Origin of the sequence: Cupriavidus sp. 2TAF22 (genome assembly GCF_052115045.1) — a bacterium.
Classification (GTDB): Bacteria; Pseudomonadota; Gammaproteobacteria; order Burkholderiales; family Burkholderiaceae; genus Cupriavidus.
Genome location: NZ_JBFRFX010000048.1, coordinates 1 through 48,025, shown reverse-complemented (window position 1 = coordinate 48,025; position 48,025 = coordinate 1). Strand labels below are relative to the sequence as shown.

The window sequence follows — 48,025 nt, the reverse complement described above, 5'->3', positions numbered from 1 at the left end:
GTACTACGCCTTCGGCTTCAATGGCGAGGGCTTTGCGATCAGCCCCGGCGTGGGCGAAACCATGGCGGAGCTGATCGCCACGGGCCGTACCTCGATTCCGCTGGAGCCTTATGCCATCGGGCGCTTTGCGCGTGCGCAGGTGCTGCTGGAAACGCATTGATGCTCCTCTCTCCTGCTTGCGGGAGAAAGGCCGGGGGTGAGGGCAGGCGCATGGCAAGCATCTCGGCGTACCACTTCGAGGATACGCCCGCCCTCACCCCTGCCCCTCTCCCATTGGGACCCATTGGGAGAGGGGTGCAAACACTCGCAGTTGCAGCTTTGTCAGCCGTCTCTACTCCGCCTCTTTGCTATCAGGCCTTGGCTACCGCCCGAGGCGCCACCATGTTCTCCGGGCGGAGGATCTCGGCCAGAAGCTCATTGCTAATGAGCTTCTCTGATTGCACGAGCTCCACGACGGTGCGACCTGTTTCCTGAGCTAGCCTTGCGATCCGCGTGGCATTCTCATATCCAATGTATGGATTGAGTGCTGTCACAATGCCAATTGACCGCTGGACCAGCGCGGAACACTGATCCGGATTCGCGGTAATGCCCTCGATGCATTCGCGGTCCAGCATACGCACCGCCCGATCGAGTAGCCGGATGGAGTCAAAGAGCTTATATGCAATGAGGGGCTCCATGGCATTGAGCTGCAACTGACCAGCCTCGGCCGCCAGGGTAAGCGCGGCATCATTGCCTGCAATTTCATACGCCACCTGGTTCATCGCCTCCGGAATGACCGGATTGACTTTGCCGGGCATGATCGAGCTGCCAGGCTGGCGCGGCGGAAGGTTGATTTCCGCAAGGCCAGCCCGGGGACCGCTCGACAGCAAACGCAAGTCATTGCTGATTTTCGAGAGCCGCAGGGCGGTCCTCTTGATCAGACCTGAAAGCAATACGAAATCGCCCATATCCGATGTCGCCGCAATGAGGTTGGATGCGGAACAAATCTGGAACCCGGAGAGCTCCGACAATTCCTCGATGGCGATCGCCTGGTAGCTCGGGTCGGCGTTGATGCCAGTGCCGATCGCCGTACCACCTAGATTAACGGCGCATAGCGCTGCCGGGATGAGCGCGCGAAGCTGCTCGAGGTCCGCGGATACGGTGTCAGCCATGGCACGGAACTCCTGTCCAAGCGTCATCGGAACCGCATCCTGGAGTTGGGTGCGGCCCATCTTCAGGATGGCGTCGAACTGCTCCGCCTTGCTCGCCAGGGTCGCAGCGAGGTGGCTGAGGCTCTCCAATAGCGGGAGATGGGCAAGCAGCAGGCCCACACGGATGGCGCTTGGATACGCATCATTAGTCGATTGCGACATATTGATGTCGTTATTGGGATGGAGGTGCCTGTAATCGCCCTTTTCTTGTCCCAGGTGTTCCAGTGCACGGTTGGCAAGCACTTCATTGACATTCATGTTAGACGAGGTTCCCGCGCCGCCCTGGATCATGTCAACAACAAACTCGTCATGTAACGCACCGTCAATGACTTCCGCGCATGCCTTTGCAATGGCGGCATGCTTGGCCGCATCCAGCAGGCCGATCCGGTAATTGGCATTGGCGGCCGCATGTTTGACAAGGGCCAGCGCTTTGACCAATTCCGCGTACTCGCCAATGCGGCGGCCGGAGAGATGAAAATTCTCCTTTGCTCGCAGCGTTTGCACGCCGTAGTACAAGGTGTTATCGAGGCTTCGGACGCCCAGGAAGTCTTTCTCCTGGCGAGTGGATTGAAGTGTGGTCATGGTGTGGCTGAAGTGCTGAGCGGTTGAAATTACGGCGCGGTCGCCAGCGCACGCAGGGCGACTTCGCAGAACCAGCGCATGCCCAACGGCAGCGCATCGTCGTTGAAGTCGTAGCAAGGGTGGTGCAGCGGACGCTCGCCGTCTGGCCCCGGTTCGGCACGGCCCTGGCCGAGCCAGAGATAGGCGCCGGGCTTTTGCTGCAGCATGAAGGCAAAGTCTTCCGAGGTGAAGGCGGCACGCGGAGCGATCTGTGCCTGCAAGCCGATGGCTCGTGCCGCGTCCAGGGCCAGCGCGGCCTCGGCCGGCGTATTCACGGTGGCCGGGTAGTAACGCACGTAGTTGACCTCAACCTGCGTGCCGCTCGCCCGCGCCACGCCATCGGCCATGGCACGCAGCGCGGTCTCGATGCGGTCCTGCGACGCGGCATCGAAGCTGCGCACCGTGCCGGTGATCTGCACTTCGGCCGGCAGCACGTTGTGGCTGTGCCCGCCCTCGATGCGCGTGACCGACAGCACGGCCGATTCGCCGGGGTCGATGCGGCGCGCCACGATGGTGTGCAATTGCGACACGAGCTGGCTGGCGGCAAGGATGGCGTCGGGGGTGTGGTGCGGTTGCGCGGCATGACCGCCGCGCCCGCGCAGCACGATGTCGAACCGGTCGGCGGCCGCCATGATGGCGCCGGGGCGCGTCTGGGCGTGACCCAGCGGCAGGTCGGGCCAGTTGTGCAGCGCATAGACGCTGTCGCAGGGAAAGCGCTCGAACAGGCCGTCTTCGATCATCCGGCGCGCGCCGCCCTGGCCTTCTTCGGCCGGCTGGAAGATGAAGTGCACCGTACCGTCGACGCCGGTGCGCGCAAGCTGCCGAGCGGCGCCGACGAGCATGCTGGTATGGCCATCGTGTCCGCAGCCGTGGTGCTTGCCAGGCGTGCGGCTGGCATGAGGCGCGCGGCCAAGCTCCACCATGGGCAGCGCGTCCATATCTGCGCGCAGGCCCACGGTCCGCTCGCCCTGGCCGCCGCGCAGCGTGCCCACCACGCCGGTGCCGCCAATGCCCTCGTGCACCGTAAGGCCCAGCAAACGCAACGACTGCGCCACGATACCTGCCGTGCGATGCTCCTCGTAGGCCAGCTCAGGATTGGCATGCAGGTCGCGGCGCAGCGCGACCAGGTCCGGCAGCAGGTCGGCCACCGGTTCGGCGATCATGCCCCAGGTCACAGGCCTACCTCCGAAGCGTCAACGAGCTGCGCCACCGTGTGAAAGTGGTAGTCCAGAGTAGGGACCTTGAAATCCCGAAGGGCCATGAGAACGCTCCTGAAAGGTTGGATGCCAAGAAGACACAGCACAGCCGGGCAGTCATGCTGCGTGGCACAAGCTTAAGAGCAGTCGCACCGACGATGGTGCCGATCGCAGCGCGCCGCACCGCAGTGAATTGCGTTTTGCCGCAGCGTACGAGCAGATTGTTGGGCCGCCTCAAATGGATCCAGCGGTCGAGTCAGTGCGCGTGCTCACCTCGGAACTGATTGACGATCTGGGCGCGACGGCTTGCCGACACCGTCGACTATGTGAGCGGCATTGCCCGCCTCAATGACTTTGGCGGAACCTGGGACACCTACGCCATCCGCGGCTTCAGCAGCACGGATATGGGATACCTGATGAACGGTTTTCCCGGATCACGCGGATACAATCCGATGCGCGACGCCTCAACGGTTGAGCGCTTCGAATTCCTGAAGGGTCCCGCTGCGGCGCTGTACGGCAGCAGCGAACCTGGCGGCACCATCAATATCGTCACGAAGAAACCGAGGTTCACCCGCGCCACGACGGCGGAACTCAGTGCCGGGACGCTTGGCTTCGCACGCGCCACGGTCGACACCACCGGCCCGATCAACGACAAGGTGGCATATCGCCTGAACGACGCATGAAAACCAGCGTAATGTTGGCGCCCATCTTCAGGATGAGGTTTCGCTTGGAGAGCGATGGAAGCTGCTGGCGGGCGTCCGGTTCGACAACTACCGAGCCGGTGCATGGCTCTGCGCCCGACATCGATGGGAAGAATCTGGCGAACCCCATCGGGATAATCTGGTCAGGCACCATGATGCTCGATTTCCTCGACACGGATGGCGATGCAGGGCGGAAGGCGCACGATGCCATACTCGTAGAGCCGGCCATGCCGCAACAACCGCTATCGAGCAGCGTCCAGTTGGCGCCCATGCGCTTGAGCAATGTCTGCTCGCCCTGCGTGCCGAACAGCGATTTCTGGTGGCAGTGCGCGTGGATCAGGACGTCGATCTCGTAGCGCGGCGGCTGGTAACCCTGGTCGGCCAGGAAGTCCGCCAGCATCCAGGTCCGCGACGCCAGCCGCCTAGCGCGGGGATCGTCCGGGAAGTGCCGCAGGAGTTCGTCCTTGAATACTGACATGCAGCCGGGTTCAAGCCCCACGATGGCGGCCTCGCTTTCGTCTGAATCGAAGTAGGGCGCGAGGGAATCCAGGATATCGGCAAGCTTGGCTTTGGCCATATCCAGCAGGCCAAAGTCATAAAGCGGACGGCCGCAGCACAGCTTGCGTTCCGGCAACACGGCGTGGAAGCCCGCGTGCTGCAAGACCTTGGTCGCGGCCATGGCGATTTCCGGATGGAAGTTCTCGCAGAATGTGTCGACCCACAGGATCACGGGCTTCTGCGCGGGGGCATCGGCCACCGCGACGTGAGCCGCAGTCCTGCCCCGGTACGCTGCAAGTTGCGCCCGGAAGGGCGTGGTGGCGAACTGGGGCAGTTCACGGCTATCGGCCACGCCTGCAATGCGCTTGGCGATGGCGCGCAGCACCGGTGTCTGGGTAAGAAAGTTGGCCAGGCGTGGCACGCGCGCGGCAAAGGGCGCCCACTCCCCGATACGGCCCATAAACCAGGCCTGGCGCGGGCGGCGCTTGTCTTCGTAGTAGTGCGAAAGTAACTCAGCCTTGTAGGCGGCCATGTCCACATGGGTGGGGCAATCGCTGCGGCAGCCCTTGCATGAGAGGCAGGTATCGAGCGCCTCCTTGACCGGCTCGCTGCGCCTGAGAACCGGCCGGTCGACATGACCGCAAAAATGTCCGTTTCAACTTGGAAGCTGCCGTTGGGGCTGCGCGGGGCCGAACGGCAGAAGAGGGTTGCGGATTCAACCGGTCAACGCAACAGAGATCCCAGCCCAGGCTTTCCAGTCGGCGCAATGCCGGATGCGGGCAGCCGTGCCACAGGTGCCACTTGGCGCCATGCAGCGCCTTGATCAAGGCTGCGTTGCTAGGACCGTCGTCGCAGCGTGCCGGCCTGCCCTTGATCATCTGTTCGAGGTTCTGTACCCGCATGGCGATGTGGAACCAATCGAGAGCGTACTCACCGCGATCACCAGGCTGAGCCTGTTATTTCAGCTGCTAATACACATGGGATAGGTGCATCCTGCCATCGCGTCCGCCACACGACCGGAGCGAAATTGATGCGAGTGACGAAGAACCCGAAGCTTGTTCAGCTTCCGCTTGGACATACGAGTCTCAATACGACGATGAAGTATGTCCACCCCGATATCGACGAGATGCGGGATTTGGTTTCGTATCTTTAGCGGATGGAATGTTGGCAGCTACGGGAGGTTCGGGCACCCTCTCGATTGGGAGGCGACCTGATGCGGGCGCTCTCACGATACCCTGGCGGGTAAATCTTGCCATTTTGGAGCGGGAAACGAGGCTCGGACTCGCGACCTCGATCTTGGCAAGGTTGCGCTCTACCAACTGAGCGACTCCCGCTTGTTTGGCTCCCCGACCTGGGCTCGAACCAGGGACCTACGGATTAACAGTCCGGCGCTCTACCAACTGAGCTATCGGGGAACAAACACCGCAATTGTGAATCGTGCGGAGGCCGGATTGTACACCAGTATTGGAAAATGTTGGCCAACAAATCTTTGCCCCCGACGTCGTCCCTTCCGGGGCACCGCGGGACGAACGCGTAGCGCATGCCGTTCTCAGGCGGACAACGCAGGCTCGCCCAGTAGCGCCCGCACCTCGTCCTGCGTGGGCGCGTAGGCCCCGGCCCGGGTCGCCGCGATGGCCGCGGTGGCCGCCGCCCAGCAAGCCTGGCGCTGTGGCGTGGCCTCGGGATCGAGCAGCAGCCCCGCCATCCATCCGCCCATGGCTGCGTCGCCACAGCCCACGGTATCCACCACCGCTACCGCGAAGGCCGGCTGCTCGCAGGCACCGTCGGCGTGCAGCAGCGTCATGCCCTGGGCGCCGCGGGTCAGCAGCACGCTGGCTTGCGGCGCCAGCGCGCGCAGCGCGGCCAGCGCGGCGGCTTCGTCCAGCGCGGGATAGAGTCCGCGCAGATCCTCGTCCGACACCTTGATGTGGTCGGCCAGACCCGCCAGGTGGGCGAACACGGCCTGATAGCCGGGCTCGCGCATCGGCGCGCGGAAATTGGGATCGAAGGCGATGCGCTTGCCCGCCGCCGCGGCCAGCGTCGCCTCTTCGCACAGGCGGGCGGCCAGCGGCTGGCGCGCCAGGCTCAGCGAGCCGAAGTGCACGGTGCGCGCGGCCTGTCGCCAGCCCGGCGGCAACCTGGCGGGATCGAAGTAAAGGTCGGCGCTGTCGTCGCCGACGAAGAAATACTGGGGCGGATGCTGGGCGCCCACAAAGGCCAGCAGCGGCGAGCGCGCCACGCGCTGCAGATAGCGCGCATCGAGCCCGGCTTCGGCGCTGGCCCGGGCCAGCTGGTCGCCCAGCGTATCGACGCTGACCGCGCCCGCGAAGGCGGTCGGCACACCCAGCCGCGCGCCCACGCGCGCCACGTTCCAGCACGAGCCGCCCGGCAGGCCGAGCCAGTCCTGGCCACCCTGGTGGACCATGTCGGTGAGGGCTTCGCCGAACACCACATAGGTGGGCGATGGAGTTGTCGTCATATTGCTCTCGCTGTGTCGTGTGAGGCGGTGCCTCAGCCCTGCCAGTCGGACGAAGCGGCCAGCGCGCGGCGGATCAGGCCGGCGGTGGAGGCGTCGTGCGCCCGGGCCGGGCCGCCTTCGAGTTCGCTGGCGATGGGCGCGGCCAGTTGCTTGCCCAGCTCCACGCCCCATTGGTCGAAGGAGTTGATGTTCCACAGCACGCCCTGGACGAAGGTGCGATGCTCCGACAACGCGATCAGCGCGCCGAGATGCCAGGGGTCCAGCCGTTGCAGCAGCAGCGTGTTGCTGGGACGGTTGCCCTCGAACACCAGGTGCGGCACCAGCGCCTCGTCCTGCACGCCCAGCGCCCGCACCTCGTCGGCGGTGCGCCCGCGCAGCAGCGCCTCGCCCTGGGCGAAGCAGTTGGCCAGCAGCTTGCTGTGATGGCCGGGAACGGGAAACACCGGCTCCAGCGTGGCGATGAAGTCCACCGGCATCCAGTGCGAGCCCTGGTGCACCATCTGGAAATAGGCGTGCTGGCCGTTGGTGCCGGTGGTGCCCCACACCACGGGCGCGGTGCCGCGCTCTGCCACGCTGCCGTCCAGCTGCACCGACTTGCCGTTACTCTCCATTTCCAGCTGCTGCAGGAAGGCCGGCAGCAGCTCCAGCGGCTCGCAATACGGCGCCACGCAGCGGCTGGCGGTGCCGAGGAAGCTGCGGTACCAGACGTCGAGCAGGCCCAGGATCAGCGGCATATTGGCGCGCGGCTCGGTATCGGCGAAGTGCCGGTCCATGGCGCGCGCACCGTCCAGCAACTGGCGAAAGCGCGCAAAGCCCACCGCCAGCGCGATCGACAGGCCCACCGCCGACCACAGCGAGAAGCGCCCGCCCACCCAGTCCCAGAACGGGAACATATTGACGGGGTCGATGCCGAACGCCGCCACCGCATCGCGATTGGTGGAAACGGCCACGAAATGCCGCGCCAGCTTGTCCCGCGGCACGCCCTGGCGCAGGAACCAGTCGCGCGCGGTGTTGGCGTTGACCATGGTTTCCAGCGTGGTGAAGGTCTTCGAGCAGACCACCACCAGCGTGCCGGCCACGTCCAGCCGCGCCAGCACGCGCGCCAGGTCGCTGCCGTCCACGTTGGCGACGAAGTGCATGCGCGGGCCGGCGTCATCGAGATGGGCCAGCGCGCGGCACACCATGCGCGGGCCCAGGTCCGAGCCGCCGATGCCGATATTGACCACGTCGGTGATCACGCGGCCATCCCAGCCGCGCCACTCGCCACCGCGCACGGCCTCGGTGAAGCGTTCCATCTGCGCGAGTACCGCCGCCACCTCGCCGGCCACCGGCACACCCTGGGCCTGGAAGTCGTCTTCGGGTCGCGCGCGCAGCGCCACGTGCAGCGCGGCGCGACGTTCGGTGACGTTGACCGGCTCACCGCGGAACATGGCGTCGCGCCGCTCTGCCACCCCGGCCTCGCTGGCCAGCGCGAACAGCAGGTTCAGGGTGGTGTCGTCGACGCGGTTCTTGGCGTAGTCCAGCGTCAGGCCGGCAGCTTCCACCACGAAGCTGGCGCCGCGCGCCTCGCCCGCGCGGCCTTCGAACCAGTCGCGCAGGCGCGCCTGGCGGATGGTCTGCGCGTGGATCTGCAGGCGGTGCCAGCTGGGCAGGGATTGGGACATCTTCAATGCTCCTCGATGCTTGGGGAAAAACCGCGGCGGGCCATGCAAGGCACGCCGCGCACGACTCACAGTTCCTCGTGCCACACTGCGCCATCGCGCGACAGCAGCGCGCTGGACGAGGCCGGGCCCCAGGTGCCGGCGGTGTACAGCTTGGGCGACGTATTGTTCAGGTGCCAGGCCTGCTGGATGGGCGCGACCCAGCGCCAGGCCTGGGCCTGCTCGTCGCGCCGCACGAACAGCCCCAGGCGACCGCGGATCACGTCGAGCAGCAGGCGCTCGTAGGCGCCCATCTTGCGATCGTTGCGGTTGCCCTGCCAGCGCGGCAGCATGCGCTGCAGGTCCAGCGTGGCGGGTTGCAGCGCCTGCGTGTCGCCCGGCGCCTTGACCATGAAGTCCAGGCGGATGCTCTCCTCGGGCTGCAGGGTGATGACCAGGCGGTTGCCTGGCTCATGGTCGAGCGAACGCGGGAACAGCGAATAGGGCACGTCGCGGAACTGCACGACGATCTCCGCCAGGCGCTCCTGCATGCGCTTGCCCGTGCGCAGGTAGAACGGCACGCCGGCCCAGCGCCAGTTGGCGATCTCGGCCTTGATGGCGACGAAGGTCTCGGTCTGGCTGTCGGACGGGATGGCGGACTCGTTGACGTAGCCGGTCACCGCGTCGCCGCTGGCGGCGCCGCGGCAATACTGGCCGCGCACCACTTTCTCTGCCACCTCGTCGAGCGCGATGGGCTTGAGCGCCTTGAGGATCTTCAGCTTCTCGTCGCGGATGGCATCTTCCGACAGGCTCGAAGGCGGCTCCATGGCCACCATGCACAGCAGTTGCAGCAGGTGGTTCTGCACCATGTCGCGCAGCGCACCGATGCCGTCATAGAAGGCACCGCGCTTGTCCACGCCGATCTCCTCGGCAATGGTGATCTGCACGTCGCGCACCCATTCGCGCCGCCACAGCGGCTCGAACAGCGCATTGGCAAAGCGCATCGCCATCAGGTTCTGCACCGACTCCTTGCCCAGGTAATGGTCGATGCGATAGATCTGGTCCTCGGCGAAATGCCGCGACACCGCGGTATTGATGGCGTCGGACGAGGCCAGGTCGTGGCCCAGCGGCTTCTCCAGCACGATGCGCACGCCAGCGTGGTTCAACCCGGTGCGCGCCAGCTGGTCGCAGATCGGCACGAACAGGTGCGGCCCGGTCGCCAGGTAGAACACCACCACCGGCGCGGCCCGGCTGCGCACCACCTCGGCCAGCGCATCGAAGCCCTCCGGGGCATTGGCGTCCACCTGCAGATAGACGATGCGCTCCACGAAAGGCTGCCACGCTTCAGCCGCCGCGGCGGCGGGCAAGCCGGGACGCACCTTGGCTTCCAGCATCGCCAGGTAGGCATCCAGGCCGAGCGGCTGGCTGCCCAGCGCAAGGATGCGCCCGCGCGGGTGCAGCGATCCCACGCGGTGGGCATCGAACAGCGCCGGCAGCAGCTTGCGCGTGGCGAGATCGCCGGTGCCGCCGAAGAGGACAAAATCAAACTCGGGCACCGGGGCTACGGCTTTGCTTGGCATCATGTCACCAGTTGGTTGATATGGGTTGATATGGGTTGATATGGGTTGATATGCGTCGATGTCGGTTCGGTCGGATATGGCGCCGGCGCCGTTCAGCGCGGGGCCGCCCATCCTTTATAGTCGTTGACGTTGGCCCGCGTGACCAGCGCGGGCGCCAGCAGCACGGTGGCGCTGGCGGGCGCATGGCCATTCATCAGCCCCACGCCGATCTCCACCGCGGTCCGCGCGATGGCCCACGGGTCCTGGCTGGCCGAGGCCTGCACCAAGGTGTCGGCCTTCAGCGCGGCCTCGATGTCCGGCGCGCCGTCCACCGAGGCGATCGCGATGCCGCGCCGGTTCAGCTGGCGCGCGGCCAGGTCGGCGCCCACGGCCTGCGGGTCGTTGATGGTGAACACCGCGTCCACCTTGGGAAAGCGCGTCAGGTATAGCTGCATCACGTTGAGGCCGCCCTCGCGCGAGCCCTTGGCATCCTGGTCATCGGACAGGATGTGGATGCCGGGATGCTTGCCAAGCACCGTCTTGCAGCCCTTGACGCGGTCCAGCACCGCCGACACCGCCGGACCGTTCTGGATGATCAGGTTGCCTTGCCCGTTGAGCCTGTCGGCCAGGAAGCCGCAGGCCAGCGCGCCGGCCTGGATGTTGTCGGTCTGCACGGTGGCGTCGGCGCCGGCGGCAGCCACGTCCACCGCCACCACCACGATCCCGGCACGGCGCGCCTTCTTCACCGCTGGCTCGATGGCGCGGGCGTCGGCCGCGTTGATCAGGATCAGGTCCACCTTGGAGACGATGAAGCTGTCGATATGCGAGAACTGCTTGTTGAGGTCGTAGTCGGCCGACAGCACGGTGACCTTGGCGGCGGGGTTCACCTGCCTGGCGGCGGCCTCGGCGCCGCGCCCGAGCGCGACGAAGTACGGGTTGCCGAGCGAGCCTAGCGTGACGCCCACTTTCTTCAGTTGTCGTGCGGGCCCGGGTGCGACGACGGTGGCGGTAGCCGCCGATGCGTCCTGCGCGCCGGCGTCGCCGGGCTGGCACAGTGCCGCCAGGGACGCCAGGGCGGTCAGCGCCAGCGCCGTGAAAGATGATCTGGACATGTCGAGTCTCCTGTCGCCGTGGTTGCGCATGCCGCTCACGTGCGCGCCGAATCCTTGCGGCGGTAGCGGTCCAGCGCCACCGCGCCGATGATCACCAGGCCCTTGATGATGTATTGCCAGATGTCAGACACGCCCAGCAGCACCAGCCCGTTGGACAGCACCGCGATGATCAGCGCGCCAATCAGCGTGCCGGCGATGGAGCCCGTGCCGCCGACGAAGCTGGTGCCGCCCAGGATCACCGCGGCAATCGCATCCAGCTCGTAGGACTGGCCCAGCTGCAGCCCGTTGGCCGCGTACAGCCGCGAGGCCGACATCACGCCGCCCAGGCCGGACAGCAGACCCGATACGGCATACACGAACAGCAGCACCACCCACACCTTGATGCCCGACAGCCGCGCCGCCTCGGCATTGCCGCCCACCGCGTAGATCTGCAGGCCGAGCACGGTCCGGCGCAGCACGAACCACGACACCGCCACCACGGCGGCTGCGATCACCACCAGCCAGGGCACGCCCAGCACCTCGCCGTTGCCGATAAAGGCAAAGCCGATGTCAGGGTTGTAGATCGTGCCGTCCTGGCCCACCAGCCGGGCCAGGCCGCGCACCGCCGTCAGCGTGCCCAGCGTGACGATGAACGGCGGCAGCTTCATGAAGGCCACCAGCACGCCGTTGACGAGACCGAACAGCAACCCGCAGGCCAGCGCCGCCGGCACGCCCAGCGCGCCGAGCTGCGGCACCAGCGATACCAGCATGGCCACCACCGCCGAGATGGAAAGGATGGAGCCCACCGACAGGTCGATGCCGCCGGTCAGGATCACGAAGGTCATGCCCGCGGCCAGCACCATGTTGATGGACGCCTGCTGGGCCACGATGGACAGGTTCTGCAGGCTGGCGAAGTTGTCCGCCAGCAGCGAGAAGCCCAGGCACAGCAGCACCAGCACGGGCAGCATGCCGAGCGCGCGCAGGCGCTCCTGCGTGGTGGCGCGACCGTGCGCGGCGCGCTGGCCGGCTTGCGTGGTGGCCAGGACCGGCGCGGCGTTGGCCGAGCGGGCGGGATGGCGGATCGATTCATGCATGGCTGTCTCCTGCGCCGGCCGCCGCGTAAGCGCGGGCCGGCGTCGTTGTCACTGTGTGTCGCTGCGTATCTCTGTGCCGAACCGTGCCGGACTGTGCCGGACCATGCGGATCGGGGGCGGCTGGCGTGCCGCGCTCAATGCAATGGATGGCCGCCGGCCTGGGCGAACGTGCCGCCCGTGCCGCCCGGGCCGCCGTCGCGCGGGAACATCGCTTGTTCCGCCTCCTGCGCGGCCCCGGTGGCCAGGCTGATGATGCGTTCCTGCGTCTCGGCCGCGCTGGCACCGGGCAGCACTTCGCCGGCCAGCGCGCCCTCGCGCATCACCAGCACCCGGTCGCACAGGCCGACCACTTCGGGCAGCTCGCTGGAGATCAGCAGGATGGCCACGCCGCTCTCGGCCAGCGCGTTGATCAGGCGGTAGATCTCCGACTTGGCCCCGATGTCCACGCCGCGCGTGGGCTCGTCGAGGATCAGCACGCGCGGCATCATCTCCAGCAGCCGCGACAGCATCACCTTCTGCTGGTTGCCGCCCGACAGCGCGCCCACGTTGACCTGCGCGTGCGCCACGCGGATGCCCAGCATGTCGATGGCGGCGCTGGTGCGGCGGCGCGCGGCAGGCCGGTTCAGCCGGCCCAGGCCGAGCGCGTCGCGCGTGGCCACCATCAGGTTGATGTTCTCGTGCACGCTCTGGTCCAGGAACAGGCCCTGCAGCTTGCGGTCTTCGGTCAGGTAGGCGATGCCGGCGTCGATGGCGGCGCGCGGGCCGCCCGTCGGCAGCGGCACCAGCCCGGCCGGTCCGGCCACGCGCACCTCGCCGCGCACGCGCGCATCGGCGCCGAACACCAGCCGCGCCAGCTCGGTGCGCCCGGCACCGACCAGCCCGGCCAGCCCCAGTACTTCGCCGGCATGCACCTCGAAGCTGCAGCCCTTGACGCGCCGGCCGTCGGCCATGTCGCGCACCGACAGCATCACCTCGCCATGCTGGCCCGGCTTGGCATGGGTCTTGGTGTAGAAGCCCGACAGATCGCGGCCCACCATCATCTTGACCAGCGCCGCCCGGGTCAGCGCGGCGCGCTCCAGCGTGCCGACGAAACCGCCGTCGCGCAGCACCGTGACGCGGTCGGCCAGCTCGTCGATCTCAGCCATGCGGTGGCTGATGTAGAGGATGGCCATGCCCTCGCCGCGCAGCTGCCGGATCAGCGCGAACAGCCGGTCGGTCTCGTGGGTGGACAGCGGCGTGGTGGGCTCGTCCATCACCAGGATGCGCGCATCGAAATGCACCGCGCGGGCGATCTCCACCAGCTGCCGCTGCGCGATCGACAGGCCCGCCACGCAGGCGGTGGCCGGGAAGTCCGCGCCGAGGCGCACCAGCGTGGGTTCGCACGCGCGCGCCATGTCGCCGCGCGCCACCAGTCCGTGCTTCTGCAGTGCGCGGCCCAGGTAGATGTTCTCCGCCACGCTCAGGTTGGGCGCCAGGCTCAGCTCCTGGTAGATCACCGCCACGCCCAGCGCGCGCGCCGCCTGCGGGCCGTCGATCTGCACCGGCTGGCCGTCGATGCGGCATTCGCCGCCGGGGTCGGCGATATAGGCGCCCGAGAGGATCTTCATCAGCGTGGACTTGCCGGCGCCGTTCTCGCCCATCAGCGCATGCACCTCGCCGGCGTAGGCGGTCAGCTCCACGTTGCGCAGCGCGCGCACGCCGGGGAAGGTCTTGGAGATATTGCGCAGCGCCAGCAGCGGCGCCGGGTTGTCGGTGGCGATAGTGGCGATAGTGGCGAAAGTGGCGTTGGTGGCGGCTTGGTCAGACGATGGCATGGTTGGCCTCCGGAATGATGGCGGACGCGCCCTTGAGCAGCTCCGCGCGCGGCGAGAATTTCATGAACATCGGCAGCGAGGCCGCACCCACCGCGCCGGCGTTGGCGCCGAAGCAGCCGCGCATCACGCGGGCCGGACGGCGGGCCTCGGGGGCGTTGTCGTCGAGCGCGCGCTGCAGCCGCGCGATCACCGCGTCGAGCAGGCCGGCGTCGATATCGGCGTCGAGGATCACCAGCGGCACGTCCAGCACCGCCAGCGCGGATTGCATGGCCGGCGCCAGTGCGTCGATGCAGTCGTCCAGCCATTCGGCCACGGCAGGATGGCCGGCGCGCACCTGCGTTTCGAGGTCGGCATGGCTGTCCACCGTCACGCCATGGTGCCGCAGGTGGCGCGTCAGCGCGTTGAGCGAGGCACGCGCCAGCAGGATGTCGCGGCTGCGCCCGCCGGGCGGCGCCGAGGCCAGCTTGCTGGGCGGCACCGGCATCATGCCGATGTCGCCGGCATTGCCCGACACACCGCGCACGCAATCGCCGTTGAGCACCACGCCGCCGCCGATGGCGGGGCCGAGGAAGGCATAGAGGAAGTGCTGGGCATGGTGGCCGCCGTAGAACAGCTCGGCCACCGCGGCGGCGGTGCCGTCGTTTTCGCCGAACACCGGCAGCTGCGTGGCATCGGCCAGCTCGGCGGCGAAGTCCACCGCGTCCCAGGCGCGAAAGGTAGCCTGGGACGCCGCGTCCTGCAGGTCCAGCTCGCGCAGCCAGGCGCCGAGGTTGTAGGGCTGGGCCACGCCCACGCCGAGCAGCCGCTTGCGCTCGGCCGGCGCCAGCTGCGCGCGCAGCGCGGCCACGTCGTCGCGCACCAGCGCCAGCGCCTGCTCGGGATGCGGCAGGATCATCTGGTGCGCGCGGCTGGCCAGGATCTCGCCGCCGAAGTCCACCATCACGCATTCGATGCTGGCGCGGTCCAGCCGCACGCCGATGCCGAACGCGCCCTTGGGCTCCAACCGGATCAGGCTGGCCGGCTGGCCGCGCTGCCCGTCCTGGCGGCGCCCCGCCGCGTGGATCAGGCCTTCCTCCGTGAGCGACTGCACGATGCTGCCCACCGCGGTGTTGGTGAGCTGCGCCATGCGCGCCAGGTCGGCCTTGGACGCCTCGCCGGCGTGGCGCAGGGCCAGCAGCAAGGCGCGCTCGTTGTAGAGCCGAAGGCTGGCGGAATTGACGCCGCGGCCGGATTTGCCAGAGGTCATGCTGTCTCCGAAGACTGTTCAGGCGCCGTGCGAATCACTTCTCGATCGGGTCGCGCTATTAATTAATTCACGTTGAATTAAATAAGATGGAGAGGCAGAACTCAAGAAAGGGAAAACCCGCGGAAACCGGTGGGCAGCCGCGCGCGTGTGGCCCACCATGCCTGCGCGGGGCGATGCGAAATCGAAAAGGCGCCCGTACGGGACGGCGCATGCGACGGCCCTACCCTGGCACGCCCACCGTCTCATGCACGGCGATGCCCTCGATGGGGTCCAGCGCGTCATGCCAGGGCGCGGCCGCGATCACCTGCCTGCCATGGGCATGGCCGGCGTTCCAGCGTGCCTCGATGCCATCTTCGCTGAAGTCGATATCCTTGGTCAGGTCTTCGCCGCCGAAGGGTGGCGCCTTCAGTTCCACCACGTGCATGGTGGTATGGCAGCCCCAGCCCAGCAACTCCTTGACCACGGGCGTGCCGCGCTCGGATTCGGGAATATGGCTGGCCAGTTCGCGGATCACGTGCCGCAGCCGGTGCAACTGCTTCTGGCGCGCCAGATGCGTCTCGGTGCGGCTCGAATACTGGATGTCCCGCTGCCGCCCCATCGCTTCCCAGATCGTCTGCGGCTCCGGCCCCTGCACCGGCCAGAGTTGCACGGCGAAGATCACCGAGTCACGGCGCGGGTAGTCGTCGAGCACGGCCTCGATCGGGGTGTTGGAACAGATACCGCCGTCCCAGTACGCCTCGCCCTCGATCCGGATGGCCGGAAATCCCGGCGGCAGCGCGGCGGATGCCAGCAGGTGCTCCATGCTCAGGGCGGCGTCGCGGTTGGTGTAGTAGCACATCCGCCCGCTGCAGACATTGACCATGCCGACGGTCAGCCGCATGTGCTTCTGGTTCAGGTAATCGAAGTCGACCAGCGCGCCGAGCGTCTCGCGCAATGGCGCGGTGGAGTAGAAGCCAGCCTGGTCCACGCCCAGCGGCATGCGCAGCCCCAGCCAGGCGGCGGGATTGGGCGCAAAGAAGTTCGGGATGCCCTGCGTGAGGGTGGCCAGGTTCTGCAAGGTGTTGTCCCCGCCCGAAAGCAGCCGCGTCAGCCCGAGCGGCCCGCGCTGCGCCACGCGCTCCCAGAACTCCCGCAGCCGCGGCAGGCGGTTCTCCGGCTTGTTGCCGGCGATGATCGAACCGTTGATCGCGCCGATCGACGTGCCGATCGCCCAGTCGGGCTCGATGCCTGCTTCGTGCAGCGCCTGGTAGACACCGGCCTGGTAGGCGCCCAGCGCGCCGCCGCCCTGCAGTACGAAGACCACCTGCCCGGGGATCTGCCGGCCGGGCGGGTCGGTGGCGCGATGCTGGTCTTCGGCTGGCTGGGTCCTGGTATCCATGGCGTCGGCTCCTGCGGTCAGGGGGGTGGATCCCGCGCGGGCTCTTGCGGCGCGAGCGGCAGGCGGACCTGGAACGTGGTCTCGCCGGGATGCGACTTGACGTGGATGGCCCCGCCATGCCGGTTGACCACGGTCTGGTAGGAAATATCGAGGCCGAGCCCCGTGCCCTGGCCCGGCGGCTTGGTGGTGAAGAACGGCTCGAACAGATGCGGCATGACATCGGGCGCGATGCCGGGGCCGTTGTCGATGATTTCGACCACGGCGCAGTCAAGCTCGCGGCGGGTGCGGATGACGATCGCGCGCATGATCTCGGAGATACGCTGCGCGCCGCGCCGCGTCTCTTCCATCAGCGCGCGCAGGTCCAGCGTGGCCACCAGCCAGTGCATGCAGGCGATGAACTGCGGCGCCGTCAGGTCTGCCGCGATCTGCGCCAGGCTGTCCCGGTCGATCGCCACCTTCACCAGGCACGGTGCCTGGTAGTGCTCGCCGTAGCCCAGCCGCAGGTCGCGCGCAACGGCGTCCACGACCTCGGGATCGTCGTCGACCGCGATGATGATGGGCTTGTCCATGGCGCTTTGCGAACTCGCAGTGGCGGCTCTGCAGCGTTGCCCCAGAGCCGCCGGGTGCCGGGTGGCCAGTTAAGCCTAGCACTTCAGACCGCACTTGCCAGTGCCATCTGCTCGCCCGGCCGGCGCGTTCGCCCTGTGCGGCACATGCCCCATGCGTAACAAAGCCCCTGCGGGAGCACGTGCGGTGCCATGACGAACATGCATGTCGAGCGCGGGCGACCGCAACCCGGCTGGCCGTGACTTTATTCGCCCGGCCTGTCACAAGCGGACCTCATGAAACGTCCTGTGCCACAGGGATGGCTACATGATGTCGCCGCCCCGAATTTCTCGACGAAGAAGGACACGACATGAAAGTGGTAATCATCGGAGGCAGCGGCCTCATCGCTGGCCGGCGGGAGAACTGCCCTGCCGGCCAGCGCCGCTTCCTGGCCCAGACCTCGATCGGGTAATCCAGGCCAGCTGCGGCGCTCTGCGCCATGGGTTCTACCCGATGGGGTCTACCCGTTGGGCTTTACTCGATAGGCTTTTCCGCCACGGGCAGCTGCATGCCGATGGCCATGCGGTTCCAGGCGTTGATCTGGGCAATCGTCCAGGACAGCTCGACGATTTCCTGATCGCTGAACTGGCACTTCAACGCATCGAAATCGGCATCACGGCTGCCGTGGTATTCGACGAGCTTCGTCATCGTCTCGGCCCAGTTGAGCGCGGCGCGCTCGCGATTGCTGTACAGGCCGGTCTCGCGCCACGTCGACAGGCTGTTGATGCGCTGCCACGTCTCACCTTGCTTGCGCAGATCGCGGGCATGCATGTCGAGGCAGAAGGCGCAGCCGTTGAGTTGCGAGACGCGGGTCTGCACGAGTTCGATCAGGCTCGCGCCGAGCGAAGACTTTGCCGTGGCGGCACTGACGCCGACCATCGCTTGATAAGCCTTGGGAGAGATATCGGTCCAGGGGAGTCGCGGCTGGTTCATGTTTTCACCTTGAGTAAGTGCTTGGGATACACATGCTCAAGACGTCTGAGGGGGCTGGTTTGTGACAGCGAGCTCCCGACCCAGCGCGGCGGCAATGCGCGCAAGCTTGTCGGGATTGCGCTGGACATAGATGCGCACGATGCGCTCACCATCCGTTTCGATGGCCAGGGCCGATTCGATCGCGCCGTTGATGAAGCGCAGCAGGCCCCATTGGCCATTGAGCGTGACGACTTCGAACTGCATGGCGCCGGGATACCGCAGCGTTGTGGCGAGGAAAAGCTGCGCGATACGCTGGCCACCGACGAGCGGAACGCCAAAGCTCGGCACCTTGCCGCCGCCATCGCCGATCAGCTGCGCGTCGTCGGCAAGCATCGCTTTCAGCGCGGTGAACTCGCCGCGTGTCGCGGCGTCGGCGAACCCGCGCAACAGGCGGAGCTGGGTCTCGCGGGGGACCACATGGCGGGGCCGCTCGTCCTGCAACTGTATCTTCGCGCGATGGACGATCTGCCGGCATGCGCTCTCGGTCTTGCCCAGCGCCTCGGCCACTTCGCCATAGTCTGCATCGAACACTTCCCGCAGCAAGAACGCTGCGCGGGCTTCGGGCCCCAGGCGCTCCAGTATCGCGAGAAAGGCGATGGATACGTCGTCGGCGCGCTCCAGGATGTGCTCTGGCGTGACCGGGGATTCGGACAGCAGCGGCTCCGGCAGCCATGTGCCAATGTAGTGTTCGCGCTGGACCTTGGCGGTGCGCAGCCTGTCGATCGCCAGGCGCGTGGTGACGGAAACCAGCCAGGCCTCCGTACTGTCCAGATCCTCGCTTGCGGCTTCGTGCCAGCGCAGCCAGGCGTCCTGCACGACTTCTTCTGCCTCGGCGGCAGAGCCCAGCATGCGATAGGCGATGCCCTGCAAGCGAGGGCGAAGGCGGGTAAAGGTGTCGGTCTTGTCGTTCATGGCAGCCTCTAGACGATTGGCACCCCCGGCTTGTGACATCCGCGCCGGTTCGGAGCCGGCGCCGGATAGCGAGCGCGGTGCGGGGGCGCGGCCTGGCTTCCGCATCGATACCAGACCTGATAGTAGACCGCCGACGGCGGCTCCGGGCATGCCGCGCCGTGCGCGTTGGCCGGTGCGGYGCGAACCGCGGCCAGGTGCCGGCAGCCCCGCCGGCGGCTCGCCGAATATGCGCCATGGAGCACGCTCAAGCTCAAACGGATACCGCGGCCACAGATCCCGGCGAGAAATGCCGGCTGGCTGTCACAAGGCTCGGCCGTACCGTCGGCAGGAACGCGGGCAAGGCCGGGCCGGCGGCGCGTTCCCGCACACCATGCGCGCATCCGCTGGGATGCGGGCGGGGCATGCCGGCCCGGTGCGGGCGCCACGGCACACCCGCCATCCGGCGTTCAATCCTCTTGCGCCGATAGCTCGGATGCGCGCTGGCGGAATTCAAACCCGCCTACGAACGATTCGAAATCCTCGATCGGCAGCGGGTGGCAGAAGTGGTAGCCCTGATAGGCATAACACCCCGCGCCGGCAAGAAAGTCCCGCTGCGCTTCGGTCTCGACGCCTTCGGCTATCACCTGCAGCCCGAGGCTGCGCGCAAGCGCCACGATGGTCTTGGCGATGACGGCATCGTTCGGGTCGACAAGGATGTCACGCACGAACGAGCGGTCGATCTTCAGCTGGTCCAGCGGCAGGCGCTTCAGATAGGACAGCGACGAATATCCGATACCGAAATCGTCCAGCGAGAAAACCACGCCCATGGCCTTGAGCGCTGACATTTTCTCGGCGATGTCCTGCACATTGTCCACCAGCACGCTCTCGGTCAGCTCCAGCCTCAGCCTGTTCGGGTTCGCTCCGGTCTGCTCGATGATGCCCAGCACCTTGTCGACAAAGTCGGGGGCGCGGAACTGGTGGACGCTGACATTCACGGCGATCGTGAGATGGGCCATCCCTGGCTGGCGCGCCCAGCGCGCCAGCTGGTTGCAGGCGATCTCCAGCACCTTGTTCCCCAGCGCAAGGATCAGCCCGGTCTCTTCGGCCAGGGGGATGAATTCGGCCGGCGACACGATGCCACGCACGGGGTGCCGCCAGCGCACCAGCGCTTCGGCGCCCGTGATGCGATTGTCGATGGTCACCTGCGCCTGGTAATGGAGCAGGAACTGGTCTTCGTCGATTGCCTTGCGCAGGCCGACCTCGAGCGCGGCCCGCTCCACCACGACGGCCTGCATGGTCGGATCGAAGAAGCACATCGCATTGCGCCCTCTTTCCTTCGATTTGTACATGGCGAGGTCGGCCTGCTTCAGGAGCTCATCGATGGAGGCCTGATGCCCCTTGAACACGGTCACGCCGATACTTGCGGTGCTGCGATACTCGATGCCGGCCAGATGATAGGGATTGCCGAGAACGGCGAGGATTTTCTCGCCCGCCGCTTCGGTCTGGCTGGCCGCTTCCTGCCGGTTTCCGCTCAGGCCTCCGAGCACGACGACGAATTCGTCGCCGCCTACCCGTGCCACCGTGTCGCCCTCGCGGACGCTGGCGGTCAGGCGCTCGGCGACTTGCTGCAGCAGCAGGTCGCCCTTGTCGTGGCCCAGCGTATCGTTGAGCGTCTTGAAGTTGTCTACGTCAACGAACAACAACGCGCCGGAGGCTTCGCTCTGCGCGCTGACCGCGATGGCCTGCTTCAGGCGATCGGCCAGCAAGGTACGGTTGGGCAGCCGCGTCAGGGCATCGAAGAAGGCCAGTTCCTTGATCCGGTCTTCGGCGATCTTGCGCTCGGTAATGTCGTGATGCGTGCCGACATAGTGCGTCACCCGCCCGTCCCGTCCGCGCACCGCTGCAATCGTGAGCCATTTCGGGTAGATCTCGCCATTCTTGCGGCGATCCCAGATCTCGCCCTGCCATCCGCCCACGCGGTGGATGGTGTCCCACATGTCACGGAAGAACGCTTCGTCATGACGCCCCGACTTGAGTATGCGCGGCGTCTTGCCCACCACCTCGTCGGCCGTGTAGCCGGTACCCTCGGTGAATGCCGAGTTGACGCGCAGGATAGTGCCGCTGGCATCGGTGACCATCATGCCTTCCAGCGAATCGAAGGCGACCGCGGCGATACGAAGCTCGGCGTCGAGCAGCTTGCGCTCGGTGATGTCGCGCCCGCTGAGCCGGAAGCCCGTGAACATGCCCCTGGCATCGTGGAATGGCCCCCAGGAGACGGAAAGCCAGAGCAGCGAGCCATCCTTGCGCAGGCAGCGGAACTCGAGATCGTCGCCGCGAAGCCCCTGGCGCCCCTTCAGGAGCTCAAGCGCGACACGCGGAAAATCTTCGGGATGGACCAGGGTGCCGGCGAAGTCGCGCATCGCCAGGCATTCTTCCACGGCGTAGCCGGTGTACTCCATGACCGACGGATTGATCCAGCGTGGCTTGCCGTCCAGCCCCCACCAGATCTCCAGGTTGACCGTGCAGTCGGCGATGGCGCGGAATTTCTCTTCGCTCTCGCGGAGTTCCCTGGTCATGTTGGAGGCCAGCCGCAGCGCGCGGCTGCGGCCTGTCACCATGACCCAGGCCAGCAGCGCGAGCAGCAGGCTCAGGCCCGCGCCCGTGCCGGCGATCAGTGTCTGCGAGTTGCGTCCGAAGCGGGCCTTGAAGTCATGGTGGGCGGCCATGGAGAGCATCCAGTTGTGCCCTCCCACGACCAGGTACTCACTGGCCGACAAGGCTGAACCCGGGTGCCCCGCCCTGGCGTCGGGCGAACGATAGAGAAGTGCCGCCGTGGATGGCTCGACACCGTCGTAGATGGTCAGAGAGAGGCCGGGCGGCTGCTCGCCGTAGAGGCTGGCGATCACCTCCCGCATGCGGAACGACGCGTAGACCCAGCCCACCAGGCTGGCACGACGCTGGGCGACGGTATCCTGTGGCTGGCCGCGCGCATATAACGGGAGGTACATCACGAAACTGGGGTCCTCGTCCGCCTGCGCGTCCACGGCCAGCTGCACCTTCCCGGACACCGTGGCCAGGCCCGAATCGCGCGCCCGTTCCATGGCGAGCCGCCGCTCGGGGCTGGCCCAGGCGTCGAAGCCGAGCACGCGCGCCTTGGCTTCGGCATACGGTTCGCGCTGAATGATCGGGGCGTAGCCGCCGCGCGCGCCGTCGGGCCGGATGTCGTAGCCGGCGATGCCGAGCCGGCGCATTGCCTCGACATGGGCGTCCTTGCCGGGCGCCGACACCCACTTGACGACGCCGACGGCCTGGATGCCGGACAAGTTCCCATCGAGGTTGATCGCGCCGACGTAGTCGCGGAAACTGCCGCGGTCCATCGTGCCGGTGGCGGCAAACATGCCATGCACGCCCCGCAGCATCTGCTCGTAGGTGGCCATCCGCTGCTCGATGCGGCTGACGGCATCGCCCAGCGCGAAATCGAACTGGGACTGTACTTCATGCCGGGAGGCTTGCCGTTCGTGGTCCCAGACTGCCCATGTCACACCGAGCCCGGTGCACAGGATCAGCAAGGGGAGCAGGATCAGGCGAGCCCAGCTCACAGCGGTGCCTTGAAATCGACCATGGAGTCGACCAGATCGCGCTTGAAGTACTTCTCGAAGATCCGGCGCACGGTGCCGTCCGCGCGCATGTCGTTCACCAGCGCACGCCACTTGTCCTGCTCGGCCACCGGCAGCGCCTTCTTCGACATGATCAGGCCGTGCGGAACGGCCGGGTCGTTGAACTCGACGACCGCGGTGACATCGCGAATCCGCTTTGCGTCGAGAGCCGGGTAGTCGAAGGGCTCGATGATCATGCCCTGGATGCGCTGGCGCACCAGCGCCTCGTACAGCGGCTCCAGCCCGCCGGCCTGGCTGACGCGGTTGGCTGCCGCGAGCTTGTCCACCAGCTGGTTGGCGGAATCGCTGTAGCGGAAACTGCGGATCACGCCGAGTTGAAACTGGTCGTTATGCTCGAAATCGGACAGCTTGCCGATGCCGGCGTCCTTGCGCACCAGCAAATAGTATTTATTGCTGAAGTACCAGGCGAAGGAGGCGTACTGATTGCGTTCGGCGCTGGCGATGCCGGACAGGCTGAAATCGAGTGCGCCGGACTCGATCAGCTTCCAGATGCGGGCGCGCGACATAAGGCTGACCCTGACCTGGCAGCCGCTGCGCCGGACCAGTTCGTCGGCGAAATCCTTGTCGATGCCTGTATCGGTTTCGAGCGAATAAAGCAGGCCATGGTCATGCAGCGCTAGCGTGAACGGGCGTGAGCAATCAGGTCCGCTCGCGACTGCGGTGCCCAGACAGCACAGCGCAAGCAGCAACCCGCAAAGTCCATGTCGTATCACAGCCTTACCCCGCAAAATTGTATTGATGCAAATCGTCTTCTTATGATCGCGGCCGGTGCCGGGCCCGATGCCGCGATAAGTCCTGCCTGTTTTCCTTGCCCCGTCAACCCGGCGGGCAAGACTCCATTTCCCTCCGCGCCCGGTCCCCACCGGGCACTACCAGCATTGCGCGCTGCCAGGCCGGGAAGCCCTTGAATGCGGCTTTCTCCGGCGCCCTGCGGAAAAACAACCCGCAGTGGCCGCATCGCCCCGCAATTATCCAGCAATAGCGCGGATACTGCCGAGGCATATCAACTGGCAGAGCCAGCATGCTCTCACGCGGGTGCCTGCGTGGGAAGTGTCAGGCCGCATTCCACGCTCGCCCTTCCTGCCAGCGCGCGCACGCCGCGCAACACTGTATATGCATCCAGTATTGCACGCAGGGGCATGATCAGGGCCGCGCCGCATGGCCGGGTGCCATGACGCGGGTGGGTCGGGATGGTGGGGATGGTGGGGATGGTGGTGCCGAAGACCGCGACCCATGCGGGCCGCCTGCCCGGGAGGCCATCGGGGCGGCGGCGCCAACCGCCGCGTCGGGCGGGCGCCGCCGCCCCTGGCCGGGCACGGCGCTCAGGCTCGCGCGTCCGCCGGCGTCCGGGGATGCGGCAACGAGCCTCGCCGCATCAGGCCCGCAGGGCCGCCAGGACTTGGGGGTTGGCGATGTTCTGCGGCGAGCCCGCAAAGAAGGCGTTGATGTTGTCGAAGGCGGTGCCGAAGTACGCCTCATAGTTGTCGCGCTCGACAAAGCCGATGTGCGGGGTGCAGAGCGCGTTGTCAAGATGGAGCAAGGGATGCCCGGCGTCCAGCACCGGTTCTTGCTCGTAGGCATCGACCGCGGCAAAACCCGGGCGGCCGGCGCGCAGTGCCGCCGCCAGCGCCCCCGGCGCCACCAGCTCCGCGCGGCTCGTATTGACCAGCAGCGCGGTCGGGCGCATGCGCGCGAGGTCGGCCGCGCCGATCAATCCCTCGGTCTCGGCGTTCAGCCGGATATGCAGGCTGATGATATCGCTTTCGGCAAAGAAGGCATCCCGCGACGGCGCCACCTCGAAACCGTCGGCCCGGGCGTCCGCCACCGACCCTTCCCGGCCCCACACCCAGACCTGCATGCCGAAGGCCCGGCCGTAGGCGGCGACCTGCCTGCCGATGCGGCCATAGCTCCAGACGCCAAGCCGCTGGCCCCGCAACTCCTGCCCCAGCGCGCCTTGCCAGCCGCCGCTGCGCAGCCGGTTGACCTCGGCGACCAGGTGGCGGCGGCTTGCCAGCATCAATGCCCACGTCAGCTCCGCCGTGGCAGCGCCCGACCCCGTGCCCTCGGCCACCGCGATCCCGCGCGCCGTGCAGGCATCCAGGTCGATATGCCCGGCGACCTTGCCGGTCTGGCTGATCAGCCGCAGCCCGGGCAGGCGGTCGAGCAGGGCCGCCGTGATCTGGGTGCGCTCGCGCGTCAGCACCAGCGCGTCGGCTGCGCCGAAGCGGTCGGCCAGCGCATCGAGGGTCTTGACGTTGTCATGGAAGACGGCGACGTCGTGACCGGCGAGCCGGGAAAAGCAGCGCAGCTCACGGACGCAGCGCTGGTAGTCGTCGGGAATGACAATTCGCATGATTGGGGCTCCGGAGGGATCTTGCTGGAATTGCTGGAATTGCTGGAATGATCGGGCTTGTCGGGCTTGTCGGGCTTGTCGGGCTTGTCGGGCTTGTCGGGCTTGTCGGGCTTACTGGAGGGCGATATGCAGTTGCTCGACCACGCCCCGCCAGCTGGCCAGGTCCTTGCGGATCAGCTCGCCGAACTCGGCCGGCGCCATGCCGCCGGGCTCGATGCCTTGTGCCTTCAGGTAGCGCTGCCCGGGCTCGCTCTGGATAGCGCGCCGCGCTTCCTGGTACAGCCGCTGCTGGATATCGGCCGGCGTGCCGCTACGGACCAGGATGCCATACCAGGCGTGGATATCGAATCCGGGATAGCCGGAGGCGGCAATGGTCGGGACATCGGGCAGCACCGACGCCCCGCGACTGGGGGCCAGCGCCAGGGCGCGCAGCTTGCCCGACCTCAGGTAAGGCAAGGCGGTCGGCACGTCGAGGAACATGAACTGGATCTGCCCGCCCAGCAGATCGGTCAGCGCCGGCGAGGCGCCGCGGTAAGGCGCGTGCACGGCGCGGATGCCCGCGCGCTGCGCGAACATCGCGCCGGCAAGATGGGCGGAGGTCCCATTCCCGGACGAACCGTAGTTCATGGTACCGGGAGATTTGCGCGCCATGTCGACCAGGTCCTGCAGCGTGCGGGCCGGATAATCACCGCGCACCACCAGCGCATGCGGGATGAAGCCGACCACCGTGACCGGCGCGAAGTCCCGGTCCGCCGCGAAAGGCAGCGTCGGCATCAACGCCGGATTCGTGACCAGGGTGATCGACGACAGGACCATGCTGTAGCCATCGGCCGGCGCGTTGGCAATGGCACCGAGGCCGATGATGCCCCCGGCGCCCGGCCGGTTTTCCACCACCACCGGCTGCGTCAGCCTGGTACCCATCTCGCGCGAAAGCATGCGTGCGATGCCATCGACGGGGCCACCCGCGGCGAACGGCACCACCAGCCGCAGCGGCTTGTCCGGAAAGCCGCCAGCCTGCGCGCGCGCAAGCCAGGCGCCGCAGAATGCCGCGGGCGCGGCCAGCAGCAACGCCCTGCGGCGACGAAGAATGTGGGCCATGCCAGGTCTCCTTGTTCTCGGCGCCAGCGATGCTGGCGTGCCGTATTTCGGCCGAGTTTAGGAGAAGCTACTGTAAAAACCACCGGTCATTTCCGGCCAATGGAAATGCGGGCGTTTGCACCCCGATCCCGGGGCGCCTTGTCTCATACATTGAGTATCCCGGCATGCCGCACCGCCGGTGCCCCGCGAGCCTGCGACGCCCTCGCCCACACGAAAAGAAAAGGCCGGAAGGCATGATGCGCGGCGCAAGCCCGCAGCGTCACACGGCGGCCCGCAGGGCCTGGGCCGCCGCGACCATATTGGTCAGGGCCGGGATCACCTCTTCCCACGCGCGCGTCTTCAGGCCGCAGTCGGGATTCACCCACAGCCGTTCGGCCGGAATACGCTCTGCCGCCTTCTTCATCAGTTGCACGATGTGCTCCTGCGTCGGAATGTTCGGCGAGTGGATGTCGTAGACGCCCGGGCCGATCTCGTTCGGATACCTGAAGTTGTCGAACGCGTCGAGCAGCTCCATATCGGAGCGGGAGGTCTCGATGGTGATGACGTCCGCGTCCATGTCGGCGATCGACGCGATGATGTCGTTGAACTCCGAATAGCACATGTGGGTGTGGATCTGGGTCTCGTCCTGCACGCCATTGGCGGTGATACGGAAGGACTCCACCGCCCAGCGCAGGTACTCGCTCCACTGGGCCTTGCGCAGCGGCAGGCCTTCGCGCAGCGCCGCCTCGTCGATCTGGATCACGCGCACGCCGGCCTTCTCGAGGTCCAGCACCTCCTCGCGGATGGCAAGGGCGAGCTGGTGGCAGGACACCGAGCGCGGCTGGTCGTCGCGCACGAAGGACCAGTTCAGGATCGTCACCGGGCCGGTCAGCATGCCCTTCATGGGCTTGGCGGTCAGCGATTGCGCGTACTTGATCCACGCCACCGTCATGGCCTTCGGGCGGCTGATGTCGCCGAACAGGATGGGCGGCTTCACGCAACGCGAGCCATAGGACTGCACCCAGCCGAACTGGCTGAAGGCGTAGCCGTCGAGTTGCTCGCCAAAGTACTCGACCATGTCGTTGCGCTCGGCTTCGCCGTGCACCAGCACATCCAGGCCAAGCGCCTCCTGTTCGCGCACGCTGCGGGCGATCTCGGCCTGCATCACGGCCCTGTAGCCGGCTTCGTCGAGCTCGCCACTGCGGAACTTGCTGCGTGCCTGGCGGATGTCGCCGGTCTGCGGGAACGATCCGATGGTGGTGGTCGGATAGGCCGGCAGTTGCAGCAGGGCCGCTTGCTTGGGCGCGCGCGCCGTATAGGGGCTGGCGCGCCTGCCGAGCGCGGCGTCGAGCCTGGCGATGGCGGCCTTGACGGCAGGATTGTGCACGCGGGGCGAGGCGCGACGGCTGGCGATGGCGGCCTGGTTGCCGGCCAGCGCGCCGGCCACGGCTGCGCGTCCCTGGTTCAGCGCCCTGGCAACGACTTGCAGCTCGTCGAGCTTCTGCTGGGCAAAGGCGAGCCACGAGCGGATGTCGGCGTCGAGCTTCTGTTCGCTGTCGAGATCGACCGGGACATGCAGCAGCGAACAGGACGGTGCCACCCACAGCCGGTCGCCCAGCTGTGCATGGACCGGCTCCAGCCAGTCGAGCACCGCCAGCAGGTCGGACTTCCAGATGTTGCGGCCGTTGATCACGCCCAGCGACAGTATCTTGTCCGCGGGCAGCCTCGCCACCAGCTCTTGCACTTCGGCGCGCGCATTGATGGCATCGAGGTGCAGGCCTTGCACCGGCAGTTCGAGCGCCAGCGGGAGATTTTCCAGCAGCTGCCCGAAGTAGGTCGCCAGCAAGACCCTGACCTTGCCCTGCTTCAACGCCTGGTACGCCGTGACGAAGGCTTGCTGCCATGCCGCGCCGAGTTCGGTCACCAGCGCCGGCTCGTCGATCTGCACCCATTCGATGCCTTGCGCGGCCAGCTCGGCGAGCAGCTCGGCATAGACCGGCAGCAGACGCGGCAGCAGCGCCAGTTTGTCCGAATCGTCCTTGGCCTTGCCTAGCCACAGGTAGGTGACCGGACCGATGATGACAGGCTTGGCCTTCACGCCGAGGGCCCGTGCCTGCGCGAGCTGCTCCAGCAGGCGGGAGCTATCGAGCGAGAACTCGGTGGCCGCGCTGAACTCAGGGACGATGTAGTGATAGTTGGTGTCGAACCACTTGGTCATCTCGCCCGCGGCGACGCCGCCGCCGCAGCAGGCGCTGTGGTCTTCGGTACCCCGGGCCGAGCGCCCGCGCGCCACGCGGAAGTAGTTGTCGAGTGCATCGCCATGGAAGCCGCGCACGCGCTCGGGCAGGTTGCCAAGGGTGAAACTCATGTCGAGCACCTGGTCGTAGAAGGCAAAGTCGCCTACCGGCACCAGGTCGAGGCCAGCCTGGATTTCCCAGTGCCGCTGCCGCAGCTGCGCACCCAGCGCCTTCAGCTCGTCGCGCGAGGATTGCCCCTTCCAGTAGGACTCTTGCGCAAACTTCAGTTCGCGCTTTGCGCCGATGCGCGGAAAGCCGAGGTTGTGTGTGATTGCCATGATGGAGCGCTCCGTAAAGATCGAGGGCCATCATAGGTCTTTGCAAACATGAAATAAATTGGCATTATTTCATCAGGTTATTAGTCTGGCTCATATCAGGCACGGGCGCCGGGCCTGGGAACCTGCGCGCGCCGGGGGCATGCCGAGGCTCAGGCGGCCAGCGCCAGCACCGCCTTGTGGCGGGCCACCCGGCCCGGCTAGATGCCCAGTTGCGCGAACACGTTTCGCCATCGGTCTTCGCCGCTCTTGCGATCCTCCCACCCGGCCGGCTGGGCGACCGCGACCAGAGCCGGCGCCAGCGCGTGCGAGTAGGTCTGGAAAGGGTAAGGCGTGAAGTGCATGAACCGCATCTCGAAGTCGAACGCCGCATTCTCGAAGCGATTGCTCGCGTAGGAAGTCTCGGCCCTGTAGGCCTGGTCGAAATTCGCCACGGTCTGTTCCTGGAACTGGTGGTACAACTCGTGCGCCTGCGTGCTGCGATATTCGAGATAGGAGTTGCCGATATTGTCCTTGTTCATGGTGATCGTTCCGTGAAACTGACTGCCAAGGACGCTTCCGCTCGGATTCATGTTGCTGACGTAGTTCACCTTGTCGAAGTTGGCCTTGTTGTTCAGGGCGGCCTGGACCTCGCGCTGGTTTTGCTTTACCCGCGGTGAGTTGTTGGGGTCCTCCCAGACATTGCGCATCATGATGGCGTTGCCGATGGCACTCCCGATCATTGCGCCGGCAATCCCCGCCGCAGCCCCGGCCAGGATGTCCCAGTTGCCGGAATCGACAACCTGCGCCATGCCCGCGATGGTGGTGGTGCCTGCCGCAGCCGTGCTCAGCATCACCAGGACCGCCTGGCGCGCCGTCGTACCGAGGAGGGTGCCGCTCAGCGCGGAAATGCCCCACAGCGCGCCACCGCCTATGCCGCCGGTGAGCGCGCCGAGCAGTCCGCCCACCACGGCACCCTTGGCGCCGCCGTCGATGCCGCCGGCCACGGCACCGCCCGCCAGCCCGCCGGTTATGCCCGCAAGGACAGGATTGCCAGCCGAGACCACGAACACGAACGCGCCGACCATGCCACCGACCAGCCCGCCAAGCGCCGATCCGAGCGGCGAGAGGCCGGAGGGATCGACGTAGACCATCGGGTTGTTCCCCGCGTAGGCGTACAGGTTAAGCAGCCCCGGGGTTGCCAGGGCCAGCTCCGGCGCCGTCAGGTAGAGCGGGTCCGGGCTGACGAAGCGGCCTATCTCCGGTGCGTAATTGCGTGCTCCGAAGTGATACAGGCCGCTGATCTCATCGAGGATCTTCCCGCCGAACGCGCATGGCACCGCCACCCCGCCGGCTCCCCCCGCCTCGCCGAAGGGATGGAAGAAGCGGCTGCCCGCCAGGGCGCCGGCCGCATCCGTCAGTACCATGACGTGTCCCAGTTCGTTGCCGTGGAGCCAGGTCCGCCCGCCGGCCTGGTCGATGGCGATCGGCGCGCCGCCGGCGCACAGGTAGCGGCGCACCGCGCCGTCGTCGTCCTCCTCGTAGAGGCCCGCCAGGAACAGCGTGCGGCGCGCCGCACCGGCGACGGTTGCCGTGCGCCAGACGCGCTCGCCGACGGCGTTGTAGCGATAGGCGACCGTGGCGCCGTCCGCGCGCTGGACGCCGGCCAGCCGGCCGAAGGCGTCAAACATCAGGTCGCGTCCCGGCAAGCGCACGACGTTGCCGTTCGCATCGTGCGCGTAGAGGGGGACGAGGTTGCCGCCGTCCAGGATGCCGGCGATGCGGTTGCTGCCGGGCGGCGCGTAGACGATGGGCGCGGCGGCGTGGGTCGGGTAGACCACGACGTTGTTGGCGGCATCGTAGGCGTAGCGCCGCACGTAGGCGCCGACGGCGGCCGATCCCCCGCCGTCCACTTCGAGCAGCCGGTAGCGGCCATCCAGGATGAAGCGGCGCGGGTGCGGTGCGTCGGGGCCGGGCGGGCGGCCATCGCGCTGGCCCAGCACGTTGCCGACGTTGTCGCGGTCGTAGCTCAGGTCGTGCAGCACCTCCCCCGCCGGGCCGAGCACACGCAGGCGGGCCAGGAAGCGCGTCAGCGGATCGTAGTCGAGCAGGGTCTGCACGCCGTTCGCGGCGCGCATCGACGTCCGGCGGCCGTGCGCGTCGTATGTCAGCGCGTCGAGTGCGCCCGGCACGGCGGCAAGCCGGCCGGCCCGGTCGTACTGGAACGTGACCTCGGCGCCGTCCGGATAGCGGATGGCGGCGACCTGGCCATTGGCCTGATAGCGGTGCTCCAGCGTCCAGCTCCGGCCAGGCGCGCTCAGCGTGCGGCGCGTAGGCCGACCCCGGGAATCGTATTCGAAGGCCCATTCGCCCGCCTCGTCGTGGGCGGTGCTCAGCCGGCCCAAGGCGTTGGGCAGGTCCGGTGCGTCATACACCAGGTTCTGCGCCAGCATGCCATCTACCGCCGTGCCGGTCGGCCGACCGAGCGCGTCGCGGGCGATGGCGATGCGCCGGCCGGCAGCGTCGGCGCTGCGCACCAGTTGCCCGCCGGCATCGTAGTAAAACAGGTGGCTGCCCGCGTCCACATGGTCGAGGGCGAGCCGGTTGCCCGCGAGATCGAAGCGCTGGCCCAGCATGCGGCCACCCGCCGGGCCGGTTGCCTCGACGAGTTGCCCGGCCTCGTCGTAGCGGTAGGCATGGCTCGTGATCAGCCCGTCGTGGAGCTCGGTAACGCCGACCAGCCGCCCCTGGCCGTCCAGGCGGTGGATGGTCGGCGTATCGAAGAAGCCGCGGGCGACGTTCGCGGGCGACGCGTCGGTATCGTTGGCGTCGTAGGTGACCGTGCGGAATGGCTCGTAGAGCGAGCGCGTGCTGCGCCCGCCGGGCAGTCCGGCAGACACGACCCGGCCAATCGCGTCGTACTGCAACGTCGTGACCCCGCCCGCGGGCACCGGCCCGAAGTCCAGCGAGCCGGCAATGGACGGCTCGCCGCGGCTGGCAACCCAGCCGCGGCTGTTCAGCGACTCGAACGCCGACACCAGCACGCTGGCCTCGTCGATCATGGCCCGGGTCTGCCGCACCTGCCCGCTGCCGTCATGGAATACGCGTCGCCGCAGCGGCGGCATGCCGTCGGCCAGTTTCTGCTGCAGCTCGACATAGGGCGGTGACGCATCAAGGTGGTACGACACGGTCTCGCCCGGATCGGCAAGCGAGTCGCCCGGGAAGGCGAGCGCGGTGACGCGGCCCAGCGCGTCGAAGCCGAAGCGCCAGACCGCGCCGTTGGCGTCCGTCATCTCGTCCGGCTGGAGCGCCGCGTCGTCCCAGCGCAAGCGGGTGACATGGCCGGCCGCATTCTGGAGCCGGACGGGAAAGACCCCGGCGGCATCGCTCGCCAGCGTGGTTTCGTGGCCGAGCGGATCGCGGGTGGCGGCGAGGTTGCCGCGGGCGTCATAGCTGTAGCGGCCGGCGTCGGACCAGACTGCGCCGTCCTCGGTCCGGTAGCCGAGCGCGGCGGCATCCAGCCCTTCGGCGCCGTAGTGGGCGGCGAAGTCTGGCTCGTCGAGCACGCGCACGCTTTGGCGGACAAGATTGCCGGTGGTCGCCTGGCCGGGCGGGAGTCCGGTGAATGGCTCGCCATCGTAGTAGTAGCGGCGCTCGCGCACCAGGGCGCCGTCGCCGCGCCGCTCGGTCACCCGCGACGGCAGCGCGCTCGGCCGTCCATCCGGCGTGCGCGCGAATTCGACCTCGCTGACCAGCGTCAGCGGCGCCGGGCCGTTGGCCGACATCTGGTCTCGCGTGACGTTGCCGCTGTCGTCGAACGCGTAAAGATGCTCGATGACCACCGGCCCCTCCGCCCCGCCCGGGGCCTCGTTGCGGATGGTGTGACGGTGCACCGTGGCGACCGGCGTGCCGTCGGTGCCGTGTTCGGCGACATTTGCCGCCCACGCACTGCTCGAGCGGCGCATCACCGGACCGCCTGGCGGGCCTTGCGTGGTCTCCAGCATCTTTCCCCAGCGGGCGACGGCCAGCGCGCGTTCGTCGCGGCCCAGGCCGTCCGTCGGCGTCGCATCGAAGCGCATCGCCGTCAGCAGAGCCGGCGCCGTGGCGTCGCCATGATCGACCAGCTCGACGCGGCCGAAGCCGGCGAAGCGCCGCTCGCGCCCGTCGTAGACGCCTTCGTGATAGCGAATCTCCTGCCATGTGGACAGGCCCGCCAGCGGATCCTCCTGCCGGACCTCGGCGACCACCTGCACCGGAAACGGCAGGAAGGTGTTCCAGGGATGCCCTTCGGCCCGGTCACGCGCGGCAAACTGGCTCGAACTGCTGTAGCGGATGCGCGTGTGCTTGCCCAGGCCGTTGTCGATGGCCGACAGCAGGTAGGGCTTCTCGTCGCCCCCGAGGTCAAGGAAGAAGTAGCGCGTACGCGGGCGCCGCTCCGACTCGTAGCTCCACAGCACGCCGGCCGTCCCCGCACCGAGCATGTCGGCCATCCGCACGTCGGCCCCGCCGCTCGGCGGCGCGTTCCCGAGCCGGACAGGCGCGGCAAAGCCGGTACCGGTGCGGTTGATCCAGACCGTCACGACATCGCCTTCCACGACGACGAGATCGGCCAGCCCGTCGCCGTTGACGTCGCTCAGGAAGATGCGGCGCGGCTGTTCGGGCCGCGCGAAGGCCGGGGAGCCGGCGAGCACCCGCCGCCTGCCCCAGCGGCCGAGGCCTTCGTACGGCCAGTAGGACACCTCGCCGGACCTGACCAGGACGATGTCGGCCAGGCCGTCCCCCGTCATGTCGGCAAGCTGGACACGCGGGTCCGCGAGCGACACGTCGGGAAAGGCATCGATATCCCGCACGCGCGGGATCGGCGGCAGCGACTCCCAGCCCTCGCTGCCACGGTTGAGATGCAGGACGAAGGCCGATGGCGTGGTGCGCAGCAGGTCCACCTGTCCGTCGGCATCGAGATCCACGAGGCGGTTGTTGGGATCGCGCAGGCTGTAGGCCGGAGCCCGGCGGTAGCGCTGGAACGGCCCCCATGTGGCCGGGCCGGTCTTGGGAAAATAGCCGGTGTGCGGGCCCTCGGTCACCAGCAGGTCGGCGGCGCCGTCGCCATCGGCGTCGCCGAAGCTGGTCCCGGGCGCGCCGAGGTGCGCGCCGTCGGGCAGGCTGCGGATCTGCCGTGGCGCATCGAAGCTGCCATCGCCGCGATTGGCCCAGTAGCAATGGCGCTGGTCGTCGATCTGCACGATGTCCGGCAGGCCGTCGCCGGTGCAGTCGAGCAGGTCGGTGCCGGGCAAGCCGAGCGGCGCCAGCGCAAAGCCCAGCGGGTTGACCAGCGGGCGGCACCGGCCGGTCTCTGGCCTGAAGCTGGTGTAGCCGAAGGTGAGCGGCGGCATGGTGGCCGTCTCGCCGGCGCGATGGCCGGTCAGCTGGATCTGCCGCAGCAGCGACAGCGGCGTCTCGGCGGGCTCGGCATAGCTCAGCGCGTAGCGGCGGATCAGGCTCTGGCCGGCGAGCCGGTCACAATGGATCTCGATCGACGTGCAGCGCAACGCCGTCGTGACCGGGAAGCCGTGCCTCGCCGTGGCGAACACATCGGGCCGCGGCGCGTAGGCAAGGACCACGCGGTAGGCTCCGTAGGCCACCTCGCCGAGATAGCGGTTGTTGCCATCGGCGACATAGCGGTAGCGGATCTGGTTGCCGTTGCGGTCCTCGGCCTCCTGCAGCGCCCACGCCAGGATGCGGTCCGGATGGTCGGGGTGGACGATGCGCGCCTCGCTGTCCACGCCATAGCGCTGGACGCCGCCCTCCTTCGGGAATATTTCCCAGTGGTCGCCGCGCTCGATGCGGGCGAACAGTTCGTCATAGCGGGGGCGCCAGCGCCCGTCGGCGAGCCGCACGAGTTCGCCGTGCAGGTCGAGGCGGAAGCCGTCGGTGTCGTCGTAGCGCACGAAGCGGCGCTCGCCGTCGCGGTGGATCGACGGCACGCCCAGCGCCCAGCCAAGGCCAAAGGCGCCGTTGGCCCCGCCGGAGTTGTAGGCCAGCGCCAGCGCCGGCCGGATGCCTGCCGGACCTGCCGGCAGGCGCAGGTCCAGGACATAGCTGCCGGTGCCGCGGTTATAGTCGGCCACGAAGTTGCCGCCCAGCCCGCGCACGTCGCCGCCGCCTTTGGGCAGGCTGACGCCCAGGGTGGACACGCCGGACAAGTGCGCCATGACGCCTCCTCACAGGCGGCTATGCATCCCGCACGGCCAGGTCAAGGAACCGCGCGGTCGGGTTCTTCCAGGCCAGCAAGCCAACCCGCCCGCCCACCGGTATCGACGCATCGCGCCCCGCGAGCACCGGCACGCCGTCGAGTGCGGCCACCAGCGCGTTGTCGACCACGGCCACGCTGAGCTGGTATGTCCGCCCGGCGTCATAGCCGGCGGCCGCATCCACGGCGGGCGTGTCGAGCTCGGCAAAGACGCCGGCCACCTTCTTGCCGAGCCGGCGGTAGCCCAGCGTGGCATCCATCAGGAAGTAGTAGAAATTGTCCGCATCCTGGTAGCGGAAGACCACGCCAATGCCGTCGTGGTCAGAGGCGAGGCGCGTGCGCAGGACCAGGTCCCGGCGCGCCGGCCAGCCGGCATCCGTCCTGCCGACCAGCATGGCGCCCGGCTTGGCCGCGCCGGCATCCTCCAGGGCGGCCGCGTGCAGGCCCGATTGCTGCAGGACGCGCTTGCCTGCCGGGTCGTAGCTCCACGCCCCGGGGCCGCCATCGGTGGCCCCCGGATCGTCGACGATCTCGAAGCCCGCCAGCGGGTCGGCGCCGAAATCGCCTTGCGTCACCGTGCGGCCGCGCGGCACGTACGTGTAGTTGGCAAAGACAGCGACATTGCGGATCTTGTCCCAGCCAAACCCGGCGGCAAAGGCGGCAGCGTTGAGCCCCGGGTCGATCCGGATGACCCACGTGCCCGCGAGCGGGCGGCCGCGCAAACCCGCGAGTGCCGCATCGGCGGTGCCGACCAGTCCGTTCGCGTCGGTCACCGCGTTGGCGCTGGTCCCGTCCAGCTCGACCGTCACGGTCAGGTTCGCCGGGGATGCGCCCTCGACGGTCTCGAGGTTCAGATAGAGGTCACGGACTGTCGGCCCGGTGTGGTTGAAGGGCAGGTACGCTTCGTCGATGGCATAGCGCATTTCCCCGGTGGACTGGAAATTGAAGAACTCGTCCGGGAACTGGAAGCGCAGCGACAGCCCGAGCATCTGCTCGTCGCGCCCGGCCGCCGCCAGCTCCGCCCTGACCACGCTCGCTACCTGGCCGCTGTAGTAGGCGTCGTAGTAGAGGACAAGATGGACGTTGGTGATGGTGCGGTAGTCAACGTCGTTCACCTCCGGCGGCAGGTCGAGGACCCAGCCGCCGGCGACGCCGCTGTTCTCGAACACGGCAAGGACCTGCTCCTCGGTCGAGGTGAAGACGAAGCCATCGCCGCGCAGGTCGAAGCGCGACAGGATCATGGTCTCCGCCTTCTGCACGCGCGTCTGGACCGCGCCGTTGCGGTTGCGGTCCAGGGAAATGCCGCTGCTGGTCAGGGTGCCGTGCAGGCCGTCGGCACCGACCAGCCCTTCGATCACCACTTCCACGCGGCGCAGCTTGCGGCGGTAGGTGCCCGGGTTCCAGCGGTCGAATTCGTCGAGCGCGGTCTGGAAGTCGAGCCGGCCGGTCTGCTGGAAGTCCCGGCGGAACTGGAACGGGTAGCGGTCCGCGAGGGCGATGCTGACCTTGACCGGCGCCTTCTTCGCGGTCTCCAGCAGGCGGTCGTAGCTGAACTGGTCGATGTCGGCGAGCAGCAGGTCGGCGGCCATCAGGCCGTCCAGTTCGCTGCGCGCGTAGTCGAAGCGGATCCGGTTCACCGTGGTGTCGTATTCGAACTCGTAGGCGCGCTCCATCAGGAACGCCGCGCCGATGGCCCAGTCGAGGTAGCGCCGGCTGATCTCGCGCTGGGCTTCGGCCAGGTTGTCCCACAGCTCGGGGGTCAGCTCCTGGTCCTCGAAGGCATTGAGCTGGCTCTTTGCCTGGGCGGCGCGCAGTTCGGCAAGCTGCTGCTGGGCCTGGGCTGCCCCGACGCCCTTTGCGGCGACCTTCGCCTGGGCATTGGCCAGGGCCAGGTCCCCGCCGAGCTGGTCGATCTTGCGGTCCATGTCGCGCAGTTCGAGGTCGCGGGTGGCCTTGTTGCGGCTGCGGTTCATGGTGCGCAGGATGTCGCCCTTGGACACGTCCTTCGTATAGTAGAAATCCGACGTGCCGGTGATCCCGGTATAGGTCTCGTGGACATAGGTGAGCTGGATGCCGAGCTGCTGGGCAAAGTCCGGATCGACATGCACGCCGCCGTCCGGCGCCGAATAAAGCGCACTGATCTCGTCATAGAAGGCGGTTTGCTCGGCAACGGCCTCGTAGTCGTCCCGCGACGCCTGCGCTTGCTCGATGCGCTGGGCAGCCAGCGCCGATGTCTCCTTGGCCACGCGCTCCTGCTCCTGGGCAAGGGCGACCTTCTGCTTCTCGACATTGACCGCCGACTGCTGCGCGGCCACGGCCTGTTCGAGGGTGAGCCGGGTGAATGCCTCCTTCTCCGCCGTGCTCTTGAAATTGAGGTAGGCCCGCTCGGCCTGGACCGCCTGGTTGGCGAAGTAGCGCGCCTGGTTCTGCAGGTAGCGCCACGGATGAATCGGGATGATGTCGTCCGGGAAGCCAAGATAGTTGATGCCGTTGGCGATCTGCTGGAGGCTGGCGAGCGCCTGCAGCACGAGGATGCGCCGCTGGTACCCGATGCCATCGAATTGCAGCCAGTCGGGGGCGTTCAGCAAGGCCATCGTCTCGGCCGCCAGCGGCGCGAAGCTGCCCGCGTAGAGGGGGCCGTCGATCACGTAGCCGCCGGGCACGACCTTGACGATCCGCTCATAGGCGAGCCGCGCGGAGGCGGGGTCCTGCTGCCGGTAGTAGCGGTCGCCCTCGGCCAGGTAGGTGCGGGCCAGCCGGGTCCAGAGCATGGGCCGTTCGATGGCGAGGTTCAGGTAGCGATAGTCGCGCGCGAGCACGAAATAGTTCGCCGCCAGGTCGTAGCGGCCCAGCGCATGATAGGTATCGCCGAGCGCCAGCGGCAGCACGAAGCCGCGCACCTGGGCGAGGTAGGAGATGAATATGCCCGGCACGGTGAGGTCGATGCCGAGGTCCACCAGCCTGGCGGCATCGATGCGCGGCTGGTAGAGCGCAGTTTCGAGCGCGGCGGCGCCGTTGTCCGACAGGTCGATCGTGATCGCCCCGTCCCGCCCGGCGACGTCGACCGCGATCACCGGTGCCACCATGCCGACCTCTACCTGGTGCCACGTCACACCGCTCCTGAGCAACAGCGGCAGCCCCGCCGTCCCGACCGGCCGCGTCACGGACGCACTGCCCGGATTCAGCGCCTGGGTCACGCTCCAGTCGAGCCGGGCCGGCAACTGGTTCACCGCCGCGGCGAACCGCGTGGCGGCCCCGGCGCCATCGCCCGCGAGGCTGCTGACGACGCCAAGGTTGTGATCCATCGAGGCGGCTACGCCGGGACTGCGAAGGTTGCGGTACGTCTCGGCAGCCCGCGAAAAACCGGCCTGCGCGCCTTCGATGTCGCCGCTGGCCAGCGCGATGGCGGCCAGGATGGCATGGCCATCGCCCTGCTCCGCCTCGTTGCCGGCGCCCAGCGCGTCCTCGGCATGCCGGCGGGCCAGGTCGAATTCGCCCTGCCGAAGCAGCGTCAGGCTCAGGGCCTGGGACCGCTGCGCCTTGCCGGTGCCGCCGGCGTAGCGTTCGGTCAGTTCGGCCACGCCCGGCGGCGGCTCGATGGGCGGCATGATGTCCGCCGTCGGGCCAAGGGATGGCCGCAGGCGATGGATGCTGGCACTGGCTTCGAGGATCGGCTGGACCAGTTCAAGCCTGGAGAGCAGCTCGGGAGCGAGCTTGCCGATCACAGGTGGGAAGACGGGCCAGACCAGGACCGGCAGCAGGCCCCACGCGGCCAGATAGTGCGAGAGCGCTTCGCCGTAGCGCTGCCGGAAGAACGCCGCGTTGCCCTGGAGGACATGGGTCTGGATCCGCTGTTCGAGCGGCAGGTCCGAAGTGGGGTCGAGGATGGCTGCCAGGGAAAGTGACTTGGTGGTGTACACCTCGGCCAGGTAGGTCGGCATCCTGTGCTCCCGCGATCGATTTCACGCCGTGACAGCGAACGGCCACGGGCCATGCACCGCTACAGCCTAGTCGAAAGAACGGAAGATTCGTAGGAGAGGGCCAGCCGCGGGACGACCGCCGCCCCTGGTGAAAGCCGGCGGCTCCACTGTTCAGGGGCGGGACGCCAGGATCCCGGGTGGATCCAGTGCCTGGCGGCATAGCATAAGCAAATACTTATGCTTACGAGAAAAACGTTTAATTATCATTAATGCATTGCCATGGCTACGCTTGGATCGAAGTCACCAGATCCCGGGGCGTTCGATCATGGGCCAGTCAACCAGCTATCCAGGCACTGCTGCAGAGTCGATGCCGACACAATGGCATCAATGGCATCCCGGTGTCGACAGGGAGCCGCCTCTCGGCGCCCATCTCGTCACGGCGCGGCACGGCTACAGCCACCATGGCATCTATGTGGGCGATGGCAAGGTGGTGCACTACGCCGGTTTTTCCGGGTCGTTGCGTTGCGGCCCCGTAGAGGAAGTCAGCGTCGCGCGTTTCGCCGGCGGTCACGCACTTTCGGTCGAGCCCGGCCCCCGTCCGGTCTACCTCGCGAACGAAGCCGCGCAGCGTGCGCGCTCACGGCTGGGCGAGAATCGCTACAGGCTGCTGACCAATAACTGCGAGCACTTCTGTGCCTGGTGCCTTTATGGCGAAAGCCGCAGCGAACAGGTGCGCGCGTGCTTCATCGACCCTGTTGCGGCCCTGCGGACCGCGCTATGCCTGCTCACGGCATGCCTTGCGTCGGCTTCGCCGATGTGGCCCATCGGCACTGCCGTGGCCTGACCCGTGCCGGCCTGGCGCGGCATGGCCTTAGCGTGATTTGCCCCGCACACTCTTCCTGGCATTCCCGGCGCGAGGGGCGTCCTTGCCCGCCAAGGCGCCTGCGCCGTTCATCTGCTCCATCCACGACAGGGCGTCGACGTACGACAAGAACTGCTGGAGATATCCTGGCGACAGCTCCCGCATCAGCAAGAGCGCCCGGTGCACCAGGTGGTTCGAGTTGAGCGGGCCGGCATTGTCGGGAACCTGCTGCTGCGACTGCCGCAGTTGCCGGTCTGAACTGACCCTGAGCCTGGACCAGGTTTCCCTGAAATGATCGAGCACCTCCAGTTCGGGAAAGGCGGCTAGTCCGGGCCGGGGCTCCCTTGCTGCCGCGCCGCCGCCGTCAGCCGGCGGCCGGCCGGCGGCGTGGCTGGTGGCGTGACTGGCGATGTATTCGACAAGCTCGCCAAGCGCCCCGCGAGCGGGCGCGGGTGCCGCGGGCGCGCCAGCGGCATCGCCACGCTTGCGTGCGGCGCTTTCGAGATCGTCGCCATATGCCTTGAGCAGCTTGGACAGCCGGTCGTCCAGGAGGCGCCGCGCCTGGCCGCCGTGGCCGGCTGCCCGCCGGTCGAGCGCGTCCATGAAATGAAAGCGGATGGGATCGAGGCGATCGGCGCCGCGCTCGCGCCATGCGTCGAGCGTCGCCCGGGCGTGGCTTGTCCCGCCGCCACCGTTCCCGCCAGCCTGGGTCTCGTCATTACTCACGGGGCTTCACCGTCGCCCGGGATGGCCTGGGGATAGGCGCGATTTCCACCCGGCGGTTCTTCGCCTGCCCCACGGCATCGGCATTCGACGCCACGGGCTGTGCCGAGCCGAACGCGGCCGCAAATACCGAGGACGACGGAATACCGTCATCGACCAGCGCGCGGGTCACGGTCAATGCGCGCTGGGCCGACAGCTCCCAGTTGTCGGCGAACCGGCTGTTGCCCTCGCGCATCTGCTTGTCGTCGGTAAAGCCGCTGACCATGAGGATTTCGTCCCGGGCCTGGAGGTACGCGGACAGCGGGCCGGTGAGGCTCTTCAATACGTCCCGGCCCGCGGGCTGCAACTGATCGGAATTCAGCGCAAACAACACGTTGCCGCTGATGCCGATACGTCCATTGACCAGCGTCACCCGGCCCGCCGCCAGCGGCCCCGCCAGCGCGTCTTCCAGGGCCTTGCGGCGCTGCGTCTCCACCTGCCGCCGCTTGACCTCTTCCTCCAGCCGGGTCGAGAGTTCCAGCTGCACGCCGATCACGCCCACCAGGATCAGAACGAATGCCCCGAGCAGCACCGACATCAGATCGCCAAAGACGGCCCAGGTCGGTACTGCCGGCTCCAGCCCGCCGTCGATGTCCTCGCTCATGCTGCCTCGGTGCCGGCGGATGCCCGCTCGCCGGCGAGCTGTTGCAGGTCTTCGACGATCTGCTTTTGCGACAGCATGCTCAGGTCGATGACTTCCCTGGCCTGTGCCACGTAATACGCAAGTTGCTCGTCGCTGCGCGAAATGGACTTGTCCATGGCCGCTTCGATGCGCTGCAGGTGAGCCACCAGCTTGTCGTTCGACTCGCCAAACGACTGCACGGCGACGCCGAATGCTTCACCCAGGCTCGCCACCTCGACGGCGCTGCCGGTGACCTGCGCGGCCACTTCCGAGAGCTTCCCGGTTTCGGCCTCGACCTTGTCGGTGAACCGGGTGCCGACGCGATCGAGCAGCTCGGCCGACGTGGCGACCAGCGCGTCGACCGCCGTCCGTTGCTCGGTGGAGGCGTGATTCACGGCATCGAGCAGGGTGCCCAGCGTTTCCAGCAGGCGGCTGCGCTCCTCCAGTATCGCGTTGTCGTGGGCCAGGCTGTCGGAGAGCTTCTGGCGCAGTTCGCCGATGACGTCGGCCGCGGCCCTGGGCGCTTCCGAGGCGGCTTGCACCAGCCGGCCGATCTCGGCAATCGTCTCGCTGGCGTGTGCCTGCGTCCGGGACGAGATATCGCTTGCGGTCCGCGCCAGCGTCTCGCAGATTTCCTGCTGCCGGCTCGCCGTCTGCGTGCTGGTCTGTTCCCATTCCTTGCGCAGCGTGGCTGCCATCGCGGCGAGCGACTCGGTCCAGGCCGCCAGCCGCTGCTGGTCCCGCGATGCCAGGTCCGCCTGCAGTTGCGCGGCAGCCTTGGGGGCCTCGGCGGCGGCTTGCACCAGCCGGTCGATCTCGGCGATCGTTTCGCTGGCGTGTGCCTGCGTCCGGGACGAGATATCGCTCGCGGTCCGCGCCAGCGTCTCGCAGATTTCCTGTTGCCGGCTCGCCGTATGCGTGCTGGTCTGCTCCCATTCCTTGCGCAGCGTGGCTGCCATCGCGGCGAGCGACTCGGTCCAGGCCGCCAACCGCTGCTGGTCCCGCGATGCCAGGTCCGCCTGCAGTTGCGCAGCAGCCTTGGGGGCCTCGGCGGCGGCTTGCACCAGCCGGTCGATCTCGGCGATCGTATTGCTGGCGTGCGCATGCGTCTGCGACGAAATCTCGCGCGCGGTCTGGGCCAGTGCTTCGCAGATTTCCTGCTGCCGGCTGGCGGTGTGTGCGCCCGTCAGTTCCCATTCCGTGCGCAGCGTGGCTGCCATCGAGCCCAGCGATCCGGTCCAGGCCGCCAGCCGTTCCTGGTCGCGCGATGCCAGTTCCGCCTGCAGGGCCGCCGCGGCCTGCGGGGCCTGCGCGGCGATTTGCACCAGCCGGTCGATTTCGGCGACCGTGTTGCTGGCGTGCGCCTGCGCGTGGTCCGACATGTCGCGCGCGGTTTGTGCCAGCGTCTCGCAGATCGCTTGCTGCCGGCTCGCGGTCTGCGCCCCCGCCTGCTCCCACGCCTGATTCAGCGCCGTCGTCATCGCACCGAGCGTCTCGGCCCATACCGCCAGCCGCTGTTCATCCCGCGCTGCAAGCTCCGCCTGCAGGCCGGCATGTGACTGGCCCACCGCGCGCACCAGCGATGCCGAGTGCTGCTCCAGGGTCGCCGCGGCCGCCGCCAGGGCGTGCTGGTTGTCGCCTGCCAGCTTCGCGCTGACGCGTTCGTGCCGCGCCAGTACGTCGCTCCACGCCTCCGATACGCTGCCCGCCGCGGTCTCCAGGCGGGTCGAGACGTTTTCCAGCAGGCTGGCCGAGCGCTGCTCGAAAGTCGCGGCAAAGCCGTCGAGCGAGCCGCGCAGGTCCCGGGCAAGCGCCTCGTTCGCACGCTGCTGGCCCGCCAGCGCGTCGCCCCAGATCCCCGCCACCTTGGTCGTGGTGGCCTGGAATCCCGTGGACAGGCCATCGAGCTGACGCTGCACGGCCTGCGAGACAGCGTCGTGCAACGACGCTGTTTCGCGCGCAAGACCTGCCATCGTGGCCTCCACGGCCGGCTGCAGCGCCGCACCCGCCGCGCGGGCGCTTTCCGCGACGCCTTCCCTGAGCGACTGCTCCATGGCGCCGGCCAGGCGGCTGTATACGGCCTCGGCCTTGCCCTGGAAGGCGTCCTGGCTGGCCATCTGCCGCTCGTTCATGGCGGCGCTCTGCTGCTCCATGGCCGCCATCATGGCCTGCAGCCGGTCAACCAGGGCGGGCATCGCCTGCGCCTGCTGTTGCAGCAGCTTGAAGGATGCCTCGCGCTGATGGGCCTGCGAATAGATGCGCAACGTCGTCGCGATCTTGGCGTCCAGCATCTGCGCCGCCTGGATCCGCGCGTGCCGGCACAAGGTGGAAAGCAGCCCCAGCATCGCGGAAGTGGCCACGCCGGCGATCGAGGTGCCGAACGCAAAGCCCAGGCCCTTGACCGGTGCGGCCAGCGAATCGCGGATCGCCTGCAAGTCCGTCGCGCTTTCCAGCGCCATCCCGGTGCCCCGCAGCGTCACCACCATGCCCAGGAACGTGCCCAGCATGCCCAGCAGCACCAGCAGGCCCACCAGATACGGCGTCAGCGACGGCCCCGGCAAGCCCACGCGCTCACCCTCGATGCGCAGCCGCACCGCATTGCGCAGGCTGGGGTGCAATTGCTCAAGCCAGGAGCCCAGGCTGGCCGGCGCTTCGGACAAGCCTGCCACGGCGTGCGTCAGGCCGGATGTGGCCTGCTGATAGCGCCACAACTCGAGCGCGCCCGCCAGGTAGAAAGCGCCAACCAGCATCGTGACCGCCAGCGCCAGCGCATTCGAGCCGACATAGCCCACGCCGATCCAGCACACAGCGATCAGACCCGCCAGGAAAACAGCAAACTTAACAAGATATCGGGACATGGCGCCCTAATTAGCTGGTGCGAAAAGCCGCGAGCAGGCCTTCTACCGGTTGTAGACGAACTTCCAATTCAGCGAGCAACACGCTCTGCATATCCTTGCGGAACACTTCCAGCCATGCGCCGGGCGTCACCGCCGCGGGGCGTTCGGCGGCCTCGGCGGCCTCGGCGTCCGCCAGCGCCGCCTTCTCCGCCCGGCGCAAGCGCTCGAAGTGCCCTGCGAGCAACGTGGGCACCGTAGCCAGGAGGCTGCGCTCGCGCACGACCAGCGCTCCCTCCATCACGCCATCCACCGCCGCGAGCCGGGCCATCTCTGGCGACCTGCCGGCCAGCATGCCGCGCAGGCGGGTGCGCAAGTTGCCGATATTCGTCTCCATCGTCTGTTGCAAAGAGAGATAGCGCTGACGAAAAGTAGCGTAATCGACATCCGTGTCCACGTGTGCTGCCTTCGTGGGCACCGGCGCGCGCCCGGACCGCCTGGCGGCGGTGGACGCGGTATCGCCGGCAATGGCATCCGCCAGCGCGGTCCGCACGCGCGCGCATTCGCGCTCCTCGGCGCTGCCGAATGTCCGCGCGCCGGTGGCAACCGCCGGCGGACTGCCGTTCAGCGCCCCGGACAGCGCAATGGCATCCGTCCAGCCAAGCCATTGGCTCAGCCGGTCCGACAGGGATTGCCTGGATTCGGGAACATCGACGTCCGTCAGGCGAGCAAGCAAGCGAACGAGCGTCGGGCCGCTGAAACCTGTGTGCCGAGGGGCTTGCACCATACCACCAGAGTCAAAAAAGGGAGGAGTTTACACCCCCGACGGCAGGACGCCTGCTACTGCCCGCTGTCCGGCCGCCATCCGTACCCGGTGTCGACCGACATGCCGCGCGCCCCCGGCGTCAGCGACGAACCGCTGGCGGCAGCGGCGCGCGACCTGGGCGAAATGGATCGCTTAGTTCAACCCACCTGTCCGGCGTGCTCGCCGCCAGCATGCTGACGGCGTTGATCAGCGCCGGCATGGCTTCACCGAAGCGGCTGTCCGGCAGAAGGCCGCGCAGGGCCTCAGGCGCCTGCCCCACCCTGTTCGACGCGCCGGAGCGCGGCGCCCACCTCGCCATAGAATTGCCGCAACGCGGCGGCTTCCAGATCGGGGGGCTGCAGGGCCGGCCACAGCAGCGCGACGATATCCCGCGCCGTGCGCTCGATATCCACTTCCCGCTGCCGCGCGATGGCGTCCCACAGGATATGTTCCATCGGCCCGAGGATGGCCGAGCGCAGCAGGCTGAGCGGCAGGTCGGTGCGGATCTCGCCGCTCTCCCGCGCCCTTGCCAGCAGGTCCATCAGCGGCGCGGTGTAGCGCCGCTGCAGTGGCACGAAGACTTCGCCCAGGCCGGGGCCCTTGGCACGGCCTTCGGACAGCACCAGCGCGCACAGCCCGGTGCCCTGGATCAGGAACAGGCGCAGGTGGGTGCGGACGTAGAACTCGAGCTGGACCTTGGTGCTCTGGTCGCGCGGCAGGCCTTCCTCGACCACGCCGATGATCTCGTCGTACCAGTCTTCGATCACGCGCGCGCAGAGTTCGCGCTTGCCGTGGAAGTAGGTGAAGACGGTGGCTTCGGAGATGCCCAGGCGCTGGGCGATCTCGGTGGTGGTGGCGCGCTCGTAGCCCAGCTCGGCGAAGACTTCGCGGCTGACGCGCAGGATATCGCGGATGCGCTGCTCCGCCTTGGCGCCAGCGGGGACGCGGCGCCGCACCATGATGTCGTCCATCGACTTGTTACCTCGCTTGCCGGGAGCCGGCGATTATAGTGCGGCGCAGCAAACACTGGCGCTGACTGGCCGCCCGGGCATGCTGCGGCGCAGCCTCGGTGCGTGTCATGGCATTGTAATTGATCTTTACTCAACTCAAGGTTGCTTTTTTCGGAGCCAGCGTGTACTTTTGCACTCAGCGCGCCTGACTATCCGCCTAATACATAGGCCAGGCGGGCAAAAAATATGCGCACCCCGAAACTTGAGCCTTACTCAACAAAGTTGACCAAGACTCAGAAATCCGGGGTTCAGACAAGATTGCGACAGCGCTTTGGAGACGAGTATGACGATGCAGGGTGCGGCTGACCCATCGACTTTGCCCATGGCGGGACGTTCCCATGTACGGGGCGAGACCGACATCCCTTTGTCCGAGCTGACGGTGCCGGCCTTGCTTGCCGGAACGGTGGCGCGCTTTCCCGGCCGGGAGGCGGTGGTATTCCGCGAACAGGGGGTGCGCTGGACCTGGCTGGAATTCTCCCAGGTGGTGGATGCCATGGCGGGCGGCCTGCGCCTGCTGGGACTGGAGCGCGGGGACCGCATCGGGATCTGGTCGCCCAACCGGGTGGAATGGCTGGTGACGCAGTTCGCCACCGCGCGCCTGGGACTGGTGCTGGTCAACATCAACCCGGCCTACCGTCTGTCGGAGCTGGAATACGCGCTGAACAAGGTGGGCTGCAAGGCGATCGTGGCGGCGGAATCGTTCAAGACGTCACGCTACCTAGAGATGCTGCAGACGCTGGCGCCGGAACTGGCCACCAGCGAGCCGGGCCACCTGCAGGCCGCGCGCCTGCCGGCGCTGCGCTGGGTGATCCGCATGGGCGGCGAGCGTACGCCCGGCATGCTGAACTACGATGCGCTGCTCACGCACGGCACGCATGCCATCACCGGGGAGCTGGACACCATCAGCGCTTCGCTGGACCGCAATGACCCGATCAACATCCAGTTCACCAGCGGCACGACCGGCGCGCCCAAGGGCGCCACGCTGACGCACCGGAACATCGTCAACAACGCGCGCTTCATCGCCATGGCGATGCGCTTCTCCGAACAGGACAAGCTGTGCATCCCGGTGCCGTTCTACCACTGCTTCGGCATGGTGCTGGCGGTGCTGGCGTGCGTTTCCACCGGCGCGTGCATGGTATTCCCCGGCGAGGCGTTCGAGCCGGTGGCGACCATGGCGGCCGTCAGCGAGGAGCGCTGCACCGCGCTGCATGGCGTGCCGACCATGTTTATCGCGCAGCTCGATCATCCCGATTTTGCGAAGTACGATTTCTCCTCCCTGCGCACCGGCATCATGGCGGGCTCGCCCTGCCCCATCGAGACCATGAAGCGCGTGATCGCGCGGATGCACATGGCCGAGGTGACGATTGCCTACGGCATGACCGAGACCAGCCCGGTGTCGTTCCAGAGCGCCACCACCGATCCGCTCGACAAGCGCGTGACCACGGTGGGCCGCATCCAGCCGCACCTGGAAGTCAAGATCGTGGACGGCGCCGGCGAGATCGTGCCGGTTGGCGAGAAGGGCGAGCTGTGCACGCGCGGCTATTCGGTGATGCAAGGCTACTGGGACGACGAGCCGCGCACGCGCGAGGCGATCCGCGACGGCTGGATGCATACCGGCGACCTGGCCACCATCGACGAAGAGGGCTACTGCAATATCGTCGGCCGCGTGAAGGACATGCTGATCCGCGGCGGCGAGAACATCTACCCGCGCGAGATCGAAGAATTCCTGTTCCGCCACCCGAAGGTGCAGGCCGTGCAGGTGTTCGGCGTGCCGGACGCAAAGTACGGCGAGGAAGTGTGCGCGTGGATCGTGCTCAAGCCGGGCGAGACCGCCACCGAGGATGACATCCGTGCCTTCTGCCGCGACCAGATCGCGCACTACAAGATCCCGCGCTATATCCGCTTCGTCAGCGAGATGCCCATGACGATCACCGGCAAGGTGCAGAAGTTCGTGATGCGCGACAGCATGACGAAGGAACTCGGGCTGAGCGAGAACAAGACGGCCTGAAGATCCTGCCGGTCCCTGCCCCCATCCGACGCAAGGCCGCCCTGCCCCGGGGCGGCCCATCCAACCAGACTACGAGCATTGATATGAACGAACTCCCCGGCCTGAATTTCCGCCTCGGCGAAGACATCGACATGCTGCGCGAGAGCGTGCGCAACTGGGCGCAGGCCGAACTGGCCCCGCGCGCCGCCGAGATCGACCGCACCGACCAGTTCCCGATGGACGCCTGGAAGAAGATGGGCGACCTGGGCGTGCTGGGCATCACGGTGGCCGAGGAATACGGCGGCGCCAACACGGTGGCCGAGGAATACGGCGGCGCCAACA

The 48,025-nt window shown here is 67.6% G+C and carries 29 protein-coding genes, 2 tRNA genes and 4 pseudogenes; 7 read left to right on the top strand and 28 right to left on the bottom strand.

The window, feature by feature from the left end; genetic code table 11:
- Nucleotides 1–160: pseudogene (locus tag AB4Z48_RS34805) on the top strand (sarcosine oxidase subunit beta); the annotation flags it as partial.
- Nucleotides 161–350: 190 nt separating this feature from the next.
- Here the strand turns inward: AB4Z48_RS34805 and AB4Z48_RS34800 are convergent.
- Together AB4Z48_RS34800 and AB4Z48_RS34795 are read right to left on the bottom strand one after the other, a co-directional pair.
- Nucleotides 351–1,772 (bottom strand): aspartate ammonia-lyase, encoded by a 1,422-nt coding sequence (locus AB4Z48_RS34800; RefSeq protein WP_441622507.1) that lies wholly within the window; start codon nt 1,770–1,772, stop codon nt 351–353.
- Between the two features lie 29 nt (nt 1,773–1,801).
- The gene (locus AB4Z48_RS34795) at nt 1,802–2,986 is read right to left on the bottom strand and encodes a M20 aminoacylase family protein (protein ID WP_441622505.1); all 1,185 of its coding nucleotides are present in this window, start codon (nt 2,984–2,986) and stop codon (nt 1,802–1,804) included.
- Between the two features lie 274 nt (nt 2,987–3,260).
- Here AB4Z48_RS34795 and AB4Z48_RS34790 point away from each other — a divergent pair.
- Nucleotides 3,261–3,681, top strand: a pseudogene (locus AB4Z48_RS34790) (TonB-dependent receptor plug domain-containing protein); the annotation flags it as partial.
- A gap of 101 nt (nt 3,682–3,782) precedes the next feature.
- Nucleotides 3,783–4,064 (top strand): annotated as a pseudogene (locus tag AB4Z48_RS34785) (isocitrate/isopropylmalate family dehydrogenase); the annotation flags it as partial.
- Nucleotides 4,065–4,940: 876 nt separating this feature from the next.
- On the opposite strand, the pseudogene AB4Z48_RS34780 reads toward AB4Z48_RS34785, so the two are convergent.
- Nucleotides 4,941–5,150, bottom strand: a pseudogene (locus tag AB4Z48_RS34780) (ISKra4-like element ISBte1 family transposase); the annotation flags it as partial.
- A gap of 14 nt (nt 5,151–5,164) precedes the next feature.
- On the opposite strand from AB4Z48_RS34780, the gene AB4Z48_RS34775 reads away from it, so the two are divergent.
- Complete coding sequence (locus AB4Z48_RS34775) at nt 5,165–5,359, top strand: tyrosine-type recombinase/integrase (protein ID WP_441622514.1); 195 nt, start codon at nt 5,165–5,167, stop codon at nt 5,357–5,359.
- A 105-nt stretch (nt 5,360–5,464) separates the two neighbouring features.
- Here AB4Z48_RS34775 and AB4Z48_RS34770 read toward each other — a convergent pair.
- From AB4Z48_RS34770 to AB4Z48_RS34675, 20 genes are all read right to left on the bottom strand, one after another.
- A tRNA-Gly gene (locus AB4Z48_RS34770) sits at nt 5,465–5,540 on the bottom strand.
- A 5-nt stretch (nt 5,541–5,545) separates the two neighbouring features.
- A tRNA-Asn gene (locus tag AB4Z48_RS34765) sits at nt 5,546–5,621 on the bottom strand.
- Nucleotides 5,622–5,755: 134 nt separating this feature from the next.
- Complete coding sequence (locus tag AB4Z48_RS34760; RefSeq protein ID WP_441622503.1) at nt 5,756–6,685, bottom strand: carbohydrate kinase family protein; 930 nt, start codon at nt 6,683–6,685, stop codon at nt 5,756–5,758.
- 32 nt (nt 6,686–6,717) lie between these two features.
- Entirely contained in the window at nt 6,718–8,349 is a 1,632-nt protein-coding gene (gene pgi / locus AB4Z48_RS34755; RefSeq protein WP_441622501.1) for a glucose-6-phosphate isomerase, read from the bottom strand.
- Between the two features lie 65 nt (nt 8,350–8,414).
- The gene (gene zwf / locus AB4Z48_RS34750) at nt 8,415–9,905 is read right to left on the bottom strand and encodes a glucose-6-phosphate dehydrogenase (protein WP_441622512.1); all 1,491 of its coding nucleotides are present in this window, start codon (nt 9,903–9,905) and stop codon (nt 8,415–8,417) included.
- A gap of 92 nt (nt 9,906–9,997) precedes the next feature.
- On the bottom strand, nt 9,998–10,996 hold the full coding sequence (locus AB4Z48_RS34745) for an ABC transporter substrate-binding protein (RefSeq protein ID WP_441622499.1): 999 nt from the start codon (nt 10,994–10,996) through the stop codon (nt 9,998–10,000).
- Nucleotides 10,997–11,031: 35 nt separating this feature from the next.
- On the bottom strand, nt 11,032–12,069 hold the full coding sequence (locus AB4Z48_RS34740; protein ID WP_441622497.1) for an ABC transporter permease subunit: 1,038 nt from the start codon (nt 12,067–12,069) through the stop codon (nt 11,032–11,034).
- A gap of 134 nt (nt 12,070–12,203) precedes the next feature.
- Nucleotides 12,204–13,883, bottom strand: coding sequence for a sugar ABC transporter ATP-binding protein (locus AB4Z48_RS34735; RefSeq protein WP_441622495.1), 1,680 nt, complete (start codon nt 13,881–13,883; stop codon nt 12,204–12,206).
- Nucleotides 13,870–15,129: an ROK family protein gene (locus AB4Z48_RS34730; protein ID WP_441622493.1), complete on the bottom strand. Its 1,260-nt coding sequence runs from the start codon at nt 15,127–15,129 to the stop codon at nt 13,870–13,872. The genes AB4Z48_RS34735 and AB4Z48_RS34730 overlap by 14 nt, the downstream gene beginning before the upstream one ends.
- Before the next feature lie 220 nt (nt 15,130–15,349).
- Nucleotides 15,350–16,507, bottom strand: a complete 1,158-nt coding sequence (locus AB4Z48_RS34725; RefSeq protein WP_441622491.1) for a patatin-like phospholipase family protein — start codon at nt 16,505–16,507, stop codon at nt 15,350–15,352.
- Nucleotides 16,508–16,524: 17 nt separating this feature from the next.
- Complete coding sequence (locus tag AB4Z48_RS34720; RefSeq protein ID WP_441622489.1) at nt 16,525–17,076, bottom strand: hybrid sensor histidine kinase/response regulator; 552 nt, start codon at nt 17,074–17,076, stop codon at nt 16,525–16,527.
- A gap of 511 nt (nt 17,077–17,587) precedes the next feature.
- Entirely contained in the window at nt 17,588–18,046 is a 459-nt protein-coding gene (locus AB4Z48_RS34715) for a carboxymuconolactone decarboxylase family protein (RefSeq protein WP_441622487.1), read from the bottom strand.
- A gap of 36 nt (nt 18,047–18,082) precedes the next feature.
- Nucleotides 18,083–18,997 (bottom strand): RNA polymerase sigma-70 factor, encoded by a 915-nt coding sequence (locus tag AB4Z48_RS34710; RefSeq protein ID WP_441622485.1) that lies wholly within the window; start codon nt 18,995–18,997, stop codon nt 18,083–18,085.
- Nucleotides 18,998–19,443: 446 nt separating this feature from the next.
- On the bottom strand, nt 19,444–22,575 hold the full coding sequence (locus AB4Z48_RS34705) for a bifunctional diguanylate cyclase/phosphodiesterase (RefSeq protein ID WP_441622483.1): 3,132 nt from the start codon (nt 22,573–22,575) through the stop codon (nt 19,444–19,446).
- The gene (locus AB4Z48_RS34700) at nt 22,572–23,366 is read right to left on the bottom strand and encodes a substrate-binding periplasmic protein (protein ID WP_441622511.1); all 795 of its coding nucleotides are present in this window, start codon (nt 23,364–23,366) and stop codon (nt 22,572–22,574) included. Before AB4Z48_RS34700 ends, AB4Z48_RS34705 begins: the two co-directional genes overlap by 4 nt.
- Nucleotides 23,367–24,028: 662 nt before the next feature.
- Complete coding sequence (locus AB4Z48_RS34695; protein WP_441622481.1) at nt 24,029–25,006, bottom strand: D-2-hydroxyacid dehydrogenase family protein; 978 nt, start codon at nt 25,004–25,006, stop codon at nt 24,029–24,031.
- A gap of 111 nt (nt 25,007–25,117) precedes the next feature.
- The gene (locus AB4Z48_RS34690; RefSeq protein ID WP_441622479.1) at nt 25,118–26,104 is read right to left on the bottom strand and encodes a tripartite tricarboxylate transporter substrate binding protein; all 987 of its coding nucleotides are present in this window, start codon (nt 26,102–26,104) and stop codon (nt 25,118–25,120) included.
- Between the two features lie 259 nt (nt 26,105–26,363).
- Nucleotides 26,364–28,658, bottom strand: coding sequence for a 5-methyltetrahydropteroyltriglutamate--homocysteine S-methyltransferase (gene metE / locus AB4Z48_RS34685; RefSeq protein ID WP_441622477.1), 2,295 nt, complete (start codon nt 28,656–28,658; stop codon nt 26,364–26,366).
- Nucleotides 28,659–28,855: 197 nt separating this feature from the next.
- Entirely contained in the window at nt 28,856–34,843 is a 5,988-nt protein-coding gene (locus AB4Z48_RS34680) for a toxin TcdB middle/N-terminal domain-containing protein (protein ID WP_441622475.1), read from the bottom strand.
- A gap of 19 nt (nt 34,844–34,862) precedes the next feature.
- Nucleotides 34,863–38,822, bottom strand: coding sequence for a hypothetical protein (locus tag AB4Z48_RS34675; RefSeq protein ID WP_441622473.1), 3,960 nt, complete (start codon nt 38,820–38,822; stop codon nt 34,863–34,865).
- A gap of 346 nt (nt 38,823–39,168) precedes the next feature.
- On the opposite strand from AB4Z48_RS34675, the gene AB4Z48_RS34670 reads away from it, so the two are divergent.
- Nucleotides 39,169–39,645, top strand: a complete 477-nt coding sequence (locus AB4Z48_RS34670) for a lecithin retinol acyltransferase family protein (RefSeq protein ID WP_441622509.1) — start codon at nt 39,169–39,171, stop codon at nt 39,643–39,645.
- A 27-nt stretch (nt 39,646–39,672) separates the two neighbouring features.
- Here the strand turns inward: AB4Z48_RS34670 and AB4Z48_RS34665 are convergent, their stop codons facing one another.
- The 5 genes from AB4Z48_RS34665 to AB4Z48_RS34645 form a co-directional block, all read right to left on the bottom strand.
- Nucleotides 39,673–40,389: a DUF2894 domain-containing protein gene (locus AB4Z48_RS34665; protein ID WP_441622471.1), complete on the bottom strand. Its 717-nt coding sequence runs from the start codon at nt 40,387–40,389 to the stop codon at nt 39,673–39,675.
- Nucleotides 40,382–41,029: an OmpA family protein gene (locus AB4Z48_RS34660; protein ID WP_441622469.1), complete on the bottom strand. Its 648-nt coding sequence runs from the start codon at nt 41,027–41,029 to the stop codon at nt 40,382–40,384. The genes AB4Z48_RS34665 and AB4Z48_RS34660 overlap by 8 nt, the downstream gene beginning before the upstream one ends.
- On the bottom strand, nt 41,026–43,905 hold the full coding sequence (locus tag AB4Z48_RS34655; RefSeq protein ID WP_441622467.1) for a DUF802 domain-containing protein: 2,880 nt from the start codon (nt 43,903–43,905) through the stop codon (nt 41,026–41,028). The genes AB4Z48_RS34660 and AB4Z48_RS34655 overlap by 4 nt, the downstream gene beginning before the upstream one ends.
- Nucleotides 43,906–43,915: 10 nt before the next feature.
- The gene (locus AB4Z48_RS34650; RefSeq protein WP_441622465.1) at nt 43,916–44,668 is read right to left on the bottom strand and encodes a DUF3348 domain-containing protein; all 753 of its coding nucleotides are present in this window, start codon (nt 44,666–44,668) and stop codon (nt 43,916–43,918) included.
- Between the two features lie 281 nt (nt 44,669–44,949).
- Nucleotides 44,950–45,657 (bottom strand): TetR/AcrR family transcriptional regulator, encoded by a 708-nt coding sequence (locus AB4Z48_RS34645; protein ID WP_441622463.1) that lies wholly within the window; start codon nt 45,655–45,657, stop codon nt 44,950–44,952.
- 322 nt (nt 45,658–45,979) lie between these two features.
- Between AB4Z48_RS34645 and AB4Z48_RS34640 the strand changes: the two genes are divergently transcribed.
- Nucleotides 45,980–47,704, top strand: coding sequence for an AMP-binding protein (locus tag AB4Z48_RS34640; RefSeq protein WP_441622461.1), 1,725 nt, complete (start codon nt 45,980–45,982; stop codon nt 47,702–47,704).
- 83 nt (nt 47,705–47,787) lie between these two features.
- The coding region (locus tag AB4Z48_RS34635) for an acyl-CoA dehydrogenase family protein (protein ID WP_441622459.1) at nt 47,788–48,025 on the top strand (238 nt) is incomplete at its 3' end.

Coding starts and splice junctions, on each gene's coding strand:
- AB4Z48_RS34725 (WP_441622491.1), bottom strand. CDS start 16,507: ATGGATACCAGGACCCAGCCAGCCGAAGACCAGCATCGCGCCACCGAC.
- AB4Z48_RS34760 (WP_441622503.1), bottom strand. CDS start 6,685: ATGACGACAACTCCATCGCCCACCTATGTGGTGTTCGGCGAAGCCCTC.
- AB4Z48_RS34645 (WP_441622463.1), bottom strand. CDS start 45,657: ATGGACGACATCATGGTGCGGCGCCGCGTCCCCGCTGGCGCCAAGGCG.
- AB4Z48_RS34675 (WP_441622473.1), bottom strand. CDS start 38,822: ATGCCGACCTACCTGGCCGAGGTGTACACCACCAAGTCACTTTCCCTG.
- AB4Z48_RS34710 (WP_441622485.1), bottom strand. CDS start 18,997: ATGAACGACAAGACCGACACCTTTACCCGCCTTCGCCCTCGCTTGCAG.
- metE (WP_441622477.1), bottom strand. CDS start 28,658: ATGGCAATCACACACAACCTCGGCTTTCCGCGCATCGGCGCAAAGCGC.
- AB4Z48_RS34640 (WP_441622461.1), top strand. CDS start 45,980: ATGACGATGCAGGGTGCGGCTGACCCATCGACTTTGCCCATGGCGGGA.
- AB4Z48_RS34695 (WP_441622481.1), bottom strand. CDS start 25,006: ATGCGAATTGTCATTCCCGACGACTACCAGCGCTGCGTCCGTGAGCTG.
- AB4Z48_RS34735 (WP_441622495.1), bottom strand. CDS start 13,883: ATGCCATCGTCTGACCAAGCCGCCACCAACGCCACTTTCGCCACTATC.
- AB4Z48_RS34715 (WP_441622487.1), bottom strand. CDS start 18,046: ATGAACCAGCCGCGACTCCCCTGGACCGATATCTCTCCCAAGGCTTAT.
- AB4Z48_RS34690 (WP_441622479.1), bottom strand. CDS start 26,104: ATGGCCCACATTCTTCGTCGCCGCAGGGCGTTGCTGCTGGCCGCGCCC.
- AB4Z48_RS34740 (WP_441622497.1), bottom strand. CDS start 12,069: ATGCATGAATCGATCCGCCATCCCGCCCGCTCGGCCAACGCCGCGCCG.
- AB4Z48_RS34730 (WP_441622493.1), bottom strand. CDS start 15,129: ATGACCTCTGGCAAATCCGGCCGCGGCGTCAATTCCGCCAGCCTTCGG.
- AB4Z48_RS34660 (WP_441622469.1), bottom strand. CDS start 41,029: ATGAGCGAGGACATCGACGGCGGGCTGGAGCCGGCAGTACCGACCTGG.
- AB4Z48_RS34745 (WP_441622499.1), bottom strand. CDS start 10,996: ATGTCCAGATCATCTTTCACGGCGCTGGCGCTGACCGCCCTGGCGTCC.
- AB4Z48_RS34720 (WP_441622489.1), bottom strand. CDS start 17,076: ATGGACAAGCCCATCATCATCGCGGTCGACGACGATCCCGAGGTCGTG.
- AB4Z48_RS34680 (WP_441622475.1), bottom strand. CDS start 34,843: ATGGCGCACTTGTCCGGCGTGTCCACCCTGGGCGTCAGCCTGCCCAAA.
- pgi (WP_441622501.1), bottom strand. CDS start 8,349: ATGTCCCAATCCCTGCCCAGCTGGCACCGCCTGCAGATCCACGCGCAG.
- AB4Z48_RS34650 (WP_441622465.1), bottom strand. CDS start 44,668: ATGGTGCAAGCCCCTCGGCACACAGGTTTCAGCGGCCCGACGCTCGTT.
- AB4Z48_RS34670 (WP_441622509.1), top strand. CDS start 39,169: ATGCCGACACAATGGCATCAATGGCATCCCGGTGTCGACAGGGAGCCG.
- zwf (WP_441622512.1), bottom strand. CDS start 9,905: ATGCCAAGCAAAGCCGTAGCCCCGGTGCCCGAGTTTGATTTTGTCCTC.
- AB4Z48_RS34800 (WP_441622507.1), bottom strand. CDS start 1,772: ATGACCACACTTCAATCCACTCGCCAGGAGAAAGACTTCCTGGGCGTC.
- AB4Z48_RS34655 (WP_441622467.1), bottom strand. CDS start 43,905: ATGTCCCGATATCTTGTTAAGTTTGCTGTTTTCCTGGCGGGTCTGATC.